This window comes from Streptomyces axinellae (assembly GCF_039532135.1).
Lineage (GTDB): Bacteria > Actinomycetota > Actinomycetes > Streptomycetales > Streptomycetaceae > Streptomyces > Streptomyces axinellae.
Map to the genome: position 1 here is coordinate 400097 of NZ_BAAARJ010000003.1, position 57671 is coordinate 457767.

Annotated in this window: 45 protein-coding genes and 2 pseudogenes (2 of these 47 running past the window's edge); 25 read left to right on the forward strand and 22 right to left on the reverse strand. The window is 72.7% G+C overall.

Annotated elements, in window-relative coordinates:
- Together lipA and lipB are read right to left on the reverse strand one after the other, a co-directional pair.
- Positions 1-858 carry the 5' portion of a lipoyl synthase gene (gene lipA / locus ABD339_RS06260; RefSeq protein ID WP_344562970.1) on the reverse strand. The gene continues 141 nt to the left of window position 1, outside the view, so only the first 858 of its 999 coding nucleotides appear in the window; it begins with the start codon at positions 856-858; its stop codon lies off the left edge, out of view.
- Positions 859-985: 127 nt separating this feature from the next.
- Positions 986-1843, reverse strand: a complete 858-nt coding sequence (lipB, locus tag ABD339_RS06265; protein WP_344562971.1) for a lipoyl(octanoyl) transferase LipB — start codon at positions 1841-1843, stop codon at positions 986-988.
- Between the two features lie 230 nt (positions 1844-2073).
- Here lipB and ABD339_RS06270 point away from each other — a divergent pair, with 230 nt between their 5' ends.
- On the forward strand, positions 2074-3792 hold the full coding sequence (locus ABD339_RS06270; protein WP_344562973.1) for an NsdA family TPR-like regulatory protein: 1719 nt from the start codon (positions 2074-2076) through the stop codon (positions 3790-3792).
- 287 nt (positions 3793-4079) lie between these two features.
- On the opposite strand, the gene ABD339_RS06275 is transcribed toward ABD339_RS06270, so the two are convergent.
- Positions 4080-4220, reverse strand: a complete 141-nt coding sequence (locus tag ABD339_RS06275; RefSeq protein ID WP_344562975.1) for a hypothetical protein — start codon at positions 4218-4220, stop codon at positions 4080-4082.
- A 320-nt stretch (positions 4221-4540) separates the two neighbouring features.
- Here ABD339_RS06275 and ABD339_RS06280 point away from each other — a divergent pair, with 320 nt between their 5' ends.
- Positions 4541-5242, forward strand: coding sequence for a TMEM175 family protein (locus ABD339_RS06280; protein ID WP_344562977.1), 702 nt, complete (start codon positions 4541-4543; stop codon positions 5240-5242).
- Positions 5243-5286: 44 nt separating this feature from the next.
- Here ABD339_RS06280 and ABD339_RS06285 read toward each other — a convergent pair whose 3' ends face one another.
- Entirely contained in the window at positions 5287-6663 is a 1377-nt protein-coding gene (locus tag ABD339_RS06285; RefSeq protein WP_344562979.1) for a sensor histidine kinase, read from the reverse strand.
- A gap of 381 nt (positions 6664-7044) precedes the next feature.
- Between ABD339_RS06285 and ABD339_RS06290 the strand changes: the two genes are divergently transcribed.
- Positions 7045-7929 carry a Gfo/Idh/MocA family protein gene (locus tag ABD339_RS06290; RefSeq protein WP_344562980.1) on the forward strand — a complete coding sequence of 295 codons (885 nt, stop codon included), beginning with the start codon at positions 7045-7047 and terminating at the stop codon, positions 7927-7929.
- 139 nt (positions 7930-8068) lie between these two features.
- On the opposite strand, the gene ABD339_RS06295 is transcribed toward ABD339_RS06290, so the two are convergent.
- Together ABD339_RS06295 and ABD339_RS06300 are read right to left on the reverse strand one after the other, a co-directional pair.
- Positions 8069-8899, reverse strand: coding sequence for a putative protein N(5)-glutamine methyltransferase (locus ABD339_RS06295; RefSeq protein WP_425575908.1), 831 nt, complete (start codon positions 8897-8899; stop codon positions 8069-8071).
- A gap of 423 nt (positions 8900-9322) precedes the next feature.
- A complete protein-coding gene (locus ABD339_RS06300) occupies positions 9323-9928 on the reverse strand; it encodes a GNAT family N-acetyltransferase (protein WP_344562981.1) in 606 nt (201 codons plus the stop codon).
- A gap of 490 nt (positions 9929-10418) precedes the next feature.
- Between ABD339_RS06300 and ABD339_RS06305 the strand changes: the two genes are divergently transcribed.
- The 6 genes from ABD339_RS06305 (at position 10419) to ABD339_RS06330 (ending at position 19452) form a co-directional block, all read left to right on the forward strand.
- The gene (locus ABD339_RS06305; protein ID WP_344562983.1) at positions 10419-10631 is read left to right on the forward strand and encodes a hypothetical protein; all 213 of its coding nucleotides are present in this window, start codon (positions 10419-10421) and stop codon (positions 10629-10631) included.
- Between the two features lie 96 nt (positions 10632-10727).
- Positions 10728-11843: an NAD(P)/FAD-dependent oxidoreductase gene (locus tag ABD339_RS06310; protein ID WP_425575900.1), complete on the forward strand. Its 1116-nt coding sequence runs from the start codon at positions 10728-10730 to the stop codon at positions 11841-11843.
- A 200-nt stretch (positions 11844-12043) separates the two neighbouring features.
- The gene (locus tag ABD339_RS06315; protein ID WP_344562987.1) at positions 12044-12691 is read left to right on the forward strand and encodes a response regulator transcription factor; all 648 of its coding nucleotides are present in this window, start codon (positions 12044-12046) and stop codon (positions 12689-12691) included.
- Between the two features lie 185 nt (positions 12692-12876).
- Positions 12877-16011 carry an alpha-N-acetylglucosaminidase gene (locus tag ABD339_RS06320; protein ID WP_344563123.1) on the forward strand — a complete coding sequence of 1045 codons (3135 nt, stop codon included), beginning with the start codon at positions 12877-12879 and terminating at the stop codon, positions 16009-16011.
- Between the two features lie 113 nt (positions 16012-16124).
- Positions 16125-17282 carry a sensor histidine kinase gene (locus ABD339_RS06325; RefSeq protein WP_425575901.1) on the forward strand — a complete coding sequence of 386 codons (1158 nt, stop codon included), beginning with the start codon at positions 16125-16127 and terminating at the stop codon, positions 17280-17282.
- A gap of 139 nt (positions 17283-17421) precedes the next feature.
- A complete protein-coding gene (locus ABD339_RS06330; protein ID WP_344562989.1) occupies positions 17422-19452 on the forward strand; it encodes a hypothetical protein in 2031 nt (676 codons plus the stop codon).
- Here the strand turns inward: ABD339_RS06330 and ABD339_RS06335 are convergent.
- The 4 genes and pseudogenes from ABD339_RS06335 to ddaH all read right to left on the reverse strand — a co-directional run bounded on the left by ABD339_RS06335 (position 19352) and on the right by ddaH (position 22730).
- The gene (locus tag ABD339_RS06335) at positions 19352-20110 is read right to left on the reverse strand and encodes a DedA family protein (protein ID WP_344562991.1); all 759 of its coding nucleotides are present in this window, start codon (positions 20108-20110) and stop codon (positions 19352-19354) included. The two genes, ABD339_RS06330 and ABD339_RS06335, sit on opposite strands and share 101 nt — an antisense overlap.
- Positions 20103-20975 carry a lysophospholipid acyltransferase family protein gene (locus ABD339_RS06340; protein WP_344562993.1) on the reverse strand — a complete coding sequence of 291 codons (873 nt, stop codon included), beginning with the start codon at positions 20973-20975 and terminating at the stop codon, positions 20103-20105. Before ABD339_RS06340 ends, ABD339_RS06335 begins: the two co-directional genes overlap by 8 nt.
- A complete protein-coding gene (locus ABD339_RS06345) occupies positions 20972-21796 on the reverse strand; it encodes a GNAT family N-acetyltransferase (RefSeq protein ID WP_344562995.1) in 825 nt (274 codons plus the stop codon). Before ABD339_RS06345 ends, ABD339_RS06340 begins: the two co-directional genes overlap by 4 nt.
- A 99-nt stretch (positions 21797-21895) precedes the next feature.
- A pseudogene (ddaH, locus tag ABD339_RS06350) lies at positions 21896-22730 on the reverse strand (dimethylargininase).
- Between the two features lie 223 nt (positions 22731-22953).
- Between ddaH and ABD339_RS06355 the strand changes: the two are divergent.
- Positions 22954-23616 carry a response regulator gene (locus ABD339_RS06355; protein ID WP_344562996.1) on the forward strand — a complete coding sequence of 221 codons (663 nt, stop codon included), beginning with the start codon at positions 22954-22956 and terminating at the stop codon, positions 23614-23616.
- A gap of 104 nt (positions 23617-23720) precedes the next feature.
- Here ABD339_RS06355 and ABD339_RS06360 read toward each other — a convergent pair whose 3' ends face one another.
- The gene (locus ABD339_RS06360) at positions 23721-24143 is read right to left on the reverse strand and encodes a hypothetical protein (protein WP_344562997.1); all 423 of its coding nucleotides are present in this window, start codon (positions 24141-24143) and stop codon (positions 23721-23723) included.
- Between the two features lie 228 nt (positions 24144-24371).
- Between ABD339_RS06360 and ABD339_RS06365 the strand changes: the two genes are divergently transcribed.
- The 4 genes from ABD339_RS06365 to ABD339_RS06380 all read left to right on the forward strand — a co-directional run bounded on the left by ABD339_RS06365 (position 24372) and on the right by ABD339_RS06380 (position 30242).
- The gene (locus ABD339_RS06365) at positions 24372-26060 is read left to right on the forward strand and encodes a sensor histidine kinase (protein ID WP_344562998.1); all 1689 of its coding nucleotides are present in this window, start codon (positions 24372-24374) and stop codon (positions 26058-26060) included.
- Positions 26061-26451: 391 nt separating this feature from the next.
- The gene (locus tag ABD339_RS06370) at positions 26452-28221 is read left to right on the forward strand and encodes a glycoside hydrolase family 13 protein (RefSeq protein ID WP_344563000.1); all 1770 of its coding nucleotides are present in this window, start codon (positions 26452-26454) and stop codon (positions 28219-28221) included.
- Positions 28222-28246: 25 nt separating this feature from the next.
- Positions 28247-29287, forward strand: coding sequence for a LacI family DNA-binding transcriptional regulator (locus ABD339_RS06375; protein WP_344563001.1), 1041 nt, complete (start codon positions 28247-28249; stop codon positions 29285-29287).
- Positions 29288-29384: 97 nt separating this feature from the next.
- Complete coding sequence (locus tag ABD339_RS06380) at positions 29385-30242, forward strand: phosphatase PAP2 family protein (protein WP_344563003.1); 858 nt, start codon at positions 29385-29387, stop codon at positions 30240-30242.
- A 70-nt stretch (positions 30243-30312) separates the two neighbouring features.
- Here ABD339_RS06380 and ABD339_RS06385 read toward each other — a convergent pair whose 3' ends face one another.
- Positions 30313-33270 (reverse strand): bifunctional [glutamine synthetase] adenylyltransferase/[glutamine synthetase]-adenylyl-L-tyrosine phosphorylase, encoded by a 2958-nt coding sequence (locus ABD339_RS06385; protein ID WP_344563127.1) that lies wholly within the window; start codon positions 33268-33270, stop codon positions 30313-30315.
- Between the two features lie 76 nt (positions 33271-33346).
- Entirely contained in the window at positions 33347-34708 is a 1362-nt protein-coding gene (locus ABD339_RS06390; protein ID WP_344563005.1) for a glutamine synthetase family protein, read from the reverse strand.
- Between the two features lie 377 nt (positions 34709-35085).
- Here ABD339_RS06390 and ABD339_RS06395 point away from each other — a divergent pair, with 377 nt between their 5' ends.
- From ABD339_RS06395 to ABD339_RS06405, 3 genes are all read left to right on the forward strand, one after another.
- A complete protein-coding gene (locus tag ABD339_RS06395; protein ID WP_344563129.1) occupies positions 35086-36222 on the forward strand; it encodes an LLM class flavin-dependent oxidoreductase in 1137 nt (378 codons plus the stop codon).
- The gene (locus ABD339_RS06400; protein ID WP_344563007.1) at positions 36219-36890 is read left to right on the forward strand and encodes an FMN reductase; all 672 of its coding nucleotides are present in this window, start codon (positions 36219-36221) and stop codon (positions 36888-36890) included. The genes ABD339_RS06395 and ABD339_RS06400 overlap by 4 nt, the downstream gene beginning before the upstream one ends.
- A gap of 290 nt (positions 36891-37180) precedes the next feature.
- Entirely contained in the window at positions 37181-37705 is a 525-nt protein-coding gene (locus tag ABD339_RS06405; protein WP_344563009.1) for an RICIN domain-containing protein, read from the forward strand.
- A gap of 60 nt (positions 37706-37765) precedes the next feature.
- Here the strand turns inward: ABD339_RS06405 and ABD339_RS33710 are convergent.
- Positions 37766-37891: pseudogene (locus ABD339_RS33710) on the reverse strand (helix-turn-helix domain-containing protein); the annotation flags it as partial.
- A 138-nt stretch (positions 37892-38029) separates the two neighbouring features.
- On the opposite strand from ABD339_RS33710, the gene ABD339_RS06410 reads away from it, so the two are divergent.
- From ABD339_RS06410 to ABD339_RS06420, 3 genes are all read left to right on the forward strand, one after another.
- Positions 38030-38245 (forward strand): hypothetical protein, encoded by a 216-nt coding sequence (locus ABD339_RS06410; protein ID WP_344563011.1) that lies wholly within the window; start codon positions 38030-38032, stop codon positions 38243-38245.
- A 1-nt stretch (position 38246) separates the two neighbouring features.
- Positions 38247-38435 (forward strand): hypothetical protein, encoded by a 189-nt coding sequence (locus ABD339_RS06415; RefSeq protein WP_344563013.1) that lies wholly within the window; start codon positions 38247-38249, stop codon positions 38433-38435.
- 135 nt (positions 38436-38570) lie between these two features.
- Complete coding sequence (locus ABD339_RS06420; RefSeq protein WP_344563017.1) at positions 38571-39035, forward strand: hypothetical protein; 465 nt, start codon at positions 38571-38573, stop codon at positions 39033-39035.
- Between the two features lie 188 nt (positions 39036-39223).
- Here ABD339_RS06420 and ABD339_RS06425 read toward each other — a convergent pair whose 3' ends face one another.
- Both ABD339_RS06425 and ABD339_RS06430 read right to left on the reverse strand, forming a co-directional pair.
- Positions 39224-40429 carry a S8 family peptidase gene (locus ABD339_RS06425; RefSeq protein ID WP_344563019.1) on the reverse strand — a complete coding sequence of 402 codons (1206 nt, stop codon included), beginning with the start codon at positions 40427-40429 and terminating at the stop codon, positions 39224-39226.
- A gap of 199 nt (positions 40430-40628) precedes the next feature.
- The gene (locus ABD339_RS06430; protein WP_344563023.1) at positions 40629-41681 is read right to left on the reverse strand and encodes a helix-turn-helix transcriptional regulator; all 1053 of its coding nucleotides are present in this window, start codon (positions 41679-41681) and stop codon (positions 40629-40631) included.
- 288 nt (positions 41682-41969) lie between these two features.
- Here ABD339_RS06430 and ABD339_RS06435 point away from each other — a divergent pair, with 288 nt between their 5' ends.
- The gene (locus ABD339_RS06435; protein ID WP_344563025.1) at positions 41970-43721 is read left to right on the forward strand and encodes an NAD+ synthase; all 1752 of its coding nucleotides are present in this window, start codon (positions 41970-41972) and stop codon (positions 43719-43721) included.
- A gap of 218 nt (positions 43722-43939) precedes the next feature.
- Here the strand turns inward: ABD339_RS06435 and ABD339_RS06440 are convergent, their stop codons facing one another.
- Both ABD339_RS06440 and ABD339_RS06445 read right to left on the reverse strand, forming a co-directional pair.
- The gene (locus ABD339_RS06440; protein WP_344563027.1) at positions 43940-45175 is read right to left on the reverse strand and encodes an MFS transporter; all 1236 of its coding nucleotides are present in this window, start codon (positions 45173-45175) and stop codon (positions 43940-43942) included.
- 422 nt (positions 45176-45597) lie between these two features.
- Complete coding sequence (locus ABD339_RS06445; protein ID WP_425575909.1) at positions 45598-46521, reverse strand: endonuclease/exonuclease/phosphatase family protein; 924 nt, start codon at positions 46519-46521, stop codon at positions 45598-45600.
- Between the two features lie 819 nt (positions 46522-47340).
- On the opposite strand from ABD339_RS06445, the gene panB reads away from it, so the two are divergent.
- From panB to ABD339_RS06460, 3 genes are all read left to right on the forward strand, one after another.
- On the forward strand, positions 47341-48213 hold the full coding sequence (gene panB, locus ABD339_RS06450; protein ID WP_344563031.1) for a 3-methyl-2-oxobutanoate hydroxymethyltransferase: 873 nt from the start codon (positions 47341-47343) through the stop codon (positions 48211-48213).
- A 279-nt stretch (positions 48214-48492) separates the two neighbouring features.
- The gene (locus ABD339_RS06455; RefSeq protein ID WP_344563033.1) at positions 48493-49494 is read left to right on the forward strand and encodes an ATP-binding cassette domain-containing protein; all 1002 of its coding nucleotides are present in this window, start codon (positions 48493-48495) and stop codon (positions 49492-49494) included.
- Complete coding sequence (locus ABD339_RS06460) at positions 49491-50372, forward strand: ABC transporter permease (RefSeq protein ID WP_425575902.1); 882 nt, start codon at positions 49491-49493, stop codon at positions 50370-50372. Before ABD339_RS06455 ends, ABD339_RS06460 begins: the two co-directional genes overlap by 4 nt.
- A gap of 413 nt (positions 50373-50785) precedes the next feature.
- Here ABD339_RS06460 and ABD339_RS06465 read toward each other — a convergent pair whose 3' ends face one another.
- Positions 50786-54274: an AfsR/SARP family transcriptional regulator gene (locus ABD339_RS06465; protein ID WP_425575910.1), complete on the reverse strand. Its 3489-nt coding sequence runs from the start codon at positions 54272-54274 to the stop codon at positions 50786-50788.
- Positions 54275-54479: 205 nt separating this feature from the next.
- Between ABD339_RS06465 and ABD339_RS06470 the strand changes: the two genes are divergently transcribed.
- Positions 54480-55277, forward strand: a complete 798-nt coding sequence (locus tag ABD339_RS06470) for a site-2 protease family protein (protein WP_344563036.1) — start codon at positions 54480-54482, stop codon at positions 55275-55277.
- 88 nt (positions 55278-55365) lie between these two features.
- On the opposite strand, the gene ABD339_RS06475 is transcribed toward ABD339_RS06470, so the two are convergent.
- The 3 genes from ABD339_RS06475 to ABD339_RS06485 all read right to left on the reverse strand — a co-directional run.
- Positions 55366-55563, reverse strand: coding sequence for a hypothetical protein (locus ABD339_RS06475; protein ID WP_344563038.1), 198 nt, complete (start codon positions 55561-55563; stop codon positions 55366-55368).
- A 165-nt stretch (positions 55564-55728) separates the two neighbouring features.
- Entirely contained in the window at positions 55729-57294 is a 1566-nt protein-coding gene (locus ABD339_RS06480) for an MFS transporter (RefSeq protein WP_344563040.1), read from the reverse strand.
- A gap of 280 nt (positions 57295-57574) precedes the next feature.
- On the reverse strand, positions 57575-57671 hold the 3' portion of the coding sequence (locus ABD339_RS06485) for a hypothetical protein (protein WP_344563042.1). Its footprint extends 629 nt past the window's final position; the window shows 97 of its 726 coding nt (coding positions 630-726); the start codon falls outside the window, past its right edge — the gene reads right to left on this strand; it ends in the stop codon at positions 57575-57577.

Consider the following 57671-nt stretch of genomic DNA (forward strand, 5'->3'; position numbering starts at 1 on the left):
GGACATCACGCCCGCGTAGCCGATCTCGTCGGCCTCCTGCTTCAGCTCCACGAACTCCTGCGGCTTGACCCAGCGCTCGACCGGGTGGTGCCGGGGGGTGGGCCGCAGGTACTGGGTGATGGTGATCAGTTCGCAGCCCGCGTCGTACAGGTCCTGGAGGGCCTCGCTGATCTCCTCGCGGGTCTCCCCCAGGCCGAGGATCAGGTTGGACTTGACCACCAGGCCCGCCTCGCGGGCGCGCGTGAGGACCTCCAGCGAGCGCTCGTAGCGGAAGCCGGGGCGGATGCGCTTGAAGATGCGCGGCACCGTCTCGACGTTGTGCGCCAGCACCTCGGGGCGGGAGGAGAAGACCTCGGCGAGCTGGTCGGGCTCGGCGTTGAAGTCGGGGATGAGCAGTTCGACGCCGGTGCCGGGCATCAGCGCGTGGATCTGGCGGACCGTCTCGGCATAGAGCCAGGCGCCGCCGTCGTCCAGGTCGTCGCGGGCCACGCCGGTGATGGTGGCGTAGCGCAGCTCCATCGTGCGGACCGACTCGGCCACGCGGCGGGGCTCGTCGCGGTCCAGCTCGGCGGGTTTACCGGTGTCGATCTGGCAGAAGTCGCAGCGCCGGGTGCACTGCTCGCCGCCGATCAGGAAGGTCGCCTCGCGGTCTTCCCAGCACTCGAAGATGTTCGGACAGCCCGCCTCCTGGCAGACCGTGTGCAGGCCCTCGCTCTTGACCAGGTTCTGGAGGGCGTTGTACTCGGGGCCCATTTTCGCCCGGGTCTTGATCCACTCGGGCTTGCGCTCGATGGGGGTCTGGCTGTTGCGGACCTCCAGGCGGAGCATTTTGCGACCGTCGGGTGCGACAGCGGACACGTCCGGCTCCCTACGTACTTTCGATTCAGCGGCGGGTATCAGCCTACGCCTGCGCTTTACGGGGTCTCCTGCGGGCCATGAGGGGGACCCGCGGTACGGGGCCGCCCTCACGGACCGCTCAGACCGCTCAGACGGCCCGCAGCACGGAGGCGGCGGGCTCCGTGGGCTTCGCTGCCTCCGCACGCGGCATGGGGTCCGCGGACTCCAGAACCTCGCGCAGGTGTTTCTCCATGAGGGGAAGCACCTCGGCGACCGGAACATTCCTGCCCAGCTCGTTGGAGAGCGAGGTGACGCCCGCGTCGCGGATGCCGCAGGGGACGATCCGGTCGAAACCGGTGTTGTCGGGGTTGCAGTTCAGCGAGAAGCCGTGCATGGTCACGCCCTTGGCGACGCGGATGCCGATCTGCGCGAGCTTGCGGTCCTCGCCGCGCTGGCCCGCGTTGGAGGGCGCGTACTCGGGGCCCATCAGGCGCGCGTCGTAGTCGTCCTGGTTCAGGCGGGGGTCGAAGTCCAGGGAGAGGCCGGGGAGCGAGGGGCGCTCCGCCACCGGGTCGCCCAGCACCCACACCCCGCTGCGGCCCTCCACCCGGGTCGTCTCCAGGCCGAGGTCGGCGCAGGCGCGGATCATGGCCTCTTCGAGGCGGCGGACGTGCGCCACGACGTCCACGGGGCGCGGCAGCTTCAGGATCGGGTAGCCGACGAGCTGGCCGGGACCGTGCCAGGTGATCTTGCCGCCGCGGTCCACATCGACGACCGGAGTGCCGTCAAGCGGGCGCTCGTCGTCGGTGGTGCGCCGTCCGGCGGTATAGACCGCGGGGTGCTCCAGCAGCAGGCAGGTGTCCGGGATCTCGTCGGCGAAGCGTGCCGCGTGCACCCGGCGCTGCTCCTCCCACGCCTCCAGGTATTCGACCGCGTCGGCGCCGAACCCCAGGTGGACAAAGCGAAGTTCACTTCTCGGCCGACTGCTCGCCAGGGGTTGCCCCATGCCGTTCCTCCTCGTTCCACCGCTCGGGCCCGGCGGATCCGCGCTCGCGCTCCACCGCCACTCTACGGCCGGGGCGCGCTGTCCCCGCAGGTGGCTGTCTGCTCACACGTACGGATGAATGCGCGACGAAGGGGGCGAACGGTGTGCGAGGGCCCCGTTACATTCGCGCCGTTCCAGCAGGGCGCCCCGGCGTCTGCCGTAAGCCGCGAGGGCAGGAGACCGTAAACCTGATGACGATGGAACGACCTGGGGGCTCCGTGAGCGACGCGACCCAGTCATCCCAGCAGCGCATCCCCAACCGCCAGCTCGCCGCGCTGATCGCCGAGGCGGGCTTCTCCAACGCCGGGCTCGCCAGGCGCGTGGATCAGCTCGGCCTGGAACACGGTCTTGACCTGCGCTATGACAAGACCTCCGTGACGCGCTGGCTGCGCGGACAGCAGCCGAGGGGCACGACCCCCGCGCTGATCGCCGAGGTCTTCACCCGTCGGCTCGGCCGGCGGCTGACCGCCCAGGATCTCGGCCTGGACGCGTGCGCGCCGGTCTATGCCGGACTGGAGTTCGCCGCGACCCCGGCAGAGGCGGTGGACATCGTCAGCGGCCTGTGGCGCAAGGACTCCGGCAGTCACGCCGAGCTGCGGAAGATCGCCTTCACCCCCGCGGGGCTCGTGGTTCCCAGCCGCGACTGGCTGATCGGCCGGGCCGACGAGCGAGTGGCGCGCGGCCCGGAGCCCGAAGGGCCCGCAGGCCGCCCGCCGGGACCCGGTCAGACCCCGGCCGGCCCGGGGTCCGGGCCGGGCGCCGGACCCGCATCCGGACATGGCCCCGGGCACGGCCCCGGCCAAGGACACGCCGCCGGCCACGGGCCGGGGCACGGGCATGCGCAGCCGCACGGGCATGCGCAGCCGCACGGGCCCGGCGCCACCGCCCTGCTGCACGGCGGCGGGGTGCGGGTGCCCGCGCAGACGACGAGAGCGGCGGGGCCCGGTGTGATGGCCCGGCCCACGCTGTCGGCCGCGCGGCTCGACCGGGTCGAGCGCGGTCCCGGCCAGCGGGTCTCCGGTGGCGACGTGGCGGCACTGCGCTCGGTCTGTGAGCTGTTCCGCGCCCTGGATCACGCCTACGGCGGCGGCCACGCCCGGCAGGCCCTGGTGCGGTACCTGGAGCACGAGGCCGAACCGATGCTGCGCGGCGTCTACGGCGAGCAGCTCGGCCGCCGGCTCTTCGGCGCCGCCGCCGACCTGACGCGGCTGGCGGGCTGGACGTCGTACGACATCGCCGCGCACGGGCTCGCGCAGCGCTACTTCGTCCAGGCCCTGCGGCTGACCCAGGCCGCGGGCGACCGCGCCTTCGGCAGCTACGTGCTGGTGACGATGAGCAGGCAGGCCGTCTACCTGGGGCACGGCCGCGAGGCGGTGCAGCTCGCGCGGGTCGCGCAGCAGGGTGTGGGCACGTCCGCCGCACCCCTCGTCCAGGCGCTGCTGCACGCCGCCGAGGCGCGCGGGCACGGGGTGCTGGGTGAGGTCCGGGCCTGTACCGCCTCGCTCGCGCGGGCGGAGCGGGCGCTGGAGAGCGCGCGGCCCGGGGAGGAGGTCCCGCAGTGGGCCCGCTTCTTCGACGAGGCCCAGCTCGCCGACGAGTTCGGGCACTGCCACCGCGATTTGCAGCAGTATCGCGCGGCGGCGCAGCATGCCGAACGGTCGCTCCAGCTGCGCGGCGCGGGCTTCGCCCGCAGCAGGCTCTTCTGCCGGGTGGTGCTCGCCTCGGCCCGGCTTGGGCTCGGGGAGATCGAGCAGGCGTGCGCGCTGGGCGTCGAGGCGGCGCACCAGGCGGCCGAGATGCGCTCGGTGCGCGCGCACGAGTATGTGCGGGACTTCGAACGCCGGCTGGAGCCCTACCGCGACGCGGCGCCGGTGCGGCAGTACCGGGAGAAGGTGTCGGCGCTCGTGTGAAGTGCGGGGGCGCCCCGCCTGGGGTCTCTCGTGTGGATCTTCGTGGATCGGGCCGCGGCGTCGGATGCGGTGCCTCGCAAGGCGGAGGAGCTTCCTCGTACTGGGCGTACTCGGATGCTCCGACAACGCGGCGAGGTGCCGTAGCTGTCGTCGCGGACCCGGAGATCCACACGAGAGACCCCAGGGCGCCCCCGTCCGGGAGGTGTCCCGCCGCGTTCGTGTGCTGCTGCGGGTTCCCGTGTGTGCGCGGTGCCGTAGCGAGCGGTGTGGCGGTGAGCGCCGGGGGGTCAGAGCTGGGCGAGCCGGGCCAGCGGGGCGACGGTGTCCGGCTCGTGGGAGGCGAAGGCGCCGTGGTCGCTGCGCCAGGTGACCGTGTGGGTGGCGCGCTGCGTGAAGCGGCGTTGCAGCTCCGGGTGGATGTACTTCAACCGAATTCATCCATCAGTGCTGGTCAGCGGCTTGAGTGTGGAGGGTGCAGCGGGCTGGGCGAGGGCCGGGGCGGTCTTTGCCGGACGGTCGCTTCCGCAGAAGGAGGGCGTCCGGCGCTCCTGTGTGCTCCATCGCACCGGGCTCCTGCCGCGCCGCGACAAGACGGCCCTGTGCACAGGGGATCCGCGGCTGCGGACCCTCGTCCACTTCCCGCTGTCGCCATGAGTAGAGTCCACGCCGGTCGTTGGAATGTCCACGACCAGCAGATTCCGGTAGCGACGGCAGGCGCGGCGGACTGAACAAGGGAAAGGTGCAACGCATGGGTGCCAGTGGCATCACCGACGAGACCGAGACAGGAGGGACCGACCCCGCACAGCCGTCGGCTCCCCCGCCGGGCACGATCGAGGGGGGTGTCTCGGGGGAGCGGCTGGTGCTGTTCACCGACGCGGTGACCGCGATCTCCATCACCCTGCTGATCCTGCCGCTGGTGGACCTCGTCCCCGAGGCCGCGTCCGCCCACGAGGGCGCCAGCGAGGTGATCACCGGTCATCTCGACCAGATCTGGAGCTTCCTGCTCAGCTTCGCGGTCATCGCGAACATCTGGCAGGAGCACCACCGGACATTCTCGACGGTCGCGAAGCTCACCCGCTCCCTGACGGTGTGGAACATGGGGTGGCTGCTCTCGGTCGTCGTACTTCCTCTGCCGACGGAGATGATCGGCACCTTCGGCCGCGACCGGTTCGTGGCGGCGTTCTACTACGCGGTGCTCCTGGCCAGCACGGTCTGCCGGTTCGCGATGCTGAGGATCCTGAATACCACCCCGGCGCTCCTGGAGGAAGACGGCCGGGCGGCCCGCCAGAGGACCGAGGACTTGTACACCGAGAGCTACCTCAACGTCCTCGCCCTGATCACCGCTTTCGTCATCGCGCTCGCCGTACCCGCCTTGCAGTACTACAGCCTGCTGCTGCTCGCCGTCCCGCCGAGGCTGGCGCGCCTCCGGCGCCGACGCGCCGCCCGCTGACCACGGGAACGGCCGGCACCCGGCGCCCGGGGCATGGCCGGGCACTACCAGGAGACCGGCAGGCCGGGGATTTCCATGGTGACCATCGTGGGGCCGCCCGGCGGGCTGGTGAGGGCGAGGACGCCGTCGAACTGGCCGAGGCGGCGTTCGATGCCCGCTATGCCGGAGCCCTTGGTGAGGTCGGCGCCGCCCTTGCCGTCGTCGGTGACGGTGATCCGGAGCATGCCGCCCGCGTCATAGGTGTGGCCGATGTCGAGCCAGATCCGGTCGGCCTCCGCGTGCTTGGCCGCGTTCGTGAGGATCTCGCTGGTGGCGAAGTAGGCGGCCGTCTCCACCGGTTCGTCGAAGCGGCCCGGCAGGTCGATGTCCACCTCGACGGGAACCCGCATGCGCAGCGCGAGCGCCTTCGCCGCATCGCCGAGGCCGCGTTCCGCCAGCACGGGAGGGTGTATGCCCCGCACCAGGTCGCGCAGCTCCGTCAGCGCCTCGGCCGAGGACTCCCGTGCCTGGGCGATCAGCTGCTTGGCCTTCGCCGGGTCGTGTTCGACGAGGGCCTCGATGGTGCCCAGGCTCATTCCCATGGCCACCAGGCGGGCCTGGGCGCCGTCGTGCAAGTCGCGTTCGATGCGGCGGAGTTCGGCGGCCGATGTGCCCACCGCGTCGTGCCGGGTCTCGTAGAGCCGCTCCACTCGCTGGGCCAGCAGGGCCTCTCGGGTGGGTGACAGGAAGGCCCGGGCGACCTGGAAGTGGGCCTTCACCAGGTGTTGGCCGGCGTTCAGCGCGAGGAGCAGCAAGAGGGTGCCCAGCAGGGCGCACTGCACGGCGTCCCCCACGTTCTCCACATGGACGAAGCCGTACCAGTAGTCGCCGGCGACGGCACGCCACAGGCCGCAGAGCACCACCCAGCCCTCCACACCGTAGGTGATCAGGGCGGGCGGGAGGAGGGCGAGGGCGAACCCGACCGTGGCATCGACGATCAGCCAGATCAGGTCCCGCCAGGTGGCGGGGTCCTTGAGCATGAGGAGGCAGCACTCGATGTGGCCCGTGACGCCCCCGCGCGTCCGGGGCAGCGGGCGGTAGGGGGCGAGAAGCCGCGTCCCCGCCCAGTCGCCCGCCAGAACCCGCCGCTGGTCGGCGTGTGTCCGCACGGCGTGCAGGACCCATGGGGTGGTGAGGAAACCCACTCCCGTCAGGAGGAGGGCGAGGGACACCACCGTGATGATGAACAGTGTCAGGGAACCGGCCAGCGACAAGAACGCCAGCACGACCCCGCGCGAGGCCGCGAGCCCCGCGGACCGCAACCGTCCCCCGCGCGAGCCGGGGCCGGCCCGGCCGTCGGCCTGCCGGTCCGGCCGCAGGGCGGCCGGCGCCGCGCGTGCCGCTCGCGCCGCGCCGTCGCTTCTCGCCATCGTCCCGTTCATCTCATTCACCCTGGCTTGCCCCGTTCTCGTATGCCCGCTCGCCAGGCACTCCGTCAGTCTGCGGCTCCGGCCCCGGGCGCCGCACTGGCGCGAGCCACCGGACCTTGGTGCACCTAGCACCACCCTCGGGACTCGTGCTGTCCGCCGGTCGCGTCGTCCGTGAGGTGCGCGCCCGGGGCGTGCGCCGCCGCCCCGGTGCCCCGAACTCCCCGCGTTTCACGGGCTCCATGCGCCCTTCGCGTGCCATGCCCTCCGCGTTCCACACCCCCCGCGCACTCCTCGCCGCCGCGCGCCGGATCCCCGTAACTCCCCCCTCGTGGACGGCCGGCGCGGGCGCATCGGGGCGGTCCCCTACGGTGCCGTATCTCCTACGCTGCCGCCATGAGATTTGGACTGCTGGGCACCGGCCCCTGGGCGGACCGCACACACGGCCCCGCCCTCGTGGCGCACGAGGACGTGGAACTGGTGGGCGTGTGGGGGCGCCGAGCCGAAGCCACCGAGGCGCAGGCCGCGCGCCTGGGCACGAGGGCCTACGCGGACGCCGACGCGCTGTTCGCCGAGTGCGACGCGGTCGCCGTCGCGCTGCCGCCCGACGTACAGGCGCCGCTGGCCGTACGGGCCGCGCGGGCCGGGTGTCATCTGCTGCTGGACAAGCCCGTCGCCACCACGCCCGGGGCGGCGCGCGAGGTGACCGCCGCCGTCGAGCGGGCGGGGGTGGCCTCCGTCGTCTTCTTCACCCTCCACTTCAGCGACACCACCGCGCGGTGGCTGCGGCAGCAGGCCGGAGAGACGGGCTGGCAGGTGGGCCGCGCGGACTGGCTCTCCCCGGTGTTCGGCGGGGCGGAGTCCCCGTACGCGGCCTCGCCGTGGCGGCGCGAGAAGGGGGCCCTGTGGGATGTGGGGCCGCACGCGCTGTCCGTCCTGCTGCCGCTGCTCGGCGCCGTGACAGAGGTCACAGCGGTGCGCGGGGCCGTGGGCGACACCGTGCACCTCGTACTGCGGCACGAGTCGGGAGCCTCCAGCACCTGCGCGCTCAGCCACTCGGTGACACCAGCCGCGGCGGGGGTCACCGCCGAGGTGCGCGGACCGGCGGGCGTGGCCGCCCTCCCCTCGCGCGAGGAGGCCCCGGACGTGGCCTTCGCCCAAGCCGTGGGCGCCGTCTTGGACGCTGCCCGCACCGGCACCCCGCACCCGTGCGACGTCCGCTTCGCGGAGGCGGTCACCGGGGTCCTGCACGAGGCCGAGTCCCAACTGCCGTCTGTTTGAGGCGCCCCCGGTACGCCCCGCGCCCTCGCCCTCCGCCGTCGCCCCCGTCGTGCGGCACCCCCGGTTCGGGACGGTCCGGGTCCCGGTTCGGGACGGTCCGGGTCCCGGTTCGGGACGGTCCGGGCCCACCGCGGTCCGCTCAGCCGGGCCGCGTCGCCGTCAGAGTCGTGGCCGGGAAGTCGGGGGAATGGGAGATCTCCACGGTCAAGAGGGCGGCTTCCAGGAGGCGGGCCGCCGCCCCGGACTGGTGGGCGCTCGTCTCCGTGAGGAGCGATCCGCCCGGGGCGAGCCAGTCGGGGGCCTCGGCGGCGACCCGCCGCAGGAGGGCGAGTCCGTCGGGGCCGCCGTCCAGTGCGGCGCGCGGCTCGAAGTCGCGGGCCTCGGAGGGCAGGAGCGCGAGTTCGTCCGAGGGGACGTAGGGGACGTTCGCGGTCAGTACATCGACGCGTCCGCGCAGTTCACCGGGCAGCGCCGCGAACAGGTCGCCCTCGTACACGAGTCCGCCCGCACCCGCGAGGTTGCGCCGGGCGCAGCGGACGGCGGCGGGATCCAGATCGGCGGCGTACAGCTCGCCCCGCCCGCCGAGCGCGGCCAGCACGGCGGCGCCCACCGCGCCGCTGCCGCAGCACAGGTCCACCACGACAGCGGGCTCCCGCCGGGACGCGGCGGGAGCGGCGGCAGCGGCGCGCTCCACCAGGAACTCCGTACGGCGCCGGGGCACGAACACCCCGGGGCCCACCTCGACGCGCAGACCGGCGAACTCCGCCCAGCCCAGGACGTGTTCGAGCGGGTGCCCGGCGACGCGCCGCCCGGTCATCGCGGCCAGCTCGGCCGCGGTGCGCGCTGTCCCGTACAGGAGCCGCGCCTCGTCCTCGGCGAAGACGCAGCCTGCGGCCCGCAGTCGGGCAACCAGCTCGGTCATCGGCTCGGACATCTGCTGGGACATCGGCTGGGGCGCCGGCTGGGACATCTGCTCAGCCATCGGCTCGCCGAGGGGCTCGGACATCGGCTGAATACGGGGGTCCGGCTCGGGCGGCGCGGCAGGAGCGGAACGGGTGGCACGCGCATCACGGGCAGAACGGGTGGCACGCGTGGAATGTGCGGGACGTGCGGAATGCGGTGACATGAAGCCTGGGAGCCTTCCGGGGTACTGGGGCGCTCCCGGGCGGCCGACGGCCCCCGCTCACCTGGAGGAGGGTGGCCTTCGGACACAGGGCGGGAGCGCCCCGCCTGCTACGGCGGTAATCGGTCCCACCTCCCTCTTCTCGTCGCGTCGGGATGCGTATCGAACATCCGTTGCCGGACGCGAACAATACCCCCGGCCCCGCGCCGTCGCACCCCGTAAAAACCACCCCATGGCGTCACGGTCCGTGAGGCAAGGCCACTGCCCGGGTCACTCCGCGCGGGCCGGCCGTTCGTAGAGCAGCTCGCGGCCGTCCCGCTCGTCCCACTGCTCCCCGACGTGGGTGAAGCCGAACGGCGCGAGTGTCGCGAGGGACGCCGCGTTGTCGGGGGAGACGGCCGCGCGGACGACGCGCACGGAGGGGTCGGCGGCGCAGCGGCGGAGCAGTTCGGCGAGGCCGGCGCGGGCGTAGCCACGGCGACGGTAGGCGGGGGCGATGACATAGCCGACCTCCACCATCCCCGCCTCGTCGGGCGGCCCGTGGAAGCCGACATGTCCGACGGCCACCTCCCGCGTACCCCGCAGCTCGTCGCCCGGGTCCGCGTCGCCCCGGCCCGCGTCGGCGCCCGCGCCACCGTCGGCATCCTCGGTATCGTCCGTGACCGTGCCGAGGACGATCTGTCGCACGCACCACGCGGCGCCCTCGGGGTCCGCGTCGATCTGGGCGAGGCGGTAGCGCCACAGCCAGCGGGCGCCTTCGTCCACGAAGATGTCGGGCAGGTCCAGCCCCACCGCACGCGAGCCCGCCGCCAGCTCTCCGGCCGCCAGCGCTTCCATGGCCGTTCGGCCCAGTTCTCTGAATCCGGTATCTGTCACGCCCGCATGGTCGTCGCACCCCAGGGAGAGGGCCACTCCTTTTCAGGTCCGGCGCGGGTTTTCAGGTCCGGCGCGCCCCTCGGACCCGGCCCCGGCTCCCAAGTGCGCCTCCAGCCCGGAGGGCGGGGACACCTGGGGCATCCGGGAGGCGACTTCCGTACCGACAACCCGGGCGGCAACGCCGGAACGCGCGGAGGCACCTTCGGTGCGGCGACCCTGACGACGGCCGCGGGGGCTCGTCCGTGCGTGCCGGCGGACGGCCGTCCGCCCCCCGGGAGCGGGTCCCGGTACAAGACGGACTCGGTCTGGTGCGACCGGCCTGAGCCTTCTCCTGTCAGAGGACTGATCGAGGGCGTCTCCCCGGGAGGGCCAGGGCTTTCCACGTCCTGACGCGTCCCGGGGACACACCGTCTCGGCCAACTACCGTTTTCGGTGGTCGGGCTGAGACGCGTGTCTTGGAGCGGCCGCCCTTCGCAGAAGGATGTCGGCCTTGCGCTCCGGACTTTCGACGCACATCCTGCTCGCCACTCCGGCAACTGCTCTGTCCCCGCTGGTCGCGGTGATCGCCGGCGTGCTGTCCTGGGCGGCGGACGGCAGCGTGCCCCGCGCGGTGCTGTGCGGCGGTGGGGCTCTCGTCGCATGGATGGCCCTCTCCGTCTCCCTGTGCTCCGCCCTGGGCCTGCTCGACCGGAGCGTCAGGTAGCTCCGGCATCACGGTGGAGGTATTTGCCAGTACGGCAAGGATCTTTGCCGTACTGGCGTGTGGGGGCGCATGGTCGGTGCCGAGGAGGTGGTCGAGATGACTGATCGACAGCCGGGGAACGGCTACGACGTGGTGGTGATCGGCGGCGGTGCCGCCGGCTTGAACGGGGCGCTGGTGCTGGCCCGCGCTCGGCGGTCCGTGGCGGTGCTCGGCGCGGGCGCGCCACGCAACGCGCCCGCCGAGGGCGTGCACGGACTGCTGGGCCACGAGGGGCTCCCGCCCAAGGAACTGCTGGCGCGCGGACGCGAGGAGGTCCGCGCCTACGGCGGCGACGTCCTGACCGGGGAAGTCACCGCGGTGGCCCGGGACGGAAGCGAGGGCGGGTCCGGGGACGACGGCCGGGACGACAGCCGGGGCGGCGACCAGGGCGCAGACGGGAGCGGGAGCGGATTCAGGGTGACCCTGGCCGACGGGCGCTCCGTCCGGGCCCGGCGGCTGCTGGTGACCAGCGGTATCACCGACGAGCTGCCGGATGTGCCGGGGCTGCGGGAGCGGTGGGGCCGGGACGTGCTGCACTGCCCGTACTGCCACGGCTGGGAGGTCCGTGACCGGCCCATCGGGGTGCTGGCGAGCGGTCCGATGTCGGTGCACCAGGCGCTGCTGTTCCGGCAGTGGAGCGACGATGTCGCCTTCTTCACCCACACCATGGCACCGCCCACGGACGAGCAGGCGGAGGAGCTGGCCGCCCGGGGCATCCGGGTGGTGGCCGGTGAGGTGGCGGGCCTGGAGATCACGGAGGACCGCCTGAGCGGGCTGCGGCTGGGCGACGGCACGGTGGTCGCGCGGGAGGCGGTGGCGGTCGCCTCGCGGATGGTGGCGCGCGGCGGCTTCCTGGCCCCCCTCGGGCTGCACCCCGTGGAGCACCCCAGCGGCGCCGGCGTGCACATCCCCGTGGACGCGGCCGGCCGTACGCGGGTGCCGGGTGTGTGGGCCGCGGGCAACGTCACCGACCTGGTCGGCCAGGTGGGGGCCTCCGCGGCGGCGGGCGCGGGCGCGGCGGCCCAGATCAACGCGGACCTGATCGCGGAGGAGACCCGGCAGGCGGTCGCCGCCCGCCGGAACGTCTTCCCGTCCGGGCACGACGGCGCCTCCCCCGGGAACCAGGCGCGCGTCGCCGAACCGTCCAGGGCCGAACGCCGCCACGGTCTGTGAACCGCACCGCACCCGCGCTCCCACGCACATTCGCCTCCGCATCCGCATCCGCATCCGCGACCGAGAGAGCGAGAGAGCGAGAGCGATCCGCGGGGCGCCCGTGCTTCTCGCACGGACGCCCCGCCGGGCGGCCCGCGGGCGGTAGATTCTTAGCGACCTGCCGCCAGACGGCCCAGTCCCGCTGCGAATTTGGAGTTTCCGTGCGTGTCGTGATCGCCGAGGACCTGTTCCTGCTCCGGGACGGGCTGGTGCGGATGCTGGAGGCATTCGACTTCGAGATCGCGGCGGCGGTCGACAACGGGCCCGAGCTGAGCCGGGCGCTGGCCGAACTGGAGCCCGATGTCGCCGTGGTGGACGTCCGGCTGCCGCCGTCGTTCAGCGACGAGGGGCTCCAGTGCGCGCTGGAGGCGCGCCGCAAGCGGCCGGGCCTGCCGGTACTGGTGCTCTCCCAGCATGTCGAGCAGCTGTACGCGCGCGAGCTGCTCGCGGACGGCACGGGCGGCGTGGGCTATCTCCTCAAGGACCGGGTCTTCGACGCCGACCAGTTCATCGACGCGGTGCGCCGCGTATCCGAGGGCGGTACGGCGATGGACCCGCAGGTCATCCAGCAGTTGCTGACGCGCCGCTCGCAGGACAAGCCGTTGGGGAATCTGACCTCCAGGGAGAAGGAGGTCATGGAGCTGATGGCGCAGGGGCGGTCGAACGCGGCGATCGCGGCCCAGCTGTTCGTGACGGAGCGGGCGGTCGCCAAGCACACCTCCAACATCTTCGGGAAGCTCGATCTGCCGCCCTCGGACGACAACAACCGACGTGTACTCGCCGTGCTGGCGTACCTCGACCGAGGCTGACCGAATCGTTAGCGTGCCTCCCCGTACGTGTCTTTGGTCACTTACGGGAGCGGAGGCGCCCCATGCACGAGCCGCACCAGCCCCACAACAAGTACGAGAACCACAACAGGTACGAGCCCCGCGACAAGTACGAGCCCCACACCGGCCACGCGCCGCACGACAACCACGCGCCGCACGGGCGGCACATGTACAGCCCGGCGCTCCCCCTCAACAGGCGCACCGTACTGGGCACAACGGGGGCGCTCGGCGCGGGTCTCGCGCTGGGGGCGGGGCACCTCCCCGCCATGGCAGCGGACGAGGCGGGCGCGGGGGGCATCAGCACAGCGGAGGCCGACCCGACCAGACCGGCGGCCGAAGCGGTGCGGCGGCTGCTGCCCCGGCACAGCGGCCAGATCAGACTCCAGCACATCGGCGGCCCCGAGCGGTTCACGGTCACCGGGCGGGCGGGCCAGGTCCAGGTCGCGGGAACCGGCCCGGTGGCGCTGCTGACCGGGGTGCACTGGTATCTGAAGTACAGCTGTGACGCGCAGATCTCCTGGTCGGGCAGCCAACTGGACCTGCCGAAGACGCTTCCGGCGCCGAGGTCGCCCCACGCGCAGCGCGCCACCGTGCCGCACCGCTTCGCGCTCAACGACACCCACGACGGCTACACGGCGCCCTACGCCGACTGGGCCCAGTGGGAGCGTTTTCTGGACATCCTCGCCCTGCACGGCTGCAACGAGGTCCTGGTCACCGCGGGCCAGGAGGCCGTCTACCACCGGCTGCTCCAGGACTTCGGCTACAGCGGGGCCGAGGCCCGTGCCTGGATCCCGGCGCCGACCCACCAGCCCTGGTGGCTGCTGCAGAACCTGGACCGCTACGGCGGGCCGATCAGCGCGGAGCTGCTGAAGAAGCGCACCGAACTGGGGCAGCGGATCACGGCGCGCCTGCGGGAGCTGGGCATGCGGCCCGTGCTGCCCGGCTACTTCGGCACCGTTCCCGCCGACTTCGGCGAGCGCAATCCGGGCGGGCGCACCGTCCCCCAGGGCACCTGGAACGGGCTGCCGCGCCCGCCGTGGCTGGATCCGCGCACGGCGGTCTTCCGCAAGGTGGCCGCCGCCTTCTACGCGCACCAGCGGAAACTGTTCGGCGAGGCGGCGCACTTCAAGATGGACCTCCTCCACGAGGGCGGCAACCCGGGCGACGTGCCGGTGAAGGACGCGGCGCGCGCGGTGGAGAAGGCGCTGCGGACGGCGCGGCCCGGCGCCACCTGGGTGATTCTCGGCTGGCAGGACAACCCGCGCAAAGAGCTGCTGGAAGCCCTCACGGACAAGAAGCGCATGCTCATCGTCGACGGCCTCTCCGACCTGGAGCGGATCACCGACCGGGAGAAGGACTGGGGCGGGGTGCCGTACGCGTTCGGCACGATCCCCAACTTCGGCGGGCGCACCACGATCGGCGCCAAGACCCATATGTGGGCGGACCGCTTCACCGCCTGGCGGGACAAGCCCGGGAGCAAGCTGGCCGGCACCTGCTACATGCCGGAGGCCACCCACCGCGACCCGGCGGCGGCCGAGCTGTTCAGCGAGCTGGCCTGGCGCGAGGAGGCCGTGGACCGCGAGAAGTGGTTCGCCGGGTACGCGCGGGCACGCTACGGCGGCGAGGACGCCAGGGCCCGCGAGGCGATGGCGGCGCTGCGCGAGACGGCGTACCGCATCAGCAGCAAGGACGGGCGCCCGCACGACAGCGTCTTCGCCGCCCGGCCCTCGCTCGCCGCCCGCTCGGGCGCCCACCACGCCACCCACACCCCGGCCTTCGACCTGCCGGGGTTCGACGCCGCCTTCGCCGCGCTGCTGGGTGTGGCCGGGAAGCTGCGCGGCGGCGACGCCTACCGCTATGACCTGACCGACCTCGGGCGGCAGGTGCTGGCCAACCGCTCCTGGCTGCTCATCCCCCAGCTCCAGGCCGCCTACCAGCAGGGCGACAGCGCGGCCTTCAAGCAGCTGGCCGCGCTGTGGCTGAAACTGATGGAGCTGAGCGAGCAGATGTCCGGCGGGCACCGGGACTTCCAGCTGGGGCCGTGGCTGGATGCGGCCCGGCGCTCGGCCTCCTCCGCCGAGGAGCGCGCGAAGCTGGAGCGCACGGCCCGGGTGCTGATCACCACCTGGGGCGACAGGCCGACGGCCGACGGCGGCCGGCTGGCCAACTACGCCAACCGGGACTGGCAGGGCCTGATCGGGGACTTCCATCTGCCGCAGTGGAAGGCGTTCCTGGACGACGCGCAGGACGCGCTCGAACAGGGCCGAGAGCCGGAGGACTTCGACTGGTACGCGCGAGAAGAGCCCTGGACGCGGCAGACCAACGACTACCCGATGCGCCCGGCCGCCGACCCGTACGGCATCGCCTCGCGGGTGCACGAGGTGCTCGCGAAGGCCCCGTATCAGGGCTCGCTGACCGTCACCGCCGAGCCGGAGACCGTCGAGCCGGGCGGCGAGAGCACGCTGAGCGTGGCCTTCCGCAACGAGAACGGGCTGCGCGCGACCGGCGCCGTCGATCTGTCGCTCAGCGGCCTGGAGGGAGCCGAGCCGCAGGATCCGACCTCGCTGCCCGGCGTCGGTCCGGGCGGCACGGCGCGGGTGCGCTGGCGGGTGAGCGCGCCCGACCGTCCGCTCTCCGACCCGTTGGAGCCACTGCCCTACGAGGTGCGGGTGCGCTACGGGCCCAAGGGGCAGAAGCGGGTGACCACCGGGCGCGAGGGGCGGCTCTTCGTGGCCGGGCCGCTGCCCGCGAAGGTGCGCACGGTCACCACCAACGCGGCCGTCTTCGGGCACGTGGACGGGCGCTACGCGGTCAACGGCGCCGGGGCCGACCTGTGGAAGGGGACGGCGGAGTTCGGCGCCGTCTGGCGGCCCGGCGTGCTGGGCGACGGCTCCTCGGTGACGCTGCGGGTCGTCTCCCAGGAGGACTCGGGCCCCTGGGCGCGGGCCGGCATCATCGCCCGCGACGACCTGGCGGACGCGAAGGCGGGCGGCTTCCTCGACCTGGCCGTGACCCCGGCCAGCGGGGTGGTGCTCTCCTACGACTCCGACGGCGACGGCTCCCTGGACACCTACAAGCGCGTGACCGGTATCAAGGCCCCCGCCGTGCTGCGGCTCTCCCGCTCGGGCGGCTCTTTCACAGGCGAAGTCTCGACCGACGACGGCAGGACCTGGCGTACTGTCGCAACCGTCGCCGTGCCGGGCGCGTCAGCCAAGCTGGACGCCGGGTTGTTCATGACGGCGGCCAGCGGTGGCGGCGGCGCGCGTGCGACCGTGGAGTTCGACGGCTGGGTGACACGCTAAGTTCTGTCGTCACATTCCCGTTGACGCCCGGAGGGCGGGGCAGACGGGGACCGATGGCGACAGAGCCCGGGCCGCGGCGCAGGGCGAGAGTTCAGGGCAGAAGGCAGAGGATCGTGGCAGAGGACAGACCGCGTGCGACGGTGCAGACACACGAGCTGATGCTCGCCCTGGTGCGGGGCCCGGCGCTCGCGCTGGTCTCCCTGCCGCTGTCGATCGTGCTGTTCGTGCTGTCGGTCGTGGCGATCGTGCTGATCCCGGTGGGGGTCGGCGTGGTCACCACCCCGCTCGCCCAAGGCGGGGTGCGCGCCTACGCGAACCGCAGGCGCAAGCTGGTGGAGCGCTGGAGCGGGCTGGCGGTGCCGGAGCCGTACCGCCCCTTTCCGCTGGACCTGCGCAAGGGGATCGTCGGCCAGGTCGAGCGGTGCACGCTGCTGCTGAAGGACCCGGCGACCTGGCGGGACATGGCGTGGCTGCCCACCGACATGACCGCCGGGTTCACCACCGCCCTGCTGCCGCCCATGCTGCCGCTCAACCACCGGCTCACCAAGGCGATGCTGGAGCCCACCCGGGAGATGCTGCTGGCCCGGCGGGTCGAGCAGCTGTATGAGACGCGGCACGACGCGGTGGACTCCTCGGCCGCCGAGCTGCGCCGCATCGAACGGGACCTGCACGACGGCGCGCAGGCGCGGCTGGTCGCCATGGGCATGAGCCTGGGCGCCATCGAGGCGCTGGTGGAGCGGGATCCGGCGCGCGCGAAGCAGATGATCGCCCAGGCCCGGGAGAACTCGGCGGAGGCGCTGACCGAGCTGCGCGACCTGGTGCGCGGCATCCACCCGCCGGTGCTGGCCGAGCGGGGCCTGCCCGACGCGCTGCGGGCGCTGGCACTGCGGATGCAGATGCCGGTCGCGGAGGACATCGAGCTGGCGGGCCGCTTCGAGGAACCGGTCGAGTCCGCCGTCTACTTCGCCGTCAGCGAGCTCCTCACCAACGCCGCCAAGCACGCCGCCGCCACCCGGGTGTGGCTGGATGTGCTCTACGCGGAGACCGCGTCCGGCCCGATGATCCGGGTCACGGTCACCGACGACGGCAAGGGCGGCGCCTCCCTGGAGAAGGGCACCGGCATGCAGGGCGTGCAGCGCCGCCTCGCCCAGTTCGACGGGGTCCTCGCGCTCAACAGCCCCGAGGGCGGCCCGACCATGGTCACCCTGGAGGTGCCGGCCGTGCCGCTGGACCCCTCCCAGGTGGTCTCCTCCGCCGACCGCGCGGACTGAGGGCGAGCGGGCCCGGGCGACCGGCGGGCGGGGCGCGCGGCTGCGGTCGTGGTGACCGTAGGAACAATGGGTCGTTCAGACCGATGTGACTGCCCGGGACGCAACTTCAGCGGCGGCTCCATGGACACCGTCCAGCACGGTGGACATCGAGCAGGCCGAGGCCACGCTCGTCGAGCACTACGCGAGACTCGTACGCCTCGCCTATCTCGTCCTGCCCCCCGGGATCGGCCGGCACCGCCGGGTGCTGGCGGCGCACGCGCTGACCCAGCGGGCACTGCCCCGCACACGCGTCTCCACCGCGCGGCTGCCGATCCCCGGGCCCCGTACGGGAGTTCCGGGCTGGGCCAGGCCGGATCCGGCCTACGTCTGGCTGCGCCTGTGTGTGCTGCGCGCCGCCCTGGCGGCCCAGCGCACCCGCGGACCGGGCCCCTGCCGACTGCGCGCGCTGCCGCTGCTGCCCGTGCTGCTGCCCTGGGTGCTGGGGCTGCGGCTCTTCCCGCGCGCCGCCGGGAGCGACGAACTCGACCTGGACCACGCGCTGTCGCGGATGTCGGCGGCCGGCCGGGCCTGCTACGTGCTGCGCGCCCTGGAGGGCCTGGCGGGCGCGGATGTGCGGCGGCTGCTGCGCGAGCTGCGGGTGCCGGACCCGGAGGGCGCGCTGGCGGAGGCGGACGCCGTCGAGACGCCGCCCGGCAGCAGGGACGGTTCGCTGCTGGAGTCGGCCGAATTCGACGCGTGCGCGCTCCACGCCCGCCCGACCGACCTGCTGCGCCGCCGCCAGCACAAGCGCGCGGCACTGGCCGCCGGGTTCGCGGCCCTGACCTGCCTGGGGCTGCTGGGCGCGCCCGGCAGCTCCTGGGGCCCCGGCAGCGCGGCGAGACCGCCGTACGCGCGCAACGCCGAGGCACAGCGCGCCCTCGATCCCGGCGCGCTGACCCGGGAGCGGCCCGGCGCCTGGCGGCACGCCTCGCGCGCGGACTTCGCCGCGTGGCCGGCCCGCGGTCCGCTGCGCGGCGACGAGGCACTGCTGCGGCGGGCGCTGGCCACCTGGGCGCACCCCGCGGGTGACGTACGGGTCTCCGCCGTACGCGGCACCCCCGCGGGGCCGCCCCCCGGGCCGCCCCAACTGCTGTACGCGGGACGGCTGGCGGGCACGGCCGTGGTGCTGCTGTACGACGGGCTGCGCGTCGCCCGGTACGCGGAGCCGCTCGACAGGGAGGAGACCGGGAAGGTCGGCGTCGCGCTGGAGCTGGCCCGTACCGCGGGCGCCGGAGCGGCCTCATCCGGTGCGCTGGTCGTCTCGCGCGCCGAGGGCGAGGTGCGCTATCTGACGGCGCCGTGGGTGCGGAAGGCGGCCGTGGTGGACCTGCTGGACCCGGCCGATCGCGGAGGCCGCACGCTGAGCCGGGACCGGGACGGGGTCACCGCGCGGCTGCGCACCCCGGTGACCAACCCGCGCCACTGCGAGAGCTGGCCGGGACTCGCGCTGACCGGCAGCGCGGGCATCGCCCCGGAGACCCAGCTGTACACGGATCTGGGCGAACTGCCCCCGGCCCGGCTGACGGACGGCAGGAAGCGGCGGCCCGCGACGGGCGAGGCGGCGCGCGTCCGGCTGGCCCGTACGGCCTGCCACTTCCCGGCCGTGCTGGCCGGCGGGGTGAAGTCCGTCAACTCCTGGGAGTTCGCGCACCAGCGGCTCCCCGAGGGCGACGGCGAAGCCGCCTGGGTGTGCACCAGGGCCAGCACCTGGCGCGGTACCGGGGCCAGGGTGATGGCCCAGTTCCAGCCCCCCGCGCGCTCCCCCGGCAGGCCGGGCGCCGCGGCCTCCCGCGCCGAGGACACCCCGGCTTGCGGGCCACGCGGACGGGAGGTGGTGTCGGGGGTGCTGTGGAAGTCGAGCAAGGGCCACTGGTATGTGCTCGCGGCGGCCAGCGACGAGGTGACCGGCGTACGCGTACACGGCACGGGCCTGCGCCCCGGCGAGGGCGGCGGCGAAGGAGGCGGAGACGGCCGGGACGGCGAAGGGGGCGGAAACAGCCGGGAAGCCGGGGCGGCCGGCAGCTCCACCGTCATCGGAAGCGGAACCCTGGCGGTACCCGCCGGGCCCGGCGCGCGGGCGGAGCTGTCGGGCAAGCGCGCCGACGGAGCCCGCGTCCCGCCCCTCGGCTGACGGCGCCCCGGGGGCCGCCCTCCTCCGCCGGGCCGGGCTCTCCCCCGGCTCCCGCGCACCTCCGTACAGCGGTGGGCAGTGCGGCGGTGACGGCTACCACCGCTGCGGCGAGCGCGAAGGACAGCGCGAGCCCCTTGACGGGATCGTCGCGGAACGCGGCGCCGCCGATGAGGCCGATGGCGGTGCTGGTGACGGCCCATATGCCGCTGCCCAGCGCGTCCAGTGCGAGAAAGCGGCGCAACGGGAAGCCCACGGTGCCGGTGACCAGGCCGGAGGTCACCCGGCCACCGGGCACGAAGCGCGCCGCGACGATCAACGTGGTGGCGTGCCGGGCGACCATGGTCCGGCCCCATGCCCAGCGCTGTCCGCCGCGCTCGCCGCGCAGCAGCCGGGCCACCGCCCTGGGCCCGAACCGGCGGCCCGCCCCGTAGCTGAGGCAGTCGCCGAACAGCGCGCCGGTGGCGGCGACGGCGGTGAGCAGGGCGAGGTCAGGGGGGTGGGGGCCGAGCAGCACGGCCGCCGTGACGACGGTGGTCTCGCTCGGCATGAAGGGCACCAGGGCGTCCAGGCCGGCCACCAGGAAGACGACCAGCCAGAGGTACGGAGAGTCGAGGCCGTCGTGCGCGAGGGCTGTCAGTGTGCCGAGCCAGTCACCCATGGGCGGGCAACTCCCTTCCGTGGACAGCGCGTTGGGCGGCGGCGGCCAGGGTCCGGCGGTCGGTGCGGCCCAGCAGCGCAGGGTGTGGCGTGACGTGGACGGTGAGCCCGCTGGCGCCGGCCACCCGGCGCAGACTGGCGCCGAAGGTCTCCTCGCCGAGGAAGGCGGCACAGGTGCTGGGGGCGCCGTATTGGCGGTAGGAGAGCGTCACCGGGCGCACGGGCGCGCCCGCGTCGATGGCCGCTTGGAAGACGGCGCGCCGGAACCGTCCGCCTGCGACGGTGCACCAGGTCGTGGCCTGCGGGAAGGTCAGCACGGAGTGGCCCGCGCGGAGCAGGCCGGCCACACCGGCCACAGCCGAGGGCAGTTGGCGGAGGTTCTCGCGGTCGATGAACCGGGTGCCCAGGCGTCCCGCCAGCGCGCCGACGACCGGCCACCAGCGCACTTCCCGCTTGGCGAGCGGGGTGGCCGGTTCGACGGCCAGCAGGGCGAGGACGTCGATCCAGGAGATGTGGTTGGCCACGATCAAGGTGCCCACGCCGGTGCGGGTGGCCGCATCCGGGCGCGCACCCGTATGCGTACCCGTGCTCGTGTGCTCGCCGCCCGCGTCCGTACCGGGGACGCTCAGCCGCGCGGACGTGGCTTCCAGGCGGATGCCGAGGGCCGCGAGCGCGCCGTGGGCCTGGGCGCGCAGCACCTCGGGGGCGGCCAGCGCCGCGCCGCGCAGGGCGACTCGGGCCAGCGTGGCGGCCAGCGCCGCGTAGCGGCGGGCGACATCGCAGGGGCGGGCCCGCAGCGTGGGAGGGGCCGCGCAGCGCGGGGTGCACGGGGCGTGCACGGACCAGGGGTGGGCCAGGGCGGTCATCGGTCCTCGTTCAGGAAGAAGCGGCGGTGACGGTCGCTGAGCCTCTCCAGGTCCAGGAGGACGAAGAAGTCGGCGACGTCGAACTCCGGGTCGTGGGCGGGCGCGCCGCACATCCACGCGCCGAGCCTCAGATAGCCGCGCAGCAGTGGGGGCAGGGCCGCGTAGGCGGGGTATTCGGGGTGGTGCGCGGTCGGCTCCGCGGGCGTCCACGGCCGCCGGGGGTGGACGCGCAGCTCGGGCGGCGCGGCGTGCCGGGAGGTGCCCAGCAGCCAGGCCGCCGCGGCGGAGGCGCCGCCGTCGGACAGCGGGACGGAGGCGCAGCCGGCCAGGTAGCGGTGGCCGGAGAGCAGGGCGTAGCGGGCAAGTGCCGACCACATGAGGTTGATCACCGCGCCCGAGCGGTGTTCGGGGTGCACGCAGGAGCGGCCCGCCTCGACCGTGGAGGGGCGCAGCGCGTGCAGCGCCCGCAGGTCGAACTCGCTGTCGGAGTAGGAGTGCTGGGCCCGGCCCGGCGGGATGAGGCGGTAGGTGCCGACCACGTCGCCGGTGGCGGTGTCGGTGACGATCAGGTGGTCCGCGAGGTCGTCGTAGGCGTCGATGTCGTGGCCGGGCAGGGGCGTGCGCAAGGTCGCGCCCATCTCCTCGCCGAAGACTTGGTGGCGCAGGCGTTGCGCGGCGCGTATGTGCTCTTCGCTACCGGCGATGGAGGCGGCGTAGGGGCGGTGGCGGCGGGCGGCCGGTGAGGTGGTGGCGGGGGTCGAGAGCGCGGAGCTCGCAGAGGACGCAGAGGACGCAGAGGACGCGGAGGACGCAGAGAACATGGCGGTATCCCTTTCGGTCGTTCTTCGGTGGGTTGGCGGGCACGCCGACGGGCGCCCGGCGCCGTATCGGGGCTGCGCCGCCACGGACTTGACGTCCCGTCAGGCCGCGTCGCGGAGCTCCGACGTGCAGCACTCGACGCTGCCGCCCGCTTTGAGGAGTTCGGACAGCTCGACGCCGATCGGCTCGTATCCGCGCTCCTTGAGGGCGGCGGCGAGGCCGGTGGCCGTGTCGGGGAGGAGCACGTGAGGGCCGTCGGAGAAGGCGTTGAGGCCGAAGACGGCGGCGTCCTCGTCGGTCGCCGGCAGGGCGCCGGGGAACATCTCCGCCAGCGCCGCCCGGCTGCCCGGCGAGAACGCGCCCGGGTAGTACATGACGTCGGCCGCGCCGTCGTCGCCATCGCCGAGCACGGCCAGCGCCGTGTCCAAGTGGTAGAAGCGGGGATCGACGAGGGTCAGGCCGGTGACGGGGAGGCCGAAGAACTCCTGGGCCTCGGCGTGCGAGCGCGGGTCCGTACGGAATCCGGTGCCCGCCAGGAGGCGGCGGCCTGCGAGGAGGTAGGTAGTCGCCCTCCCCTTCGTTGATGTGCTCGGGCCAGTGGGTGTGGCGGAAGCCGTGTTCCTGGAGCCAGGAGAGGTACAGCGGCCCTTCGCCGGTGCGCTGCGCGTGCCGGAACCGGGCCGCGAGCACCCGGCCGTCCACAACGGTGGCGCCATTGGCCGCGAAGACCATGTCGGGCAGCCCGCCGACCGGCTCGATCAGCTCGACACGGTGGCCGAGGTCCCGGTAAAGGTCGTGCAGGCGCTCCCACTGGGCGAGGGCGAGGCCGCCGTCGGTCGGCTTCCCGGGCTCCATCCACGGGTCGATGGAGTACGTGACGTCGAAGTGGCCGGGCCGGCACGTCAACAGGCGCCGCGGGCGGGCGGTCTTGGGCATGCAGCGTCCTTTTTCGCGAGGGTGCGACACGGGGCGGCCGGGTGCCCGGCACCCCTGGCTGATCAAGGACTCTAGGAAGCGGCCCGCCCGTGGACATTGCGCCTTCGTCAACGGCCGGCCTGCACTTTCGTCGGGTGGGCAGGCCCGGCCCACGAGGTAGCGTGGTGGCCGCCCGCGCGCCTACAGGCGTGCCAAGGGCCACGAGGCAGGGGCGGGGGACTGCATGATCCGAGTGCTGCTGGCGGACGACGAGGCGATGATCCGGGCCGGGATACGGGCCATCCTCGGCGCGGCCGACGACATCGAGGTCGTCGCCGAGGCCGACGACGGCCGCCAGGCGGTCGAACTCGCCCTCAGCCACCGCCCGGACCTCTGCCTCCTCGACATCCGCATGCCCCGCCTCGACGGGCTGCGCGCCGCGGCCGAACTGCGCCGCGCAGCCCCCGACATCGCCGTGGCGATGCTCACGACCTTCTCGGAGGACGAGTACATCGCCGCCGCGCTGGGCTCGGGCGCCTCCGGCTTTCTGCTCAAGTCCGGCAACCCCCGCGAGCTGATCGCGGGCGTCCAGGCCATCGCCGAAGGCGGCGCGTACCTCTCCCCCGCCGTCGCCCGCCGCGTCATCAGCCACCTCGGTGCCGGGCAGCTCGGCAGGCGGACCACCGCCCTCGGCCGCGCCGAGCAGCTGACAGCCCGGGAGCGCGAGGTACTGGCGCTGGTCGGGGCGGGGCTGTCCAACGCCGAGATCGCCCAGCGGCTGTCCGTCGTCGAAGGCACGGTGAAGGCGTACGTCAGCCAGATCCTCGCCCGGCTCGGCCTCAAGAACCGGGTGCAGGCGGCGATCCTGGCGTACGAGGCGGGACTCGTCCCCGAGGCCCCCGGCTAGGGTCTCTCCCGGCGGCCCTCACGCGCGCTCCGTGCACGAGGCGGGGAAATGTCCGGCGGGTCGGCGGCGCGTGAGGGGAGAACCGCTGGGCGGGCGGCGGCCGTTCAGGGAGCGGCGGTGGTGACGTCCACCTCCGTGATGGCCGCGTCGGGGTGCCGCGCCCCCGTCAGTACCTTGTCCTGTCCGGTGTCGCCGAGGAGGTAGCGGCGGAAGAAGGCACCGAGGTAGGTGGCGGCGACATGGCGCTGCTGCGGCTCGGTCAGCTGCCTGGCCGGTGCCGCGTCCTCATGGTCGGTGCACTGCCCGGGGTGTCCTTTCACCGGCGTGGCATTGTCGGATGCCGCGACCTGACGGCTGTGCGGTGACCACTGCGTGTTGAAGTAGTGGAGCTGCGCCCGCACGGCAGCGTTGTCATCCCCCGACAAGGCGGCGGCGTTGATGCCGTTGTCGGCCGCCTGCCAGGTGACCCTGTGGTTCGCCCCGTGGACGGCGAACCGGTAGAAGCCGGGCCCACCTGTCCGTCGCACGTTCCCCGAATGGCCGCGAAGGGGTCCGGTTCCCCTTCGCCGCGTCGGCGGCGAACGAGAACGCCTCACCGCCCGGCGGGCCGTCAGCCGGGCATCCGGCTCTTCGCGCGGTCCGCTGGATCGGACGGGGTATTCGAGGTATTCGAGGTGTTCACTGAACTCCCGTCATGGTTCTCCCCCTACTTTCGGCAGGGGCGCCGGACCGTGAGCTTCGGCGATGCTGGGGGCATGCGCAGCGAGCACGGCAGCGAGCACGGCAGCGAGCACGGCGAGATATTCCGCAGCGGCCTCCCCGGCCCGCCCCGCGGGCGGCGCAGCCGGCTCTACGACCTGGGGCTGTGGCTGATGGTGTGCGTACCGCCGGTCGTGGAGGCGCTGTCGCGGCCAGGGTGGCCGCTCGCCCTGGCGGCCACGGGGGTTCCGTCGTTGGGCGCCGCGGTCGTGGCCGGGCGACGGTGGCCGCTGGGGGCGCTGGCCGTGCCGGTGGCGCTGGCCCTGGCCCGGGACATGGAGCTGGCCGCGCCCGAATACTGGCCCGCGCTGGTGGCGTTCGGCTATCTGTCCGGATGCCGGATCGCGGCGGCCCGCCCGGCGCTCTGGTTCTTCGCCGCCGTCGCCCTGGCCGGACTGCCGCTGAGCCTGGTCGTGGCCCGCGACCCGTGGGACTGGCCTCAGCAGCTGCTGACGCTGCTGTTCACCGTAGGCCTGCCCTGGCTGCTGGGCCGCTTCCGCCTCCAGTACACCGAACTGATGCGGCGGGGCTGGCAGTTGGCCGAGCGGATGGAGCGCGAGCAGCGGGCCGTCGCCGACCGCACCCGCATCCGCGAGCGGTCCCGTATAGCGGGCGACATGCACGATTCGCTGGGCCACGACCTGACGCTGATCGCCGTACGGGCCGCGGCCCTGGAGGTCGATCCGACGCTGGATGAGCGGCAGCAGGCTGCCGCGGGCGAACTGCGGGACGCCGCGGCGACCGCGACCGCGCGGCTGCGGGAGATCATCGGCGTGCTGCGCGCGGACGACGAGCAGCCGCCGACCATCCCTTCGGGGGAGAGCGTCGCCTCCCTGGTGGAGCGGGCGCGCTCCGCGGGGCTCGCGGTCTCGTTGGAGGAGCCCGGGGAGACGGGCGGCCTGCCGCCCATGACCACCTTCGCCGCGCACCGCGTCGTCCAGGAGTCGTTGACGAACGCCGCCAAGCACGCGCCGGGCGCAGCGGTGCGGGTCCGCCTCGTCCGGGGCGGGCCTCCGGAGGGCGGCGGGGCGGGAAACCGCGCGCCCGACGGTGGGCCCGCGTGGCTGAGGGTCACCGTGGCCAACGGCCCGGCCCCGGCGGCAGCGGTTCCCACGGGGGTGGCCTCGGGCGGCACCGGGCTGGTGGGGCTGGACGAGCGGGTGCGGCTGGCGGGCGGTGTGCTGCGCGCCGGGCCCACTCCGGAGGGCGGCTTCGAGGTCGCCACAGCGCTGCCGACCGCCGCCGACGCGTGGCCGCGCGCCGCCACACCCCGACCCACCGCCTCGACACGGGAGTTGACCCACGCCCGGCAGCAAGTGCGGCGGCGCCTGCGGCAGACCGTCGTCGCGCCGCTGGCGGTGCTGGCCGGGATCGCGCTGCTGATGCTCCCGATCAGCCTCGTCAACGCGTCCTTCTCGGTCCTGGAGAGAGGGGACTACGAACGGCTGGCGGTCGGCGAGGCGCGCGGCGACGTGGAGGCGCGGCTGCCGTACTTCACCAAGGACGGCCCGCCGGACGGCGCCCCGCCCGCACCCGAGGGAGAGGCGTGCGTCTACTACAGCGTGCGAGGGGATGCCCTCACGGCCTACCGGCTGTGCTTCGCCGACGGGCGGCTCGCCTCCAAGGCGGTGGTGGACCCCCAGACTTCGTCCGGGGGGACCCCCGTACGCCAGCCCTCCCCGTAGGTTTCCGGTCCTTTGAGCCCTCTTACGCAAGGACACGGCGCCCAAGGGTCCGGAAGGCGACGTCCAGGAAACATGAGGGCGCCCAAAGGTTCGGATCGGGGGCTCCCAGGGGAGCAGAGCCCCGCACGGAGGCTGGGGGAGGAACCGGCCCGACGCCCGGCCGGTGAGGTCAAGGGGGGTTGGGGGCGAAGCCCCGGCATCCGCCGCGCGGGAACGTCACGGCGCGGCAACCCCCCAGAAATACCTTGCGGTAAATTTCTGCAAGGAATGGGTCAACTTCCGGAAGCCGAGTAACCCGGGAGTCGGGCTCCCAGTTGAGCCCTGGACCGTGCCACCCGTGCCCGCCGTGATTCCCCGACCCGCCCCGGGTCCCGCCCGAGAGGGAAACCTCATGACCCAGCACGCCGTCAGCTCCCTTCCCGCACCCGCAGGCTGCCCGGTTCCCGACACCCCGACCCTCGGCTGGTGGCGCGATGCCGTCATCTACCAGGTGTACGTCCGCTCGTTCGCCGACAGCGACGGGGACGGCATCGGCGACCTGCCCGGCGCCCGGCAGCGGCTGCCCTATCTGGCGGGGCTCGGTGTGGACGCGGTGTGGCTCACCCCGTTCTACGCCTCCCCGCAGGCCGACGGGGGCTATGACGTCTCCGACTACCGCGCCGTCGATCCCCGGTTCGGCGACCTCGCCGACGCCGAGAGCTTCATCGCCGAGGCACACGGCCTGGGCCTGCGCGTCATCGTGGACATCGTGCCCAATCACACCTCCGACCAGCACGCCTGGTTCCGTGACGCGCTCGCGGGCGACAAGGCGGCCCGTGCCCGCTACCACATCCGGCCCGGCCGGGGGGAGGCACGTCAACTGCCCCCCAACGACTGGGAGTCCGTCTTCGGCGGCCCCGCCTGGAGCCCCCTGCCGGGCGACGAGGGGCTGTGGTACCTCCACCTCTTCGCCCCCGAACAGCCCGACCTGGACTGGGAGAACCCGCAGGTACACGCCGAGTTCGACGCCGTCCTGCGGTTCTGGCTGGACCTGGGCGTGGACGGCTTCCGCATCGACGTGGCACACGGCATGGTCAAAGCGGCCGGGCTGCCCGACATCGGCCGCAAAGAGCAGGCCCGCATGATCGGCGCGCAGCGGCTGCCGTTCTTCGACCAGGACGGCGTCCACGAGATCCACCGCTCCTGGCGCCGACTGCTGGAGTCCTACGGCCCCGACCGGATCGGCGTCGCCGAGGCGTGGGCCCCCAGCGCGGAGCGCCTGGCGCTGTACGTGCGCCCCGACGAGCTGCACCAGGCGTTCAACTTCCAGTTTCTGCGGGCCGGCTGGGAGGCGCGGGAGCTGCGCGAGGTGATCGAGGAGTCCATGTCCGCGACCACCCGGGTGGGCGCCCCGACGACCTGGGTGCTCTCCAACCACGACGTCGTACGCCACCGCACCCGCCTCGGCAGCCTGGAGCGCGCCCGCGCCGCCGCGCTGCTGATGCTCGCCCTGCCCGGCTCGGTCTACCTCTACCAGGGCGAGGAGCTGGGCCTGCCCGAGGTGCGGGAGCTGCCCGACGAGGCGCGGCAGGACCCCGCGTTCTTCCGGGCCACGGCCGCCGGGGACCAAGCCGGCCAGGACGGGCTGCGCGACGGCTGCCGGGTACCGCTGCCCTGGGACACCGAGGGCCCGTCCTGCGGCTTCGGGCCGGGGGACAGCTGGCTGCCGCAGCCCGCCGAGTGGCGCGGGCTGTCCGTGCAGGGCCAGACCGGCGACCCGGACTCGACGCTGGAGCTGTACCGCACCGCGCTGCGGCTGCGGCGGCGCCTGCCGGGTCTGGGCGACAGCGCGATGGAGTGGCTGACGGCGCCCGAGGGCGTGCTGGCGCTGTCGCGGCCGGGCCTGGTGTGCGTGGTCAACACCCGTGACAGCGCGGTGGAGATGACGGTCCCGGGCCGGCTGCTGCTCTCCTCGGCCCCGCTGGACCCGGCGGACGGCGCGGCCCCCGTGGACGGCCCGAACGCGACGGCGGCCGCGGTCCTCCCGGCAGCCGCGACCACAGCGCGCCCAGCGCACCCGGTGGACGCAGGGGGCGCAGCGAAACCAGCGGGCGCCGCGGACCCGGCGAACGCGGCGGCGAGGCTGATCCCGGCGAATTCCTGCACTTGGTGGGCAGCGTGATGCACTGCCGGTAAGGTCCAGTCCTGTGACCGCACGGCTAGCTGACATCGCAGCACAGGCGGGGGTCAGCGAAGCCACGGTCAGCCGGGTCCTCAACGGCAAACCGGGTGTCGCCGCGGCCACCCGTGAATCCGTCCTCGCGGCGCTCGACGTGCTCGGGTACGAGCGCCCCGTCAAGCTGCGCCGCCGCAGCGAGGGCCTGGTCGGGCTGATCATCCCGGAGCTGGACAACCCGATATTCCCCGCCTTCGCGCAGGTGATCGCGCAGGGCCTCACCCGGCAGGGATACACCCCGGTCCTCGCCACCCAGACCCCCGGCGGCTCCACCGAGGACGAGCTGACCGAGATGCTGGTGGACCGGGGTGTGGCCGGAATCATCTTCGTCTCCGGACTGCACTCCGACACCACGGCGGACACCGGACGCTACGAGCGCCTGCACGCCCGGGGGGTGCCGTTCGTCCTCATCAACGGCTTCTCCCCCGGGGTGCGTGCCCCCTTCGTCTCGCCCGACGACCGGGCGGCCATGCGGCTGGCGGTCACCCACCTGGTCTCGCTCGGGCACGAGCACATCGGCCTGGCGCTGGGCCCCGAGCGGTTCGTGCCCGTACAGCGCAAGATCGAGGGCTTCACCCAGGCGATGCGCGAGCAGTTCGACGCCGACCCCGCCGAGCTGATCGAGCACTCCCTCTTCACCCTGGAAGGCGGCCAGGCCGCGGCGCTGACACTGCTGGAGCGGGGTTGTACGGCGGTCGTGTGCGCCAGCGACATGATGGCGCTGGGCGCGATCCGCGCGGCCCGGCACCGGCGGCTGACCGTGCCCGGCGATGTCTCGGTGATCGGTTTCGACGACTCCCCGCTGATCGCCTTCACCGATCCGCCCCTCACCACGATCCGTCAGCCGGTGACCGCCATGGGGCAGGCGGCGGTGCGCGCGCTGCTGGAGGAGATCGGGGGCACCCCGGCGCCGCACACCGAGTTCGTCTTCCTCCCCGAACTGGTCGTACGGGGCTCCACCGCGTCGCGCGGCAAGCGGGCGGCCGGTCGGGGGGCCGGGCCTCTGCCATAGGTATCAGCGCAGATCAGACGTAAGGACGAGGCAATCGGCCCAAGACCCGACCGCAGGATGATCGGCCGGGTGCCCCCGTCTGGCAGACTGTCGCCTTATGGGGGTACCGACCACGAGGACCACAGCAGACCGCCGCCAGGACGCCACCGCACAGGACGTCACCGAAGCTCCGGCGGCATCAGCCCCTACCCGCACCAAGCCCGGTCCGCTGCAGAGACTCCGCTCTCCCCGGCGCCCCCGCATCTGGTTCGAGATCGCCCTCATCGCGGTCAGCTACTGGACGTACAGCCTGATCCGCAACGCGGTCCCCGAGCAGCGCGCCGAGGCCCTGCGCAACGCGGACTGGATCTGGGCGACGGAGCACGCCCTGGGCATCGCGGTCGAGCAGTCGATCAACCATGCGGTGAACGGTGTCACATGGCTGGTCCTGACGATGAACTACTACTACGCCACGCTGCACTTCATCGTGACCATCGGCGTCCTCGTCTGGCTCTACCGCAGCCATCCCGGCCGGTACGCCGCCACCAGGCTGGTGCTGTTCGCCACCACGGGCCTGGCCCTGCTGGGTTTCTACCTCTTCCCCCTGGCGCCCCCGCGCCTGATGTCCGGCGGCCACTTCATCGACACGGTGCAGGTGCACCAGACCTGGGGTTCGATGGCCTCGGGGAACCTGGCGCAGATGTCCAACCAGTACGCGGCCATGCCCTCGATGCACATCGGGTGGTCGGTGTGGTGCGGGATCACCATCGCGATGCTGGCCAAGCCGGTGTGGGCGAAGGTGCTGGGGGTCCTGTATCCGGTGACGACGCTGGCGGTCATCGTCAGCACCGCCAACCACTTCTGGCTCGACGCGATCGGCGGCCTGCTCTGCCTCGGCCTCGGCTTCGCTGTCTCCTGCACCTGGTACGGGCGCCTCTCCTACCGCCTTCCCCGCCTCGCGACGAACCCGGCGTGACCGGGCCTTCGGCCCTTCCCGTCGTGCGGGCCGATGTTCCAGCCGGGTGCCCGAGAACGAGGGCCCGGACTCACTCCGTGTCGTAGAAGAGCCGGTCCACCACGCCGCGGGCCCGCCGCGTGACCCGGCGGTAGTCGTCGAGCATCTCGCCCACGTGTCCGGGCTCGTAGCCCAGGTAGCGCCCCACCGCGCCCAGTTCCCGCGAGTCCGAGGGGAAGGTGTCGCCGGGGCGGCCCCGCACCAGCATCGCCGCGTTCCGCACCCGCGAGGCCAGCACCCACGCCTCGTCCAGGATGCCCGCGTCCGTCTCGTCCACGAGGCCGGCCTCCAGCGCGGCGGCCAGCGCGGCCCGGGTGCGGGTGGTGCGCAGGCCGGGGATCTCGGCGGCGTGCCGCAGCTGCATGAGCTGGACGGTCCACTCGACGTCCGTCAGCCCGCCCCGGCCCAGTTTGGTGTGGGTGGTCGCATCGGCGCCGCGCGGCAGGCGTTCGCTTTCCATGCGGGCCTTCAGGCGGCGGATCTCGCGTACGGAGTCCTCGCTGAGGCCGCCGGCCGGGTAGCGCAGGGGTGCGATGAGTTCCATGAAGCGCCCGGCCAGTTCCTCGTCGCCCGCAACGTACTCGGCGCGCAGCAGCGCCTGGCTCTCCCAGACCAGCGACCAGCGCCGGTAGTAGGCGGCGTAGGAGTCCAGCGAGCGGGCCAGGGCACCCGACTTGCCCTCGGGGCGCAGGTCGGCGTCGATGACCAGCGGCGGATCGGCGGTGGGCAGCTGGAGGAGCCTGCGCATCTCGGTGGCGACGGCGAAGGCCGCCTTGCCGGCCTCGTGTTCGCCCACGCCGTCGCGGGGTTCGTGGACGAACAGCACGTCGGCGTCGGAGCCGTAGCTCATCTCGTGGCCCCCGAAGCGGCCGAGGCCGATGACGGCGAAGCGGGTGGGCAGCTCGGCGCCCCACTGGGCGCGGACGGCGGCGCGCAGCGCCCCGGCCAGGGCCGCCGCGTTGAGGTCGGTGAGCGCGTCACCGACCCGGTCGAGGGATTCGGCCGGGTCCTGCGGGGCCACACCCTCGGTACCGTAGGCGCCGATCAGGTCGCCGGCGGCCGTACGGAACAGCTCGCGGCGCCGTACCCCGCGGGTCGCGACGACGGCTCCTTCCGCGTCGGAGGCCCGGCTGACGGCGGCCAGGGTCTCCTGGGTGAGCGCGCGGAGCGAGCGGGGCCGCAAGCCGCCCTCGTCGCCGAGCAGGGCGACGGCTTCGGGAGCGCGCAGCAGCAGGTCGGGGGCGAAGCGGCCGGCGGACAGGACGCGGGCGAGGTTCTCGGCCGCCGCGCCCTCGTCGCGCAGCAGCCGCAGGTACCAGGGGGTCTTGCCGAGCGCGTCGGAGACCTTGCGGAAGGCGAGGAGGCCGGCATCCGGGTCGGCGGAGTCGGCGAACCAGCCCAGCAGCACCGGCAGCAGGGTGCGCTGGATGGCGGCCTTGCGGCTGACCCCGGAGGCCAGCGCTTCCAGGTGGCGCAGCGCGGCGGCGGGGTCGGCGTAGCCGAGGGCTTCGAGGCGCTGGCGGGCCGCCTGGGTGGAGAGGCGGACCTCCCCGGCGTCGAGCTGCGCCACGGCGTCCAGCAGCGGCCGGTAGAACAGCTTCTCGTGCAGCCGCCGCACGGCTGAGGCGTGGCGGCGCCATGCCTTGTGCAGTTCGGTGACGGGCTCGCTGCGGTACCCCAGCGAGCGCCCCAGCCGCCGCTGGTCGGCCTCGGCCTCGGGCATCAGGTGGGTGCGGCGCATCTGGTAGAGCTGGATGCGGTGCTCCATGGTGCGCAGGAAGCGGTAGGCGGCATCCATCGCCGCCGCGTCCTGGCGGCCGACGTAGCCGCCGGCGGCCAGTGCGTCGAGCGCTTCGAGGGTGGTGGGGCTGCGCAGCGTGACGTCGCTGCGGCCGTGCACCAGTTGGAGGAGCTGTACGGCGAACTCGACGTCGCGCAGCCCGCCGGGCCCCAGCTTCAGCTCGCGCTCGACCTGGGCCGCGGGGATGCTGGCGACGACGCGGCGGCGCATCTGCTGGACGTCGGTGACGAAGTTGTCCCGCTCGGATGCCTGCCACACCATCGGTGAGACGGCGTCCACGTACTCGAAGCCCAGCGCCGGATCGCCCGCCATGGGGCGGGCCTTGAGCAGCGCCTGGAACTCCCACGTCTTGGCCCAGCGCTGGTAGTAGGCCAGGTGGCTGCTGAGGGTGCGCACGAGCGGCCCGTTGCGGCCCTCGGGGCGCAAGTTGGCGTCCACGGGCCAGATGGTGCCTTCGGCGGTGGTGTCGGAGCAGATGCGCATGAGGTGGGCGGCCAGCCGGTTGGCGGCCTTGAGCGCGGTTTCCTCGTCCGTGCCGTCGGTGGGCTCGGCGACGTAGATGACGTCCACATCGGAGACGTAGTTCAGCTCGTGGCCGCCGGCCTTGCCCATGCCGACGACGGCGAGCCGGCAGGCCGCCGCGTCCTCGGGGGCCTCGGACTCGGCCAGCGCGAGCGCGGCGCGCAAGGTGGCGGTGGCCAGGTCGGCCAGCTCGGCGGCGGTATCGGCCACATCGCTGGTGCCGCACACGTCGCGCGCGGCGATGGACAGCAGGGCGCGGCGGTAGGCGACGCGCAGCGCGTCAGGGTCGTCCACACCGCGCAGCGCGGCCTCGAACTCCTCGACTCCGGGGTGCAGGTCGGCGGATTCGTAGGTGACCAGCGCCTGCCAGTCCGCCGGGTGCCGGGCGAGGTGGTCGGCGAGCGCGGTGGAGGCCCCGAGGACGCCGAGGAGGCGGTCGCGCAGGGGCTTGGCGGCGCGCAGAGTGTCGAGGAGGGCCTGCGCGTCCTCGCCGAGCGACTCCACCAGGCGCAGCAGACCGACGAGGGCGAGGTCCGGGTCGGCGGTGGCGCCGAGGGCGTCGAGGAAGAGGGTGTCCGTGCGGACGGGGGCCAGTTCCCCGGACGCGAGCAGGCGCTCCGCGGCGTCGGGGTCGGTGAACCCGTGCCGCAGCAGCCGCCCGAACATACTGTTGCGCCGCCCACCCTGTGTCACGCTCACTCCTTGTCCTGCCCTGGTCCCTCCCCGGCCTCCGGCGGCGGCTTCACAGCACCGGCAAGCTCTTGCGCAGCTCGAACGCGGTCACCTCACTGCGGTACTCCTCCCACTCCTGCTTCTTGTTCCGCAGGAAGAAGTCGAAAACGTGCTCTCCGAGGGTCTGGGCGACCAGCTCGCTGCGCTCCATGAGGCTGATCGCCTCGCCGAGGTTCTGCGGCAGGGGCTCGATGCCCATGGCGCGGCGCTCCGCGTCGGAGAGCGCCCAGACGTCGTCGTCGGCGCCGGGCGGCAGCTCGTAGCCCTCCTCGATGCCCTTGAGGCCGGCGGCCAGGAGGACCGCGTAGGCGAGGTAGGGGTTGGCGCCGGCGTCCAGGGAGCGCATCTCGATGCGGGTGGAGCCGGTCTTGCCGGGCTTGTACATGGGCACGCGGACCAGTGCGGAGCGGTTGTTGTGGCCCCAGCAGATGTAGGAGGGGGACTCGCCGCCCTCGCCCGCCGTGCGGTTGGCGCCGCCCCAGATGCGCTTGTAGGAGTTGACCCACTGGTTGGTGACGGCGGAGATCTCCCCGGCGTGCTGGAGCAGCCCGGCGATGAAGGAGCGGCCGACCTTGGAGAGCTGGTATTCGGCGCCGGACTCGTAGAACGCGTTGCGGTCGCCCTCGAAGAGCGAGAGGTGGGTGTGCATGCCGGAGCCGGGGTATTCGGAGAACGGCTTGGGCATGAAGGTGGCCTGCACCCCCTGCTCCAGTGCGACCTGCTTCATGACCAGGCGGAACGTCATGATGTTGTCGGCCGTTGACAGCGCGTCGGCGTAGCGCAGGTCGATCTCCTGCTGGCCGGGTGCCCCCTCGTGGTGGGAGAACTCGACGGAGATGCCCATGGACTCCAGCATGGTGATGGCCTGGCGGCGGAAGTCCATGCCGACGTTCTGCGGGGTGTGGTCGAAGTAGCCGGAGGAGTCGGCGGGGGTGGGGCGGGTGCCGTCCACCGGCTTGTCCTTGAGCAGGAAGAACTCGATCTCGGGGTGGATGTAGAAGGTGAATCCGAGATCGGAGGCGCGGGCCAGGGCCCGCTTGAGGACGTAGCGCGGATCGGCGTAGGAGGGCGAGCCGTCCGGCATGAGGATGTCGCAGAACATGCGGGCGGTGCCGGGGGCCTCGGCCCGCCAGGGCAGTATCTGGAACGTGCCGGGGTCGGGCTTGGCGATCATGTCGGACTCGTAGACGCGGGCGAAGCCCTCGATGGCGGAGCCGTCGAAGCCCATGCCCTCGTCGAACGCCTGCTCAAGCTCGGCGGGCGCGACGGCGACCGACTTCAGGAACCCGAGGACGTCGGTGAACCAGAGCCGGACGAACCGGATGTCGCGCTCCTCCAGCGTCCGGAGGACGAATTCCTGCTGCTTGTCCATGGGCCTATCCTTGCAGGTCAGAGAGGTTCGCTCGGGTCGCCCGGCGCTGTGGGGCCGTATCAGCATTCCACCACAGGGTTTCCGGAAGATTGCCGGTCCGAACTGATCGTTTCACAGGCGTCCCCCGGCACGGCGGGCCGAGGACGGGGATGGGCGGCGGATGGCGGCCGGGCAATGGGAGACCAGGGGGCGGCGAGAGGGGTGCGCGGGCCCGCGGTGGGAATTCCTGGGATGCCGGAAGCATTGAAGGGGATGTAGTTCAATGATCAACTAAACCTCTTCGGCCACCCGGCCGGCGAGGTCAGCCGGCACAACAGGCACCCATCCAGGTCACCCCCATCCGCAGGAGGACGGCGAGCACCATGACGGCCACCCCCATCCAGTTCGGGATCTTCAGCGTCGGCGATGTGACCGCCGACCCCACGACAGGGCGGACCCCCACGGAGCACGAGCGGATCAAGGCGATCCTGACCGTCGCCCGCAAGGCCGAAGAGGTCGGGCTCGACGTCTTCGCCACCGGCGAGCACCACAACCCGCCCTTCGTCCCGTCCTCCCCCACCACCATGCTCGGCTACCTGGCGGCCCGCACCGAGCGGCTGCTCCTGTCCACCGCTACCACGCTGATCACCACCAACGACCCGGTCAAGATCGCCGAGGACTACGCGATGCTCCAGCACATCGCCGACGGCCGCGTCGATCTGATGATGGGCCGCGGGAACACCGGCCCGGTCTACCCCTGGTTCGGCCAGGACATCCGGCAGGGCATCCCGCTGGCCATCGAGAACTACGCACTGCTCCACCAGCTCTGGACCGAGGACGTGGTGGACTGGGAGGGCCGCTTCCGCACGCCCCTCCAGGGCTTCACCTCCACGCCGCGCCCCCTCGACGGCATCCCGCCGTTCGTCTGGCACGGCTCGATCCGCAGCCCGGAGATCGCCGAACAGGCCGCCTACTACGGTGACGGCTTCTTCGCCAACCACATCTTCTGGCCCACCGGACACTTCCAGCGGCTGATCAACCTCTACCGCGACCGCTTCGAGCACTACGGCCACGGCACCCGCGAGCAGGCCCTCGTCGGACTCGGCGGCCAGGTGTTCATGCGGCCCAACTCCCAGGACGCGGTACGCGAGTTCCGCCCCTACTTCGACAACGCACCCGTCTACGGGCACGGCCCCAGCCTGGAGGAGTTCACCTCCCAGACGCCGCTGACCGTCGGCAGCCCGCAGGAGGTCATCGAGAAGACCCTGACCTTCCGTGAGCACTTCGGCGACTACCAGCGCCAGCTCTTCCTCATGGACCACGCGGGCCTGCCGCTGAAGACCGTCCTGGAACAACTGGACATGCTCGGCGAGGAGGTCGTCCCGGTGCTGCGGAAGGAAATGGCCGCCGGCCGCCCGGCCGGAACGGCGGACGCGCCCACCCACGCGGCGCGGGCCGCAGCCGTGCGCAGTGCTGCCGCACGGGATGGCGCCGTACCGAATGACGAGCCTGAGCAGGAAGGGGCCGCCGTATGACAGCCGCACCACACACCCAGCCCGTACGGCCGGTACGTCTGACCGTCGTCTCGGCCGGGCTGGGCGAGCCCTCGTCCACCCGGCTGCTGGCCGACCGGCTGGCGGAGGCGACCCGGGTCGCGCTGGCGGAGGACCGCGTGGAGACCGAGACCGAGGTCGTCGAACTGCGCGGCCTGGCGACGGGGATCGCCCACGCGTTCGTCACCGGCTTGACCGGTGACGAATTGAGGGAGGGGGTGGAGAGGGTGACGGACGCCGACGCTCTGATCGCCGTCACCCCGGTCTTCTCCGCCTCCTACAGCGGCCTGTTCAAATCCTTCTTCGACGTGGTGGGCATGACCGACAAGGACGCGCTGGCCGGAACACCGGTCCTGCTCGGTGCGACCGGCGGCTCCCCGCGCCACTCCCTGGTACTGGAGCACGCGCTGCGCCCCCTGTTCACCTACCTGCGCGCGGTGACCGTACCGACGGCGGTCTACGCGGCAACCGACGACTGGGCCACGGCGGACGACGGCCTCACCCCCTCCCTCCCCCGCCGCGTAGCCCGAGCGGGCGGCGAACTGGCCACCCTGACCGCCCCCCGCGCCACCACCGGAAGCCCACACTCGGCCGCCCCCGAAGTAGTCCCGTTCGAACAGCAATTGGCCGCCCTGCGCGTGAAGAAGTAGCCCGCCTCTCGGGGCCCGAATGGGCCCCGTACGGGGCCCATTCGCCTCACGCATCGGATCGCATCGCCTCACGCGAACCCGCATTTGCGGCCCTTCATCCTGTCGAATAACGAACCCGTATGCTGAATTGCGCGGTTACATCAGTGCAACCCACGAAAGCACGGGTTTATGTCGCGTCAGGCACCCTGACGGGTGAATGCGGGCATATCGGCGTTTCTGGTGACCGGCGGTGAGCCATTCTCTCTCTCGCAGGCAGCACTCACCCAGTGCTCCATACAAGAGGGGTCCACATGCGGGTTCGTTCAACAGCTCTGCGTTGTCTCTCCATCGCGGCCGTCACCGCCGCAGCCGTCGCCGGCGGCATGTCCGCCGGAGCGCAGGCCGCCGAAGCCCCGGCAGCCGCGCACAACCGGGTGGTGGAGATCAAGACCTTCGCGGGCAAGTGCCTCGACGTCGAGGGCGCCAGCCGCGCCGACGGGGCACGGCTCATCCAGTACCGCTGCCACAACGGCGCCAACCAGAAGTTCAACCTGCGGGGCGTCGGCAACGGCATGTACGAGATCCGCACCTTCGCGGGCAAGTGCCTCGACGTCCAGGGCGCCAGCCACGCCGACCGCGCGCGCATCATCCAGTACCGCTGCCACAACGGCGCCAACCAGAAGTTCCACCTCGCGAACGCCGGCGGCGGCCACGTCGCCATCAAGACGTTCGCGAACAAGTACTTCGACGTCGAAGGCGCCAGCCAGGCGGACCGCGCGGCGATCATCCAGTACCACTGGAACGGCGGCGCCAACCAGAAGTTCCGCCTCGTCTGACCCTGACGCGGCTCCCACCTCGCACAACCCGTGGCCCGGTGCACCCAGCACCGGGCCACGGCCTACGGTCACACGGCTCACATAGCTCTGCGTGTATCCGGTGGCGACGGCGAACGCCGTCTGGGAGATGCCTCGTGCCTGCCGCACTCGGCGGATGTCCTCACCGAGGCTCGGCGGGACCTTCATCCCTGCGGGCCGCTTGCGGTTCCTACCCACGCTGACCTGCCTTAACTAGTCGCGCACGCACGTCACTTGGTGAGGCATCCATGAGGAAACCTCCTCATAGCGCACCATCGCAGGCCCTTCCCCGTTGTTCTAACCACAGTGCGTAACGACGCATGGGAGGCGGGCACGATGGAGCGACGGAAGCGCGCCGCGCAGCGGGCGGAGTGCGCGGACTGCGACTGGTACCGGACGCGGATCAACCGCGCGGCGGGGGACCCGAAACCCCGCGCCGATCTCGAAGCGCTCTTCGGCGCACATCTGCGCCGCAAACACGGGGGCGGCGACGGCGCCCGCGACGGCCTCCGGGCGGTCTGACATGTGGGCCGTGGGCGAGATCGCCCAGGACCGGAAGACGGGCAAGACGGGCAAGGTCGTCCAGGTGACCGGGCCCGCACCCTTCATCTACCGGATCATGCTGAGCGCAAGCCAGGACGCCGCCGAGGCACCGATCATGATCTACCGGTACGGAGATCAACTACGGCGCGTGCCGCGCTCGCCCCGGTGATTCGTATAGATCTCGTCAGTACATGAGCCGGAAGCCGTTTTCCTTCGTATACGAAGGCGAGCCGAGGCGAACGCCTTGGAACACGCCGACCAAGCGAGGAAGAAGATGCGGTACCACGTCTCCTATCGGCGACACATGACGGCAGCAGGCATGGAGGGGTTTCCTCTCGTCCTGCGACGGTTCGGTACTGTCACCAGATATCAGGCAGTCCCCGGGGGGATACAACGGGTCGTCTGCGAGGTCCAGCGCTATCTGCGCGTCCACAGCTTTCCGGCATCGAATGCCAGCGCGCGCAGCCTCGCCCGGGGTGGCCCCGGCGTCATGGCGCACCGCGTTTCCCACTACGCGACGAAGGTCGTCCCGCTGCGCAACGGCGGCGTCTCCCCGGACCCGGGGTCCGGCGCGTCGGTCGGTGACCTTCGCAATCCGCTTGCCCCGGGCAGCAATGCCGCGATGTCGCAGACGTCGGCCATGCGACTGAGGGAGCAGGAGAACAAGCGGCTTGCCAGGGCCGAGGAGGACCCGGCCAGCGTTTCCTACAAGGGCCGTCCGTACGCCCGGAGTCCGCGCCGCGAAGAGGGCCGGCGTCACGCGCTCTGAACTGCGACGCTGAAGCCGACCGCCGCGCGGGGGCCCGCTCTCGGGGCCCGCGCGCGGCGGTCGGTGCAAGAAGGGCAAGAGCCGAACACGCAGCCGCGGCCCGGTGTGTGGGGCACCGGGCCGCGGCTGGGTCAGCGGTTCAGCTCACCGGTTCGGCTCAACCGAACCGGCGTATCAGTCGATCGTGCTCACTCGACAACGTTGAGCAGCAGGTTCGGGGAGCCCTCGCCGGGGTTGCCGACGACATCCTTGGCGGCGCCGTCGGTCAGGGCCTTGGAGACCGCGTCCGGCTTGGCGTCCTTGTGCCCCGACAGGTACACCGCCGCGGCGCCCGCCACGTGCGGGGAGGCCATCGAGGTGCCGGAGATGGTGTCGGTGGCGTCGTCGCCGGTGTTCCACGCGCCGGTGATGTCCACGCCGGGGGCGTAGAGGTCCACGACCTTGCCGTAGTTGGAGAACTCGGCCTGCGCGTCCTGGTCGTCCGTCGCGCCGACGGTGATGGCCTCGGGAACCCGCGCGGGCGAGCTGTTGCCCGCGTCGGAGGACTCGTTGCCGGCTGCCACCGCGAAGGTCACTCCGGCCTTGATGGAGTTCTCGACCGCCGTGTCCAGCGCTTCGTCCGCGCCGCCGCCGAGGGACATGTTGGCGACCGAGGGCGCCTTGGCGTTCTTGGTCACCCAGTCGATGCCCGCGACCACGCCTTCGGTGGTGCCCGAGCCCTGGTCGTCGAGGACGCGGACCGCGACGATGTTGGCCTTCTTGGCCACGCCGTGCGCCTCGCCCGCGACGGTGCTGGCGACGTGCGTGCCGTGGCCGTTGCCGTCCGTGGCGTCGTCGTCGCCGTCCACCGCGTCGAAGCCGCTCTTGGCGCGGTCGCCGAAGTCCTTGTGGGTGGTGCGGACGCCGGTGTCGATGATGTAGGCGTTGACGCCCTCACCCGCGCTGTCGGGGTAGGTGTACTTCTTGTCGAGCTTCAGCTCGGGGGTGTCGATGCGGTCCAGGCCCCAGGAGGGCGGGTCGGCCTGCTCGCCGGTCATGTGGTGCTTCTGGTTCGCGTAGACCTTGTCGACGGCCGGGTCGGCGGCCAGCTTCTCGGCCTCGTCCTCGGACATCTTCGCCGAGTATCCGTTGAGGGCCGCCGTGAAGGTCCGCTTCACCTTGCCGCCGTGCTCGGCGATGACGGACTTGCCCTTCGCCGACTGCGACTTGGTGCTGAGGGCCGACTTCTTCATCGTGACGATGTAGCTGCCCTTGACGGCCTTGGCCGAGTTGGCTCCGACGACCTTGCCCTCGACAGGGGCCGCTGTCGCGGGGAGCGCCGATACCGAGCCGATGGCCGCGGCGGCCACTGCCGCCGATATGCCGAGAGCAAGCTTCTTGCGCGTCACTGCCATGGGGAGGGTTCCTCCTCGTGTGGGGGGTGCGCCTGTGGGGGGCGCGCTCAGCACGCTACGCGCATCGATACGACCGAGACAAGAGATCCAATTGCCGGGCACAGAAGGGGCATTCGGCAAATCAGCCGCCATTGGTGGCGGTTCGGGCAGCCGCCGGGCAGCCCTTTCGGCAGCCGTCAAGCGGCCCTTTCGGCAGCTGTCAGACGGCCCCTTCGGGCGGGCGGGCGTGGGGGGTCGGAGTCACCCAGCCGAGGCTCGCGGCGCGCATTCCCAACTGGAACCGGGTGGCGGCCCCCAGCCGCTCCATCAGCCCGTGCAGCCGCCGCTGAAAGGTGCGGTAGCTGACGCCGAGCTGCCGGGCCATCACCTGATCGGTCATCCCCGTCGTCAGCAGCGCCAGCAGTCTGGCCTCCTCCGGGCTGGGCCCGTCCGGGGCGCCGGCCCGGTGGCCCGACAGGTACTCGGAGATCGGCAGCGCCCGGCTCCACAGCACTTCGAAGAACTCGCACAGGACCTCCAGCAGCCCGGAGGGGTGGACGACAACGCTGCTGGCCAGCTCGTTCGGCGCCGCGCGCAGCGGGATCAGGGCGATGCGGTCGTCGGCGATCAGCATCTTCGTCGGGGTGTCCGCCATCACCCGGGCCTCCTCCCCCAGTTCGGCGGCGGCCCCGATGTCGGCGTCCAGCCGGTGGAAGGTGGCGAGTCCGTCGGTGTCGTAGATGACGCGGTAGCCGACCCCGCGTCCCATCGTCTGCGCCTGTACCGGCATCATGCCGGTCTTGGGGTCGAGCCGGTCCGGGTCGCTGTTGGCGTACGGGGGCCGGTCGATGCCCCGTATCTCCTGGCGCGCGCTGCGCTGGAGATGATCGACCTGGCGGATGACCGCGGCACGGCCGGTGACGATCTCGACCAGGTCGAGGGGATCGCGGCCCACGGCGTTCATCCGGAAGCGGGCGGCCAGCAGCTGGATGTGGCGGCGCGTACGGTGGATCTCCTCCTCGCGGGCGAGCAGGAGCGATTCGAAGGCGATCTCCGGCGCCACCGGCAGGTAGCGCTCCTCGCCGCCCCGCTCGGCGGCGAACCGTCCCACGAGGCTGAGCTGCTCCAGGGCCGAGAGCGCCGCTTTGACCCCCGCGGCGCTCATTTCCGTGGCGGAGCGCAGTTCGGCGACGGTGACGGCACCATCGACCAGGGCCTCGTAGATCTGCTGCTGGGCAGGGTCAAGATCCAGTGCCTCCCACATGCTGCGCATCCTGGCCACGGTGGCGAGTTCGCGTCAATGACCGATCGCCGCCAGTGCCCGGATGAATGCCGTGGAATGCCGCGAAGTCCCGATCAGTCACCCGCCGATCCTGCCGGCCCAGCCGGTCCCGTCGGCCCTGCCGACCCCGCCGATCCCCGCCGATCCCCGTCGGCCCACGCCGACCCCCGGTCCGCCGCCCCGGTCTGCCCGCCCGTGCGGCACCCGCACGGCACCCGTCCAGCACCCCCGCATCCCGCCCCCGCTCATAACGTCAGGGCGACGATTACACTCGGCGGCGTGGCTCAACTACGTCTCGCCCTGAATCAGATCGACTCCACCGTCGGCGACCTGGAAGGCAACGCCGCCTCGGTCCTGGAGTGGACCCGGCACTCCGTCGAGCAAGGCGCCCATCTGGTCGCCTTCCCGGAGATGATGCTGACCGGCTATCCGGTCGAGGATCTGGCGCTGCGCGGCTCGTTCGTCGAGGCGAGCAGGGCCGCGCTGCGGGAGCTGGCCGCGCGGCTGGCCGAGGAGGGCTTCGGACAGGTACCCGTCGTCGTCGGCTATCTGGACCGCTGCGAGCAGGCCCAGCCCCGCTACGGCCAGCCGGCCGGCTCCCCGCAGAACGCGGCGGCGGTGCTGCACGGCGGCGAGGTCGTCCTGGCGTTCGCCAAGCACCATCTGCCCAACTACGGCGTCTTCGACGAGTTCCGCTACTTCGTGCCGGGCGACAGCATGCCCGTCGTGCGGGTCCGCGGCGTCGATGTGGCGCTCGCCATCTGCGAGGACCTGTGGCAGGACGGCGGCCGGGTCCCGGCGGCGCGCAGCGCGGGCGCCGGGCTGCTGCTGTCGATCAACGCCTCCCCCTACGAGCGCGACAAGCACGACACCCGCCTGGAGCTGGTGCGCAAGCGGGCGCAGGAGGCGGGCTGCACCACCGCGTATCTGGCGATGATCGGCGGCCAGGACGAGCTGGTCTTCGACGGCGACTCGATCGTGGTGGACGCGGCGGGGCAGGTCGTGGCCCGCGCGCCCCAGTTCGAGCAGGGCTGCGTCGTCCTCGACCTGGAGCTGCCCGAGGCCCCCGCGACCCCGCCCTCGGGTGTGGTGGACGACGGGCTGCGCATCGACCACGCCGTCGTCTCCGCCGAGCCGCTGCCCGCCTACGAGCCGGAGGTCACCGGCAGCGAGGCGCCGCGCCTGGCGGACGACGAGGAGATCTACACCGCGCTGGTGGTGGGCCTGCGCGCCTACGCCGCCAAGAACGGCTTCCGCTCGGTGCTGATCGGCCTGTCCGGCGGCATCGACTCGGCGCTGACGGCCGCCATCGCCTGCGACGCGATGGGCGCGCGGAACGTGTACGGCATCTCGATGCCCTCCCGCTACTCCTCGGACCACTCCAAGGACGACGCCGCCGAGCTGGCCGAGCGCACCGGCCTCAACTACCGCACGGTCGCCATCGAACCGATGTTCACCGCGTACATGGACGCGCTCGGGCTCACGGGCGTCGCCGAGGAGAACCTCCAGTCGCGGCTGCGCGGCACGCTGCTGATGTCGGTGTCCAACCAGGAGGGCCACATCGTGCTGGCCCCGGGCAACAAGTCGGAGCTGGCGGTCGGATACTCCACGCTCTACGGCGACTCGGTGGGCGCGTACGGCCCGATCAAGGACGTCTACAAGACGAACATCTTCCGCCTGGCCAAGTGGCGCAACCGCGCCGCAGAGGAGCGCGGCCACACCCCGCCGATCCCGGAGGCGTCCATCACCAAGCCCCCCAGCGCGGAGCTGCGCCCCGGGCAGGTGGACACGGACTCGCTGCCGGACTACGACGTCCTCGACCGCATCCTGAAGCTCTATGTGGACCGCGACCAGGGCGCCGCCGAGATCATCGAGGCCGGGTTCGAGGCGGAGACGGTGCGGCGGATCCTGCGGATGACGGACCGCGCCGAGTACAAGCGCGGCCAGTACCCGCCGGGTACGAAGATCTCCCCCAAGGGCTTCGGCAAGGACCGCCGCCTGCCCATCACGAACGCCTGGCGCGAGGGCTGAACCCTCCCTTTCCGGCTGCGCTGGGCCCCTGGCTGCCCCGGCCTCTGGCCCCCTGGCCCCCTGGCCCCCTGGCCCTCCGGAGCCCACCACGCGAGCGCCCCGCCGCCGAACCGCTGAGAGCGGACGGCGACGCGGCGTTCGTCGGTACGGACCGGGGCGTTCGTCGGTTCCGGACCAGGCAGGCCCGGCGCCCGGAGCAGGGACGCCCGGCGCCCGGGTCAGGCGCCCGAGCGCACCCCGGCAGGCGCTTCGGCCTCGTACTCGATCTCGTACTCGGTCCCGGCCTCGGCGCCGCGGGCCACCACCCGGGAGTCCCCCCGGGCCAGCGCACCGGCGACGACCGCGATGGCGAGGCCCGCCAGGGCCAGCACCGCGCCGACCAGCGTCGGGGACATCCAGCCCCAGCCGGCGGCGATGACGACGCCGCCGAGCCACGCGCCGCCCGCGTTGGCCAGGTTGAACGCGGAGTGGTTGGAAGCCGAGGCGAGCGTCGGCGCGTTGGAGGCCGCGCGCATCACCAGCATCTGGACCGGCGTGGTGATCAGGAAGCCGACGGCTCCCAGCAGCCCCACCAGCAGCAGCGCCGCCCACTTCACGGGCGCCGCGAAGTGGAAGACGACCATGAGCACGGCCAGCGCGCCGAGTGCCGCGTACAGCGTGCGGCGCGGGGCGCGGTCGGTGAGCGGGCCCGCGACCAGCGTGCCCAGCGTCATGCCGATGCCGAACAGGGCCAGGACCCAGGTCACCGAGGTCTCGGCGAGGCCGGTGACCTCCGTCATCATCGACGCGAGGTAGCTGTAGACGGCGAAGACCCCGCCGAAGCCGAAGACGGCGGTCAACAGCCCGAGAACCACCTGACGGCTACCCAGGGCGCGCAGCTCGTGCCGCACGCCCCCCTGGTGCTCCAGCGGAATGCGCGGCACCAGCAGCGCGAGCGCGGTCATGGCGGCCAGGCCGATGACGGAGACGACCACGAAGGTGGCGCGCCAGCCGAGCTGCTGGCCCAGCGCGGTGCCGCCGGGTACGCCGACGATGTTGGCGACGGTGAGCCCGAGGAACATCGTCGCCACGGCGCGGGCCGAGCGGCCCTCCTTCACGAGCCGGGCGGCGACCACCGCGCCGACCCCGAAGAAGGCGCCGTGCGGCAGCCCCGCCAGGACGCGTCCGGCCAGCAGGGTGCCGAACCCGGGCGCGAGAGCCGAGGCGAGGTTGCCGACGGTGAACAGGCCCATCAACAGCAGCAGCATCGTCTTGCGCGGTATGCGGGCGCCGACGGCGGTCAGCAGCGGGGCGCCGAGCACGACACCGAGGGCGTAAGCGGAGACGAGGTAGCCCGCGGTGGGGACGGACGTGCCGAGGTCGTCGGCGACGTTCGGCAGCAGGCCCATCATCACGAACTCGGTGGTGCCGATACCGAAGGCGCCCACGGCGAGTGCGAGCAGAGCCAGAGGCATGCGGAGAAAACCTTTCGAACACGTGCGGAAGCAGGACGGGATACGAACCCGGGACGGGATACGACCCCGGACGGGATACGGAACGGCACGGAGCACAGCGGGCGTGAGCGCGCACGAGAGCGCTGAGCACCTGCACACTCAAGGGGTGCACGGCTCAGCGCGGCTCAGCACAGCTCAGCGGACGCGCGCTCGGCGCGGGGTACGGCAGAGAGACGGAGGGCGGAAAGGGACGAGGGCGACACTGCCCGTAATGTTTTGCCGTAGAACAAAGTCTCGCAGCCAGATGTTCCAGGGCGCAAAACGCGGCGTTACCGGTCGGCGAACCCCTGGATCCAAGAGGTCCGACGCACCCCGGGCCACAGGACCCGAGACGTATGCATGCGGTGACGGACCGTGCGCGTGCACGGTCCGTCACCACGCACTCAGTCCGAGAGCTTCACCCGGGCCGCGATGGGCAGGTGGTCGCTGCCGGTGGAGGGCAGCGACCAGGCGGAGACCGGGCCGACGCCCCTCACCATGATCTGGTCGATGCGGGCCATCGGGAACGAGGCGGGCCAGCTGAAGCCGAACCCGCTGCCGGCCGCGCCCTGCGCCGAGCGCATCTGGGAGGTGATCGGGGCGAGGGCGCGGTCGTTCATGGTGCCGTTGAGATCGCCGAGCAGGACGACCCTGGCGGCCTTGTCCCGCTCTATGGCGTCGCCGAGCGCCTGCGCGCTGCCGTCCCGCTTCCCGGCCGTGAAGCCCGAGCGGAACTGGACGCGGACCGAGGGCAGATGCGCCACATAGACCGCGACCTCGCCCTTCGGGGTCTCGACGGTGGCCCGCATGGCGCGCGGCCAGCCCATCTTGATGTCCACGGAGCGGATGTCCTTCATCGGATACTTGCTCCACAGCCCGACCGTGCCCATGAGCTTGTGGTGCGGGTGCGAGGCCGCCAGCCCCTTGCGGTAGACGCCGGCCTGCCGCCCGGTGACCTCCTCCAGCGCGACGACACCGGCGCCCGAGTGCGCGAGGGAGCGCGCGGTGCCCGCCGGGTCCGGGTTGTCGGCGTTGACGTTGTGGGTGAGGACGGTGAGGTCGCCCCCGGAGCCGGACTTGTCGTTGATCGACCCGCCGAACAGGTTCACCCACACCAGCGTCGGCAGCAGCAGCGCGATCAGCGCCACCGGGGCGCGGCGCAGCAGGGCCAGACCCAGCAGAGGGATGATCAGCAGCCCGCCCCAGGGGAGGAACGTCTCCCACAGCGAGCCGCCGTTCCCGATGGAGTTGGGGATCTCGGAGTGCAGGACGAAGGCCAGCCCGAGCAGGATCGACAAGGCGGCCAGCACCCAGCCGCGGCGCCACATCTTCCGGCCGCCCCAGCGGGAGCGACCCGGCCCGGAGCCGCCCGGGCGTCGCTTGCGGCCCGCGTACCGGGACAGAAATCCCGGCCGGTCGCCGCCCTCCACGGGGTGTGCGGCCTCCGCTGTCTGCGCGCGCGCCATCGCCGTCCTCACTCGCCTGTGCTGGTGCCCGTTGCTGTCATGTCCGGTGCCCTGTGTCCGGTATCCGGTCCCGGGTCCGGCATCCGGGGCAGTGCCCGGGGGCCGGGATCCGGTGTCCGATGAACGTTAGGGGATACCGGTTGTTCTGCGGTTGAACCCTTCGGCCCAACTGCGGCTTTCGTCCTGTGAATGAGGGACGTGTGCGGTGGCCCGGCAGGTTCCGCTTACCCCTGCCTGTGACACAACGCGCACATAGGGTCGCGGCATACCGGCGCACCCCACCCGGGATGCGTGGCCGCCCCCCGCCCTACCTGCCGCCCGCACAGCGTCCGCGCGCCGCCGGCGAACCGGCGGGCAGGCCCTCGGGGAAATCCTCCCAGACGCGCGGAGCGCCACGGACCGACTCGGGAGAGTCAGGGGGCCGGAGAGACGGGAGAGATGGAAGAAATGAGAGAGGTGGGAGGGGTGAGAGGGCCAGGGAGGCAAGGAGAGTCCGGGGAGTTCAGGAGAGTCAGGGAGAAGTCGTCCGCCCGGGCGGTCCCACGGCCCGGTTCCGCTTCCCCCGGCCGTCCGGGAACGGCCATCCGGCGCACTACCGGCGGCGGGGCGCGCGTGCCAGCATGGGCGTGGATCCGGAGACGCCGCAGGGGCGCTTCGAGACGACGACACAGGAGTTCAGCCATGCAGCAGCCGACGCAGCCTGCCCGGAAACAGGACGAGACTCCCACCCTGAGCGCCCTGTACGGCGGCAAGCGCAATCGCCGCGTGAGCGTGCGGGACCTCGCACTCGCCAAGGAGCGGGGCGAGAAGTGGCCCATGCTCACCGCCTACGACGCCATGACCGCCTCGGTCTTCGACGAGGCCGGCATCCCCGTGCTGCTGGTCGGAGACTCGATGGGCAACTGCCACCTCGGGTACGAGACCACCGTGCCCGTCACCATGGACGAGATCGCCATGCTGACGGCGGCCGTCGTACGGGGCACCAGCCGGGCCATGGTCGTCGCCGACCTGCCCTTCGGCGCCTACCAGGAAGGCGCGGTCCAGGCACTGCGCAGCGCCACCCGGCTCGTCAAGGAGGCCGGGGCCGGAGCGGTGAAGCTGGAGGGGGGCGAGCGCTCGGCTGAACAGATCCGGCTCCTCGTCCAGTCCGGCATCCCCGTGATGGCGCACATCGGGCTGACCCCGCAATCCGTTCACACGATGGGGTACCGCGTGCAGGGACGGGGCGAGGAAGCGGCGGCGCAGCTGCTGCGGGACGCGAAGGCCGTGCAGGACGCGGGCGCCTTCGCCGTGGTGATGGAGACGGTGCCCACGCCGACCGCCACGGAGGTCACGCGCTCGCTGCACATCCCGACCGTCGGCATCGGAGCCGGCCCCGAGTGCGACGCGCAGGTCCTGGTCTGGACGGACATGGCCGGACTCACCCCGGGCAAGCTGCCGCGCTTCGTGAAGCGGTACGCCGAACTGCGCGGCGCACTCGGCGACGCGGCCCGCGCCTTCGCCGAGGACGTCACCTCCGGCGGGTTCCCGGAGGAGCAGCACAGCTTCCGGTAGAGCCGCCCGCCGGGTGCCCGGTGCCGTCCCTCGTGCCGCCTTTCGTGCCCGTCCCTCGTGCCGCCTTTCGTGCCCGTCCCTCGTGCCGCCTTTCGTGCCCGTCCCTCGTGCCGCCTTTCGTGCCCGTCCCTCGTGTCGCCTTTCGTGCCCGTCCCTCGCGCCCGTCCCTCGCGGAATGTCCGCGTCCGCGAGGGGCGGGGCGCGGGTGCGGGCCGTGCGGGGGCCGGGCTGTAGGTGGGATGTCGGTCGTTTGTCGGTGCCGCCTGGCACATTGTCCTCATGACGCGAGAGAAGACGACGAACGCGGTCGAGGTCCGCGGACTGGTGAAGCACTTCGGGGAGACGAAGGCCGTCGACGGCATCGACCTGGATGTACGCGAGGGCACCGTCATGGGTGTGCTGGGGCCCAACGGGGCGGGCAAGACGACCCTCGTCAGGATCCTCTCCACCCTGCTGCAGCCCGACGCGGGCTCGGCGAAGGTCGCGGGGTACGACGTGGTGCGCCAGCCCCGCCAGCTGCGGCGCACCATAGGACTCACCGGGCAGTACGCCTCGGTGGACGAGAAGCTTTCGGGCAGGGAGAACCTCTACATGATCGGGCGGCTGCTCGATCTGTCCCGCACGGAGGCGCGCAAGCGCGCCGACGAGCTGCTGGAGCGCTTCTCCCTGACCGAGGCCGCCAAGCGGCCGGCCAGCAAGTACAGCGGCGGCATGCGGCGCAGGCTCGACCTGGCCGCCTCCATGATCGGCCGCCCCAAGGTGCTGTATCTGGACGAACCGACGACGGGCCTCGACCCCCGCACCCGCAACGAGGTGTGGGCCGAGGTGCACAACATCGTGGCGGACGGCAACACCGTGCTGCTCACGACCCAGTACATGGAGGAGGCCGAACAGCTCGCCAAGGAGCTGACGGTCATCGACCGGGGCAAGATCATCGCCGAGGGGCGGGTGCCCGAGCTGAAGGCGAAGGTCGGCGGTCGCACGCTGGAGATCCGCCCCGCCGATCCGGGCGAGCTGAGCCGGATGGTCGGCGCACTCGCCCAGGCCGGGCTCGACGGGATCGGGGGTGCCACGGCCGACGAGGAGGCAGGCGTGGTGAGCGTGCCGATCATCAGCGACGAGCAACTGACCGCCGTGGTCGGCCTGTTGGGCGAGCGCGGCTTCGCGATCGCCGACATCGCCACCCACCTGCCCAGCCTGGACGAGGTCTTCCTGGCCCTGACCGGTCAGAAGGCCACCCACAAGGACGACGAGAACGAGCTTGAGGAGGTCGCGGCGTGAGTACCGCCACCGTCAAAGCGCCCCAGTCCACCGGGGGATCCTCCGGGCGGGAGGCGGGCTCGCAGCCCGTGCCGTCCGGCAAGGACGAGGGCCGGATCGGACTGCGGGCGAACCTGCGGCACATCGGCGCGCTCGTACGCCGCAACGCCCTTCAGATAAAGCAGGACCCCGAATCGATGATGGACGCGCTGCTGATGCCCATCATCTTCACGCTGCTGTTCGTCTACGTCTTCGGTGGTGCCATCGGCGGCGGGGGCGGCGGCGGCAGCCGTGAGCAGTACGTGCAGTACCTGATCCCCGGCATGATGGGCATGATGGGCATGTCCATCGCCATGGCCGTCGGCACCGGCATCAACGAGGACTTCCGCAAGGGGGTCATGGACCGCTTCCGGTCCATGCCGATAGCCCGCTCCTCGGTACTGATCGCCAAGTCCGTGGTCGAGGTCGCCCGGATGCTCGTGGCGATCGCGGTCCTGCTGTCCGTCGGATTCCTGGTGGGCTTCGACGTCCACGGGCACTGGCTCGGCATGCTCGCGGCCGTCGGCCTGACCGCGCTGTTCGGCGCCTCGCTGCTGTGGATCTTCATCCTGCTGGGGCTGACCATGAGCACGGCACAGGCCGTGCAGGGAGTCTCCTTCCTGGTGCTGATGCCGATGCAGTTCGGCTCCTCGGTGTTCGTGCCGACCGGCACGATGCCCGGCTGGCTGAAGGCGTTCACCGACGTCAACCCGCTGACCCATGTGGCCAACTCGGCACGCGGCCTGATGCTGGGCGAGGGTGCGGTGGCGAACCCGGTGATGTGGACCGTGATCTGGTCGGTCGGCCTCACGGTGCTGACCGCGCCGCTGGCCATCTCCAAATTCCGCAAGAAGACCTGACGGTCTGTCGGGGGTGGGGTGGTGCGGGCCGTCGGTTCTCCGACGGCCCGCACCACCCCACCACGCTGTCGGCTGTTGCCTGTCGTGTGGTTCGGCCGGTTGTTGCCTGTCGGCTGTCGCCGTGCCGGGCGAGGGGTTCGGTTGTCGGGGATTCCGCCGGACCCGGGCAGTGGGCGCCGCTCGCCGTTGCGGCGGGAAGGGGGACCCCGCCACGGCGGGAAGGGAGGCGCCGTCCGGACGGGAAGGGGGACCCCGCCACGGCGGGAAGGAAACGCCGTCGGGACGGGACGAGGGGGTCGTCTCGGCGGGACGAGGGGGGCCTCTCGGCGGGACGAAGGGGCGTCTCGGCGGGACGAGGGGGGCCTCGCGGCGGAGCTGGGGGTCCCGGGGAGGGAGGGCCGGTTGAGGAGGGGTCAGGGGGCTTTCAGCAGGGTGACGGCCTCGGCCAAGGGGAGGCTGGTGCCGACGGCGTACGCCTCCGCGTATGCCGCCTCGGACAGCGCTTCCCGGGCCGCCGCCTCGGCGGCCTTCCGCGCGTCGCGTTCGACGGGGTGCGGGAAGTGGCCCTCCGGAAGCGAGGATTGGGTGTCGTAGACGCCCAGCAGCCGCGCGGCCGTGACGGGTTCGTCCAGCGAGGCCAGGGCCTGTGCGGCGGTCAGGAGTTGAGTGAGCGTCAGGTGCGGGGCGATGGCCCGCGCTATCGGGTCGCGCGTCTTGCCGATGGCCTCCCGTACCTTCGCCAGGGCTTCGCGCGGGCTGCCCTCCAGCGCGTACGTCCAGCCCAGCAGCCCCTGCACCATTCCGGAGAACAGCTCGGGGGCGCGGTCCGCGAACTGTGCGGCCAGCGGCTCCAGTTTCTCCCTGGCCTGTTGGGTCTGCCCGGTGCGTGCCAGCCGGGTGGCGAGCTGGATGGCGGCGAAGGTGGGCGCGTCGCCGCCGAGGCGTCCGGCCTGCTCGACCGCCTCCCGCAGCAGGCCGTCGCCCTCCTCGGTCAGCCCGGCGTCGCCCATCTCCACCAGCACCGCGCCCAGCCGGGACTTGAGCTGCGGGACCTGGCTGTGTGCGCCGAGTTGCTCCGCGCGCTCGATGGCCAGCCGGTAGTCGGCGGCGGCGGACGCGAACTCACCGCGCGCGGTGAGCGATTCGGCCCGGCCCGAAAGCGCCTCGGCCTCGCCCCAGGCATCCCCGGCCCTGCGGAAGATCTCCAGGCTTTCGGCCGCGTCCGCGGCCGACCGCTCCCACGTCCGGGGGGAGTCGCCGGTGATTTTGGAGCGGAGCCGGAGGGCGAAGGCCAGCTCCCACTCGTAGCCCAGCTCGCGGCAGCCCTCGACGGTCCGGTCCGCGACCTCGCTGAGTCCCGCGAAGTCGCCGCGCATGATCCAGGTGAAGATCCACATGCAGCCGGGGACACGGCAGGTCTGGGGCATTCCGGGGGTGTAGGCCAGCGCGATGTTGGCCAGCGTCTCCTGCCGGCCCGGCGCCGCCAGTTCGGCGACCCCGTCCTCGGCGTCGGCCAGCACCATCAGCCGCACCCCGCGCCGGGCCTCCCACAGCATCTCCTCGCTCAGGGGCGGCGGCGCGTCCGTGCAGCGTTCGTACAACGGCGGTGCGGGCCGCACCGGCGCTGCGAACGGGTCGGGCCCCAGCTCGGCGACGGCCGTCGCCCAGGCACGGGCGTCGCTGCGGTGGTCGCGCAGCTGCCAGAACCAGCCCATGGACAAGACCAGGCACAGCGCCTCGTGCTCGTCGCGCGCGGCCAGGGCGCGGCGCAGCGCGGAGCGGATGTTGTCGTGTTCGCCCTCCAGCCGGTCGAGCCACACCGCCTGCTGGGGACCGCGCAGCAGCGGGTCGGCCGTACGGGCCAGTTCGCGGTAGGCCACCAGGTGGCGGCGCTCGGCCCGCTGCCGCTCGCCGGGCACGGCGTCCAGTTCCCCGGCGGCGTACTCGCCGACCGTCTCCAGGAGCCGGTAGCGCATCCCGTCCCCGTTCGGGTCGGGGACGGCGACGACCAGGGACTTGTCCACGAGCGAGCCCAGCAGCGCCACGATCTGGTGCCCGGCGCCGTCGGGAATGTCGGCGCAGACCTCCTCGGCCTGCTCCAGCCGGCAGCCGCCCGCGAAGACCGACAGCCGCCGCAGCACGGCCCGTTCGGGCTCGCTCAGCAGTTCCCAGGACCAGTCCACGACGGCACGCAGCGTCTGCTGCCGGGGCAGTACGGTGCGGCTTCCGCTGGTCAGCAGCCGGAAGCGGTCATCGAGGCGGCGGGCGAGCTGGCCGGGAGTGAGCGAGCGCAGCCGGGCCGCCGCCAGCTCGATGGCCAGCGGCAGCCCGTCCAGGCGGCGGCAGATCTCGGCGCACGCCTCGGGGTCCTCGTCGATCCGGAAGCCGGCCCGGGCCGAGGCGCCGCGGTCGGCGAGCAGTTGCAGCGCGAAGGGGTCGGGCAGCGGCTCGACGGGCCGCACCGACTCGCCGGGCACGCCCAGCGGCTCCCGGCTGGTGGCGAGCACCGTCACGCCGGGGCACTCCACGAGCAGGGTCTCCACGATTCTTGCCGCCGCGTCGATGACGTGCTCGCAGTTGTCCAGCACCAGCAGCATGCGCCGGTTGGCACACCGCTCGGCCAGCTGTGCGAGGGGGTCGGTGGCCGTGGGGTCGGTGGCGGCGCGCAGGCTCTCGGCGGTGGATCCGCTCAGCACCGTCTCGCGTCCGCCCAGCGCGGTCAGTACGGCCTCGGCGGTCTCCTGGTAGTGGCGCGGGTCCCGTACGGGCGCCAGTTCGGCCACCCATACGCCGTCCTCCCAGCCGGTGCCGGAGCTGTCGCGGGCCCCGGCCGCCGTCTCCAGGGAGAGCCGGGTCTTCCCCGCGCCGCCCGGCCCGGTGAGGGTGACCAGGCGGGCGCTGTTCAGCTCCCGGCCGATGTCCTTGATCTCCTCGCTCCTGCCGACGAAGGAGGTCAGCGCGGCACGCAGATTTCCGGGGGCCCGTGCGGCACGGGGAGGTTCGGGGTCCGGCACGGCACGCGGGACTCCGGGGTCCGGCACGGCACGCGGATCTCCGGGGTCCGGCGCGGTGGCCGGACGGTGGTCCCGGCCTGGGGCCTGCGGCCCTTCCGGCCGGGGCTGCGGCCCTTCCGGCCGGGGCTGCGGCCTTTCCGGCCGCTCTCCGGTGAGCAACTCAGCGTGCAGGGCCCGCAGTTCGGGGCCCGGGTCGGCGCCGAGACGGTCGGCGAGGCGCAGCCGGATGCCCTCGTACGCCTCCAGCGCCTCGGCGGGCCGGCCCGCGTCGCGCAGCGCCCGCAGCAGGAGGGCCTGGAGGGGTTCGTCCAGGGGGTGGTCGGCGGCGAGCTGCCGGACCACGGGCAAGACCGCCTCGGCCCGGCCCAGCGCCAGGTCCGCCTCCGCCCTGGCCCTGCGCGCCGTCAGCTGGCGATCGGCGGCCCGTACGCCCGAGGCGCCGCCCCCGTCGGGCAGGTCGGCGAGCGCGGGGCCGCGCCACAGCGCCAGCGCGTCGTCCAGCAGGGCGGCGGCCTTGGTGGCTTCGCCCTCGGCGAGGGCGGCGGTGCCCTCCTCGGTGAGGCGCTCGAAGCGGAAGAGGTCGATGTCGTCCCGCGCGGCCGTCAGCCGGTAGCCGCCCCCTTCGACGGAGGCGACGGCCTCCCGGCCCAGCGACCTGCGCAGCCTGCCGACCAGCGCCTGGAGCGCGCCCGTCTCGTCAGCGGGCGGCTCCTCGTCCTCGGCCCACACGGCAGCCGCCAGCGTATCCGTGCACACGGCGCGGCCTCCGGCGAGCGCGAGCGCGGTCAGCAGGGCACGCAGCCGCGCTCCGCCGACCGGCACCGGCGTGCCGTCCTCACGGAACACCTGGGTGGTCCCCAGAACGCGAAACAGGTAGCGCACCCTCACATACTGCCAGGACCCGCTCACCCACCGGTCGGCGACGGCCTCCCCGTGGTCCCGGACAGGCGGACCGACCAGGCGGACCGGACCGGCAGACCGAACCGGCGGGCCGGCCGACCGGTCGGGCCGGGGCCGGTCGCGCTCGTGGGCAAGGGCCCATGCCGCATGCGCAGTTCGCGGGGCCCGGCCTCGGCCGGTACGGTCTGGGCCCATGACCAGCGCATCCACCCACCCGGAGCACCACCGCATCAGCCCGGTCTTCCTCGGGCTCGTCGCGATCATGGCCGTCTCCGGCTGGGCCGTGTGGTCCGGCTGGGCGGAGGTGACAGGCGTATCCGTCTTCTTCTTCGTCGTCTCCAGCTGGATCGTCTCGCTCTGCCTGCACGAGTACGCACACGCGCGCACCGCGCTGCGGGCCGGGGACCTCTCGGTGGGCGCGAAGGGCTATCTGACGCTCAACCCGCTGCGGTACACGCACGCGCTGCTCAGCGTCGTGCTGCCGGTGATCTTCGTGATCATGGGCGGGATCGGGCTGCCGGGCGGCGCCGTCTACATCGAGCGGGGCCGGATCGCGGGCAAGTGGAAGCACAGCCTCATCTCGGCGTCGGGTCCGCTGACCAACGCGCTGTTCGCCGCGCTGCTGACCGCGCCGTTCTGGCTCGACGCCGTGGGGGACGTACCGGTCGCCTTCCGCTGCGCGCTGGCCTTCCTCGCACTGCTCCAGGTGACGGCGGCCCTGCTGAACCTGCTGCCGGTGCCGGGTCTTGACGGGTTCGGCATCATCGAGCCGTGGCTGTCGGAGAAGGTGCGGCGCCAGGCCGAGCCGTTCTCGAACTTCGGCATCCTGATCGTCTTCGGCTGCCTGTGGATCCCGGAGGTCAACGGCGCCTTCTGGACCGGCATCGACTCCCTGCTCCGCACCCTGGGCGTCTCCGACCTGGAGACCTTCCTCGGGCTCGAATACTTCCGCTTCTGGCAGGGCGAACCGCAGAACGTCTTCGTGCCGTAGGGGTGCGCGAGATGCGCCCGCGAAGTGTGAGGTGTGAGGTGTGAGGTGCGCCGGGGGGCGCGGGCGGAGGGCGCGGGGCGCGGGGCGGCTACTGCTGTGCCGTCTCCTGCTGTGCCGTCCGGCGCCGGTGGTAGTACCAGGCCATGTTCGAGGTGAGGCCCGCCAGGAGGATCCAGACCACGCCGAGCCAGCTGCCGTTCACGAAGGAGACCACCGCCGCGGCGACGGCCAGCAGGCAGATGACGGTGGCGTAGAGGGCGAGGCCCTTCGGGGCGCGGGCTGGCATGGGCGGGGTCTCCACGGGATGGTTGTCGGTGCGACGGCGGGGGCGCCGGCCGCGCTGCACACGGGGGTGGTGTGCGAGGGCCATTCTCCCCCACCCCGCGGGCCCGGCGACGCTCACCCCGCTTGGCCAGTGGCGCCTGTCCCGTCCGCGCGCGTCCGGCGCGCCTCACGGCCGATACCACCCCGCGCCCGGCACGGAAGTCCCGTCCGCGCGCGTCCGGCGCGCCTGCCTTCTGCCGTACATCACGTCGGCGAGTGCGACGAGCAGTGCGGCGGCGACGAAGCACAGTGCCGTCAGCAGGCCGTGGTCCAGCGCCGTCGCCCAGTTGTGGCTGTCGGCCAGTGCCGCGAAGAAGACCGCGCCGACGGCCGCGATCCCCGCCGCGGAGCCGATGCGCTGCCCGGTCTGGAGCACTCCGCCCGCCGCGCCGCCCTGGGCCACGGGTACGGACTGGAGAGCGAGGGTCTGGTTCGGGGCGATCACCAGCCCCGAGCCGAGCCCGCCCACCAGCATCGGCGCGGCCAGCGCCCAGCCCACCGAGTGGTCCTGCACCTCGTGCACGGCCAGCCCCGCGCCCGCCAGCCCGATCACCACCATCACCAGGCCGGCGGCGATCAGCGGCCGTCCGACCCGGGTGATGAAGCGTCCGCCGACGGCTGCCGAGGCCGCCGAGCCGACGGCGAACGGGGTCAGCGAGAGCCCTGCCTGGAGTGCGCTGTAGCGCATCCCGTTCTGCAGGAAGAGGGTGAAGACGAAGAAGATGGTCGTGAACCCGGCGAAGTAGAGCAGCCCCAGCAGCGCGCCCAACGAGTAGGAGCGGTCGGCGAACAGCCGCAGGTCCACCAGCGGCTCGCGCCCGGCCCGCAGATACGACCGCTCCCACCACAAGAACGCGCAGAGCAGCAGCACCCCCGCCGGCTCCAGCAGCCACTTGCCCTGCCCGTGCCACTGCCGCTCCTCCACCAGCGGCAGCATGATCGCGAGCACTCCGGCACCCAGCAGCAGCACGCCGACCGGGTCGAAGGACTCCCGACGCGAGCTGTCGTGTTCCGCGCAGGCGGCGGGCACCAGGCGCACGGCGAGGAAGAAGGCCAGCACGCCGATGGGCAGGTTGACGAAGAACACCCAGCGCCAGCCCTCGGCGGCCCCGAACCCCTGGATGAGCAGTCCGCCCAGCAGCGGGCCGACGGCGGTGGAGATGCCGATGGTGGAGCCCAGCAGCCCGAACGCCTTGCCGCGCTCGGCACCCCGGAAGAGCTGCTGGATCATGCCGGAGATCTGCGGGATGAGCAGCCCGCCGCCCATGCCCTGGACGAGCCGCGCGATCACCAGCCAGCTCGGATTCTGCGCCAGGCCACAGGCCACGGAGGTGACGGTGAACAGCACGAGCCCCGCGAAGAAGGCAGTACGCCGCCCCAGCGCGTCGCCCAGCCGTCCGGAGGGCACGAGGACGAGGCCGAAGGTGAGCGCGTAGCCGGAGACCACCCACGAGAGGTCCGACTCGGAGGCGCCCAGGCCCTGCTCGATGGAGGGCAGCGCCACGTTCACGATCGAGACGTCGAGCAGGGCCATGAAGCCGACGAGCAGGCAGACCGTGAGGGCCTTCCAGCGCCGGGGGTCGGGGACGTACTCCCCCGATTCCCCGGGCTGCCCATGCTGCCCGGACTCCCCCGCCCGCGCGGCGGCGGAGGAGGACGGCTCCGCTCCCGCCCCTTCCGGCTCCGTTCCCATGCCGTGCCTCCCGGCGGCCTCGCCGCGCTGGCCGGACTCCGCATTGTCCCCATGATGTGCGGGGACGGGGCGGCGCGCACGGTGGAGACGCCCGCGGAGGAGGAGGTGACGGAGGAGGAGGTGACGGAGGAGGGCCGCGCAGGCTCGCGGGACCATGCGCAATTTCCGTCACCGGTTCAGGGGGTGACGGAGGCCAGCCCTCTCCGTGGGCCCGCCAGGGCCCTCGGCCATGGTCCCGCCGGGCCCTCAGCCGTGGGCCCGCCAGGGCCATCAGCCGCCGTCAGCCGTGGGCCTGGTCCGCCAGCTGCCGGGTGAGGTCCGTGACCTGCGCTTTGGTGAGCGCCGTACGCTCCTCACCGAGGGAGACGACCAGCGCG

Coding starts and splice junctions, on each gene's coding strand:
- lipB (WP_344562971.1), bottom strand. CDS start 1,843: ATGGGGCAACCCCTGGCGAGCAGTCGGCCGAGAAGTGAACTTCGCTTT.
- ABD339_RS06270 (WP_344562973.1), top strand. CDS start 2,074: ATGACGATGGAACGACCTGGGGGCTCCGTGAGCGACGCGACCCAGTCA.
- ABD339_RS06280 (WP_344562977.1), top strand. CDS start 4,541: ATGGGTGCCAGTGGCATCACCGACGAGACCGAGACAGGAGGGACCGAC.
- ABD339_RS06285 (WP_344562979.1), bottom strand. CDS start 6,663: ATGAACGGGACGATGGCGAGAAGCGACGGCGCGGCGCGAGCGGCACGC.
- ABD339_RS06290 (WP_344562980.1), top strand. CDS start 7,045: ATGAGATTTGGACTGCTGGGCACCGGCCCCTGGGCGGACCGCACACAC.
- ABD339_RS06295 (WP_425575908.1), bottom strand. CDS start 8,899: ATGTCCCAGCCGGCGCCCCAGCCGATGTCCCAGCAGATGTCCGAGCCG.
- ABD339_RS06310 (WP_425575900.1), top strand. CDS start 10,728: ATGACTGATCGACAGCCGGGGAACGGCTACGACGTGGTGGTGATCGGC.
- ABD339_RS06320 (WP_344563123.1), top strand. CDS start 12,877: ATGTACAGCCCGGCGCTCCCCCTCAACAGGCGCACCGTACTGGGCACA.
- ABD339_RS06335 (WP_344562991.1), bottom strand. CDS start 20,110: ATGGGTGACTGGCTCGGCACACTGACAGCCCTCGCGCACGACGGCCTC.
- ABD339_RS06340 (WP_344562993.1), bottom strand. CDS start 20,975: ATGACCGCCCTGGCCCACCCCTGGTCCGTGCACGCCCCGTGCACCCCG.
- ABD339_RS06345 (WP_344562995.1), bottom strand. CDS start 21,796: ATGTTCTCTGCGTCCTCCGCGTCCTCTGCGTCCTCTGCGTCCTCTGCG.
- ABD339_RS06355 (WP_344562996.1), top strand. CDS start 22,954: ATGATCCGAGTGCTGCTGGCGGACGACGAGGCGATGATCCGGGCCGGG.
- ABD339_RS06365 (WP_344562998.1), top strand. CDS start 24,372: ATGCGCAGCGAGCACGGCAGCGAGCACGGCAGCGAGCACGGCGAGATA.
- ABD339_RS06370 (WP_344563000.1), top strand. CDS start 26,452: ATGACCCAGCACGCCGTCAGCTCCCTTCCCGCACCCGCAGGCTGCCCG.
- ABD339_RS06380 (WP_344563003.1), top strand. CDS start 29,385: ATGGGGGTACCGACCACGAGGACCACAGCAGACCGCCGCCAGGACGCC.
- ABD339_RS06385 (WP_344563127.1), bottom strand. CDS start 33,270: ATGTTCGGGCGGCTGCTGCGGCACGGGTTCACCGACCCCGACGCCGCG.
- ABD339_RS06390 (WP_344563005.1), bottom strand. CDS start 34,708: ATGGACAAGCAGCAGGAATTCGTCCTCCGGACGCTGGAGGAGCGCGAC.
- ABD339_RS06400 (WP_344563007.1), top strand. CDS start 36,219: ATGACAGCCGCACCACACACCCAGCCCGTACGGCCGGTACGTCTGACC.
- ABD339_RS06405 (WP_344563009.1), top strand. CDS start 37,181: ATGCGGGTTCGTTCAACAGCTCTGCGTTGTCTCTCCATCGCGGCCGTC.
- ABD339_RS06415 (WP_344563013.1), top strand. CDS start 38,247: ATGTGGGCCGTGGGCGAGATCGCCCAGGACCGGAAGACGGGCAAGACG.
- ABD339_RS06420 (WP_344563017.1), top strand. CDS start 38,571: ATGACGGCAGCAGGCATGGAGGGGTTTCCTCTCGTCCTGCGACGGTTC.
- ABD339_RS06425 (WP_344563019.1), bottom strand. CDS start 40,429: ATGGCAGTGACGCGCAAGAAGCTTGCTCTCGGCATATCGGCGGCAGTG.
- ABD339_RS06430 (WP_344563023.1), bottom strand. CDS start 41,681: ATGCGCAGCATGTGGGAGGCACTGGATCTTGACCCTGCCCAGCAGCAG.
- ABD339_RS06440 (WP_344563027.1), bottom strand. CDS start 45,175: ATGCCTCTGGCTCTGCTCGCACTCGCCGTGGGCGCCTTCGGTATCGGC.
- ABD339_RS06445 (WP_425575909.1), bottom strand. CDS start 46,521: ATGTGGCGCCGCGGCTGGGTGCTGGCCGCCTTGTCGATCCTGCTCGGG.
- panB (WP_344563031.1), top strand. CDS start 47,341: ATGCAGCAGCCGACGCAGCCTGCCCGGAAACAGGACGAGACTCCCACC.
- ABD339_RS06455 (WP_344563033.1), top strand. CDS start 48,493: ATGACGCGAGAGAAGACGACGAACGCGGTCGAGGTCCGCGGACTGGTG.
- ABD339_RS06470 (WP_344563036.1), top strand. CDS start 54,480: ATGACCAGCGCATCCACCCACCCGGAGCACCACCGCATCAGCCCGGTC.
- ABD339_RS06475 (WP_344563038.1), bottom strand. CDS start 55,563: ATGCCAGCCCGCGCCCCGAAGGGCCTCGCCCTCTACGCCACCGTCATC.
- ABD339_RS06480 (WP_344563040.1), bottom strand. CDS start 57,294: ATGGGAACGGAGCCGGAAGGGGCGGGAGCGGAGCCGTCCTCCTCCGCC.